Annotated in this window: 61 protein-coding genes and 2 tRNA genes; 31 read left to right on the plus strand and 32 right to left on the minus strand. The window is 38.4% G+C overall.

The genetic code is table 11. The features are described from left to right. Positions 1 to 174: 174 nt before the first annotated feature. The 3 genes from DRF59_RS20950 to DRF59_RS17925 all read right to left on the minus strand — a co-directional run bounded on the left by DRF59_RS20950 (position 175) and on the right by DRF59_RS17925 (position 1,849). The gene (locus DRF59_RS20950) at positions 175 to 312 is read right to left on the minus strand and encodes a hypothetical protein (RefSeq protein ID WP_167456701.1); all 138 of its coding nucleotides are present in this window, start codon (positions 310 to 312) and stop codon (positions 175 to 177) included. Between the two features lie 131 nt (positions 313 to 443). Continuing rightward, positions 444 to 1,463 carry a helix-turn-helix transcriptional regulator gene (locus DRF59_RS17920; RefSeq protein ID WP_115963472.1) on the minus strand — a complete coding sequence of 340 codons (1,020 nt, stop codon included), beginning with the start codon at positions 1,461 to 1,463 and terminating at the stop codon, positions 444 to 446. Positions 1,464 to 1,507: 44 nt separating this feature from the next. Further along, positions 1,508 to 1,849 (minus strand): HopJ type III effector protein, encoded by a 342-nt coding sequence (locus tag DRF59_RS17925; RefSeq protein WP_115963585.1) that lies wholly within the window; start codon positions 1,847 to 1,849, stop codon positions 1,508 to 1,510. Between the two features lie 154 nt (positions 1,850 to 2,003). Between DRF59_RS17925 and DRF59_RS17930 the strand changes: the two genes are divergently transcribed. The 3 genes from DRF59_RS17930 (at position 2,004) to DRF59_RS17935 (ending at position 5,617) form a co-directional block, all read left to right on the plus strand. Next, positions 2,004 to 3,386, plus strand: coding sequence for an RtcB family protein (locus tag DRF59_RS17930; protein ID WP_115963587.1), 1,383 nt, complete (start codon positions 2,004 to 2,006; stop codon positions 3,384 to 3,386). 125 nt (positions 3,387 to 3,511) lie between these two features. Beyond that, a tRNA-OTHER gene (locus tag DRF59_RS20825) sits at positions 3,512 to 3,620 on the plus strand. A 242-nt stretch (positions 3,621 to 3,862) separates the two neighbouring features. Further along, positions 3,863 to 5,617: a hypothetical protein gene (locus tag DRF59_RS17935; protein WP_115963475.1), complete on the plus strand. Its 1,755-nt coding sequence runs from the start codon at positions 3,863 to 3,865 to the stop codon at positions 5,615 to 5,617. A gap of 95 nt (positions 5,618 to 5,712) precedes the next feature. On the opposite strand, the gene DRF59_RS17940 is transcribed toward DRF59_RS17935, so the two are convergent. The 3 genes from DRF59_RS17940 to cobT are packed head-to-tail and all read right to left on the minus strand — an operon-like array spanning position 5,713 to position 8,039. Beyond that, positions 5,713 to 6,267: a histidine phosphatase family protein gene (locus tag DRF59_RS17940; protein WP_115963478.1), complete on the minus strand. Its 555-nt coding sequence runs from the start codon at positions 6,265 to 6,267 to the stop codon at positions 5,713 to 5,715. Beyond that, complete coding sequence (locus DRF59_RS17945; RefSeq protein ID WP_115963481.1) at positions 6,252 to 7,034, minus strand: adenosylcobinamide-GDP ribazoletransferase; 783 nt, start codon at positions 7,032 to 7,034, stop codon at positions 6,252 to 6,254. The genes DRF59_RS17940 and DRF59_RS17945 overlap by 16 nt, the downstream gene beginning before the upstream one ends. Beyond that, positions 7,035 to 8,039: a nicotinate-nucleotide--dimethylbenzimidazole phosphoribosyltransferase gene (gene cobT, locus DRF59_RS17950; protein WP_115963485.1), complete on the minus strand. Its 1,005-nt coding sequence runs from the start codon at positions 8,037 to 8,039 to the stop codon at positions 7,035 to 7,037. 254 nt (positions 8,040 to 8,293) lie between these two features. Here cobT and DRF59_RS17955 point away from each other — a divergent pair, with 254 nt between their 5' ends. Then, positions 8,294 to 9,040, plus strand: coding sequence for a nucleotidyltransferase domain-containing protein (locus tag DRF59_RS17955; protein ID WP_115963488.1), 747 nt, complete (start codon positions 8,294 to 8,296; stop codon positions 9,038 to 9,040). Between the two features lie 26 nt (positions 9,041 to 9,066). Further along, complete coding sequence (locus tag DRF59_RS17960; RefSeq protein WP_115963490.1) at positions 9,067 to 10,158, plus strand: nucleotidyltransferase domain-containing protein; 1,092 nt, start codon at positions 9,067 to 9,069, stop codon at positions 10,156 to 10,158. 70 nt (positions 10,159 to 10,228) lie between these two features. Here DRF59_RS17960 and DRF59_RS17965 read toward each other — a convergent pair whose 3' ends face one another. Beyond that, complete coding sequence (locus DRF59_RS17965; protein ID WP_115963492.1) at positions 10,229 to 10,570, minus strand: TfoX/Sxy family protein; 342 nt, start codon at positions 10,568 to 10,570, stop codon at positions 10,229 to 10,231. Positions 10,571 to 10,805: 235 nt separating this feature from the next. Here DRF59_RS17965 and DRF59_RS17970 point away from each other — a divergent pair, with 235 nt between their 5' ends. The 6 genes from DRF59_RS17970 (at position 10,806) to DRF59_RS17995 (ending at position 18,698) form a co-directional block, all read left to right on the plus strand. Continuing rightward, positions 10,806 to 11,249, plus strand: coding sequence for a DUF2975 domain-containing protein (locus tag DRF59_RS17970; RefSeq protein WP_241505631.1), 444 nt, complete (start codon positions 10,806 to 10,808; stop codon positions 11,247 to 11,249). A gap of 1 nt (position 11,250) precedes the next feature. After that, positions 11,251 to 11,454, plus strand: coding sequence for a helix-turn-helix domain-containing protein (locus DRF59_RS17975; RefSeq protein ID WP_002980904.1), 204 nt, complete (start codon positions 11,251 to 11,253; stop codon positions 11,452 to 11,454). A gap of 162 nt (positions 11,455 to 11,616) precedes the next feature. After that, a complete protein-coding gene (locus DRF59_RS17980; protein WP_115963496.1) occupies positions 11,617 to 12,489 on the plus strand; it encodes an ABC transporter ATP-binding protein in 873 nt (290 codons plus the stop codon). 2 nt (positions 12,490 to 12,491) lie between these two features. Further along, positions 12,492 to 15,740 carry a M1 family aminopeptidase gene (locus tag DRF59_RS17985; protein ID WP_115963498.1) on the plus strand — a complete coding sequence of 1,083 codons (3,249 nt, stop codon included), beginning with the start codon at positions 12,492 to 12,494 and terminating at the stop codon, positions 15,738 to 15,740. 96 nt (positions 15,741 to 15,836) lie between these two features. Continuing rightward, positions 15,837 to 16,277: a MarR family winged helix-turn-helix transcriptional regulator gene (locus DRF59_RS17990; RefSeq protein WP_115963500.1), complete on the plus strand. Its 441-nt coding sequence runs from the start codon at positions 15,837 to 15,839 to the stop codon at positions 16,275 to 16,277. A gap of 6 nt (positions 16,278 to 16,283) precedes the next feature. Continuing rightward, the gene (locus DRF59_RS17995; RefSeq protein ID WP_115963502.1) at positions 16,284 to 18,698 is read left to right on the plus strand and encodes a TonB-dependent receptor; all 2,415 of its coding nucleotides are present in this window, start codon (positions 16,284 to 16,286) and stop codon (positions 18,696 to 18,698) included. 145 nt (positions 18,699 to 18,843) lie between these two features. Here the strand turns inward: DRF59_RS17995 and DRF59_RS18000 are convergent, their stop codons facing one another. After that, entirely contained in the window at positions 18,844 to 21,051 is a 2,208-nt protein-coding gene (locus tag DRF59_RS18000; RefSeq protein ID WP_115963504.1) for a polyribonucleotide nucleotidyltransferase, read from the minus strand. A 135-nt stretch (positions 21,052 to 21,186) separates the two neighbouring features. After that, positions 21,187 to 21,936 (minus strand): NUDIX hydrolase, encoded by a 750-nt coding sequence (locus tag DRF59_RS18005; RefSeq protein ID WP_115963506.1) that lies wholly within the window; start codon positions 21,934 to 21,936, stop codon positions 21,187 to 21,189. A gap of 545 nt (positions 21,937 to 22,481) precedes the next feature. Between DRF59_RS18005 and DRF59_RS18015 the strand changes: the two genes are divergently transcribed. From DRF59_RS18015 to DRF59_RS18030, 4 genes are all read left to right on the plus strand, one after another. Beyond that, complete coding sequence (locus DRF59_RS18015) at positions 22,482 to 24,722, plus strand: TonB-dependent receptor (RefSeq protein WP_115963510.1); 2,241 nt, start codon at positions 22,482 to 22,484, stop codon at positions 24,720 to 24,722. A 4-nt stretch (positions 24,723 to 24,726) separates the two neighbouring features. Beyond that, the gene (locus DRF59_RS18020; protein ID WP_115963512.1) at positions 24,727 to 27,027 is read left to right on the plus strand and encodes a glycoside hydrolase family 3 protein; all 2,301 of its coding nucleotides are present in this window, start codon (positions 24,727 to 24,729) and stop codon (positions 27,025 to 27,027) included. A gap of 342 nt (positions 27,028 to 27,369) precedes the next feature. Further along, complete coding sequence (locus DRF59_RS18025) at positions 27,370 to 28,788, plus strand: sugar MFS transporter (RefSeq protein ID WP_241505632.1); 1,419 nt, start codon at positions 27,370 to 27,372, stop codon at positions 28,786 to 28,788. A 126-nt stretch (positions 28,789 to 28,914) separates the two neighbouring features. Further along, positions 28,915 to 29,283, plus strand: a complete 369-nt coding sequence (locus DRF59_RS18030) for a DUF4260 domain-containing protein (protein WP_115963516.1) — start codon at positions 28,915 to 28,917, stop codon at positions 29,281 to 29,283. A gap of 97 nt (positions 29,284 to 29,380) precedes the next feature. On the opposite strand, the gene rpsO is transcribed toward DRF59_RS18030, so the two are convergent. Continuing rightward, the gene (rpsO, locus tag DRF59_RS18035) at positions 29,381 to 29,650 is read right to left on the minus strand and encodes a 30S ribosomal protein S15 (RefSeq protein WP_115963518.1); all 270 of its coding nucleotides are present in this window, start codon (positions 29,648 to 29,650) and stop codon (positions 29,381 to 29,383) included. Positions 29,651 to 29,823: 173 nt separating this feature from the next. Here rpsO and DRF59_RS18040 point away from each other — a divergent pair, with 173 nt between their 5' ends. The 6 genes from DRF59_RS18040 (at position 29,824) to DRF59_RS18060 (ending at position 34,065) form a co-directional block, all read left to right on the plus strand. Next, on the plus strand, positions 29,824 to 30,372 hold the full coding sequence (locus DRF59_RS18040) for a pyruvate decarboxylase (protein WP_115963520.1): 549 nt from the start codon (positions 29,824 to 29,826) through the stop codon (positions 30,370 to 30,372). A 228-nt stretch (positions 30,373 to 30,600) separates the two neighbouring features. Beyond that, positions 30,601 to 30,744 (plus strand): bacteriocin-like protein, encoded by a 144-nt coding sequence (locus DRF59_RS20830; protein ID WP_157967472.1) that lies wholly within the window; start codon positions 30,601 to 30,603, stop codon positions 30,742 to 30,744. Between the two features lie 173 nt (positions 30,745 to 30,917). Beyond that, positions 30,918 to 31,064, plus strand: a complete 147-nt coding sequence (locus DRF59_RS20990; protein WP_185144935.1) for a bacteriocin-like protein — start codon at positions 30,918 to 30,920, stop codon at positions 31,062 to 31,064. A gap of 365 nt (positions 31,065 to 31,429) precedes the next feature. Further along, a complete protein-coding gene (gene mgtE, locus DRF59_RS18050) occupies positions 31,430 to 32,752 on the plus strand; it encodes a magnesium transporter (protein WP_115963522.1) in 1,323 nt (440 codons plus the stop codon). Positions 32,753 to 32,778: 26 nt separating this feature from the next. Then, on the plus strand, positions 32,779 to 33,516 hold the full coding sequence (locus DRF59_RS18055) for an ABC transporter substrate-binding protein (RefSeq protein WP_115963524.1): 738 nt from the start codon (positions 32,779 to 32,781) through the stop codon (positions 33,514 to 33,516). Positions 33,517 to 33,597: 81 nt separating this feature from the next. Continuing rightward, on the plus strand, positions 33,598 to 34,065 hold the full coding sequence (locus tag DRF59_RS18060; RefSeq protein WP_115963526.1) for a cupin domain-containing protein: 468 nt from the start codon (positions 33,598 to 33,600) through the stop codon (positions 34,063 to 34,065). Between the two features lie 54 nt (positions 34,066 to 34,119). On the opposite strand, the gene DRF59_RS18065 is transcribed toward DRF59_RS18060, so the two are convergent. Further along, positions 34,120 to 34,569 carry a GAF domain-containing protein gene (locus DRF59_RS18065; protein WP_115963528.1) on the minus strand — a complete coding sequence of 150 codons (450 nt, stop codon included), beginning with the start codon at positions 34,567 to 34,569 and terminating at the stop codon, positions 34,120 to 34,122. An 11-nt stretch (positions 34,570 to 34,580) separates the two neighbouring features. Beyond that, the gene (locus DRF59_RS18070; protein ID WP_115963530.1) at positions 34,581 to 36,008 is read right to left on the minus strand and encodes a TonB-dependent receptor; all 1,428 of its coding nucleotides are present in this window, start codon (positions 36,006 to 36,008) and stop codon (positions 34,581 to 34,583) included. Between the two features lie 54 nt (positions 36,009 to 36,062). Here DRF59_RS18070 and DRF59_RS18075 point away from each other — a divergent pair, with 54 nt between their 5' ends. The 6 genes from DRF59_RS18075 to DRF59_RS18100 all read left to right on the plus strand — a co-directional run bounded on the left by DRF59_RS18075 (position 36,063) and on the right by DRF59_RS18100 (position 40,128). After that, positions 36,063 to 36,830: an MBL fold metallo-hydrolase gene (locus tag DRF59_RS18075; protein ID WP_115963532.1), complete on the plus strand. Its 768-nt coding sequence runs from the start codon at positions 36,063 to 36,065 to the stop codon at positions 36,828 to 36,830. A gap of 66 nt (positions 36,831 to 36,896) precedes the next feature. Further along, positions 36,897 to 36,976: transfer RNA gene (locus tag DRF59_RS18080), tRNA-Leu, on the plus strand. 409 nt (positions 36,977 to 37,385) lie between these two features. Next, complete coding sequence (locus DRF59_RS18085) at positions 37,386 to 38,090, plus strand: hypothetical protein (protein ID WP_115963534.1); 705 nt, start codon at positions 37,386 to 37,388, stop codon at positions 38,088 to 38,090. Beyond that, the gene (locus DRF59_RS18090) at positions 38,077 to 38,718 is read left to right on the plus strand and encodes a hypothetical protein (RefSeq protein WP_115963536.1); all 642 of its coding nucleotides are present in this window, start codon (positions 38,077 to 38,079) and stop codon (positions 38,716 to 38,718) included. The genes DRF59_RS18085 and DRF59_RS18090 overlap by 14 nt, the downstream gene beginning before the upstream one ends. After that, complete coding sequence (locus DRF59_RS18095; protein WP_115963538.1) at positions 38,691 to 39,446, plus strand: sensor histidine kinase; 756 nt, start codon at positions 38,691 to 38,693, stop codon at positions 39,444 to 39,446. Before DRF59_RS18090 ends, DRF59_RS18095 begins: the two co-directional genes overlap by 28 nt. Position 39,447: 1 nt before the next feature. Continuing rightward, positions 39,448 to 40,128 carry a response regulator transcription factor gene (locus tag DRF59_RS18100; protein WP_115963540.1) on the plus strand — a complete coding sequence of 227 codons (681 nt, stop codon included), beginning with the start codon at positions 39,448 to 39,450 and terminating at the stop codon, positions 40,126 to 40,128. A gap of 88 nt (positions 40,129 to 40,216) precedes the next feature. On the opposite strand, the gene DRF59_RS18105 is transcribed toward DRF59_RS18100, so the two are convergent. From DRF59_RS18105 to DRF59_RS18155, 9 genes are all read right to left on the minus strand, one after another. Next, positions 40,217 to 40,483, minus strand: coding sequence for a RebB family R body protein (locus tag DRF59_RS18105; RefSeq protein WP_115963542.1), 267 nt, complete (start codon positions 40,481 to 40,483; stop codon positions 40,217 to 40,219). An 84-nt stretch (positions 40,484 to 40,567) separates the two neighbouring features. After that, positions 40,568 to 40,837: a RebB family R body protein gene (locus DRF59_RS18110; RefSeq protein WP_115963544.1), complete on the minus strand. Its 270-nt coding sequence runs from the start codon at positions 40,835 to 40,837 to the stop codon at positions 40,568 to 40,570. 75 nt (positions 40,838 to 40,912) lie between these two features. Next, positions 40,913 to 41,176, minus strand: coding sequence for a RebB family R body protein (locus DRF59_RS18115; RefSeq protein ID WP_115963546.1), 264 nt, complete (start codon positions 41,174 to 41,176; stop codon positions 40,913 to 40,915). Between the two features lie 82 nt (positions 41,177 to 41,258). After that, complete coding sequence (locus tag DRF59_RS18120; RefSeq protein WP_027381243.1) at positions 41,259 to 41,528, minus strand: RebB family R body protein; 270 nt, start codon at positions 41,526 to 41,528, stop codon at positions 41,259 to 41,261. Positions 41,529 to 41,986: 458 nt separating this feature from the next. Next, positions 41,987 to 42,229: a RebB family R body protein gene (locus DRF59_RS18130; protein ID WP_115963550.1), complete on the minus strand. Its 243-nt coding sequence runs from the start codon at positions 42,227 to 42,229 to the stop codon at positions 41,987 to 41,989. A 25-nt stretch (positions 42,230 to 42,254) separates the two neighbouring features. After that, complete coding sequence (locus DRF59_RS18135) at positions 42,255 to 42,662, minus strand: hypothetical protein (RefSeq protein WP_115963552.1); 408 nt, start codon at positions 42,660 to 42,662, stop codon at positions 42,255 to 42,257. Positions 42,663 to 42,717: 55 nt separating this feature from the next. Further along, positions 42,718 to 43,530 carry a hypothetical protein gene (locus DRF59_RS18140; protein ID WP_115963554.1) on the minus strand — a complete coding sequence of 271 codons (813 nt, stop codon included), beginning with the start codon at positions 43,528 to 43,530 and terminating at the stop codon, positions 42,718 to 42,720. A gap of 214 nt (positions 43,531 to 43,744) precedes the next feature. Next, on the minus strand, positions 43,745 to 44,272 hold the full coding sequence (locus DRF59_RS18150; RefSeq protein ID WP_115963558.1) for a hypothetical protein: 528 nt from the start codon (positions 44,270 to 44,272) through the stop codon (positions 43,745 to 43,747). 16 nt (positions 44,273 to 44,288) lie between these two features. Beyond that, positions 44,289 to 44,504: a RebB family R body protein gene (locus DRF59_RS18155; RefSeq protein WP_047400697.1), complete on the minus strand. Its 216-nt coding sequence runs from the start codon at positions 44,502 to 44,504 to the stop codon at positions 44,289 to 44,291. A gap of 356 nt (positions 44,505 to 44,860) precedes the next feature. Here DRF59_RS18155 and DRF59_RS18160 point away from each other — a divergent pair, with 356 nt between their 5' ends. Together DRF59_RS18160 and DRF59_RS18165 are read left to right on the plus strand one after the other, a co-directional pair. After that, positions 44,861 to 45,358, plus strand: coding sequence for a hypothetical protein (locus tag DRF59_RS18160; RefSeq protein WP_115963560.1), 498 nt, complete (start codon positions 44,861 to 44,863; stop codon positions 45,356 to 45,358). 11 nt (positions 45,359 to 45,369) lie between these two features. After that, entirely contained in the window at positions 45,370 to 45,882 is a 513-nt protein-coding gene (locus DRF59_RS18165; protein ID WP_115963562.1) for a hypothetical protein, read from the plus strand. Between the two features lie 83 nt (positions 45,883 to 45,965). Here the strand turns inward: DRF59_RS18165 and DRF59_RS18170 are convergent, their stop codons facing one another. From DRF59_RS18170 to DRF59_RS18215, 10 genes are all read right to left on the minus strand, one after another. After that, complete coding sequence (locus DRF59_RS18170) at positions 45,966 to 46,661, minus strand: VIT1/CCC1 transporter family protein (protein ID WP_115963563.1); 696 nt, start codon at positions 46,659 to 46,661, stop codon at positions 45,966 to 45,968. Positions 46,662 to 46,753: 92 nt separating this feature from the next. Next, a complete protein-coding gene (locus DRF59_RS18175; protein ID WP_115963564.1) occupies positions 46,754 to 47,116 on the minus strand; it encodes a hypothetical protein in 363 nt (120 codons plus the stop codon). Positions 47,117 to 47,125: 9 nt separating this feature from the next. Beyond that, the gene (locus DRF59_RS18180; RefSeq protein WP_115963566.1) at positions 47,126 to 48,598 is read right to left on the minus strand and encodes an alpha-amylase; all 1,473 of its coding nucleotides are present in this window, start codon (positions 48,596 to 48,598) and stop codon (positions 47,126 to 47,128) included. 19 nt (positions 48,599 to 48,617) lie between these two features. Then, positions 48,618 to 49,040 carry a low affinity iron permease family protein gene (locus DRF59_RS18185; RefSeq protein WP_185144936.1) on the minus strand — a complete coding sequence of 141 codons (423 nt, stop codon included), beginning with the start codon at positions 49,038 to 49,040 and terminating at the stop codon, positions 48,618 to 48,620. Positions 49,041 to 49,126: 86 nt separating this feature from the next. After that, a complete protein-coding gene (locus DRF59_RS18190; protein ID WP_115963568.1) occupies positions 49,127 to 49,723 on the minus strand; it encodes a Crp/Fnr family transcriptional regulator in 597 nt (198 codons plus the stop codon). Positions 49,724 to 49,792: 69 nt separating this feature from the next. Next, positions 49,793 to 50,200: a cytochrome C gene (locus DRF59_RS18195; RefSeq protein ID WP_115963570.1), complete on the minus strand. Its 408-nt coding sequence runs from the start codon at positions 50,198 to 50,200 to the stop codon at positions 49,793 to 49,795. 5 nt (positions 50,201 to 50,205) lie between these two features. After that, on the minus strand, positions 50,206 to 50,478 hold the full coding sequence (locus tag DRF59_RS18200; protein WP_115963572.1) for a hypothetical protein: 273 nt from the start codon (positions 50,476 to 50,478) through the stop codon (positions 50,206 to 50,208). A 2-nt stretch (positions 50,479 to 50,480) separates the two neighbouring features. Further along, positions 50,481 to 51,473, minus strand: a complete 993-nt coding sequence (locus tag DRF59_RS18205) for a cbb3-type cytochrome c oxidase subunit II (protein WP_115963574.1) — start codon at positions 51,471 to 51,473, stop codon at positions 50,481 to 50,483. Positions 51,474 to 51,484: 11 nt separating this feature from the next. Beyond that, positions 51,485 to 53,236 (minus strand): cbb3-type cytochrome c oxidase subunit I, encoded by a 1,752-nt coding sequence (locus DRF59_RS18210; RefSeq protein ID WP_115963576.1) that lies wholly within the window; start codon positions 53,234 to 53,236, stop codon positions 51,485 to 51,487. Between the two features lie 109 nt (positions 53,237 to 53,345). Continuing rightward, positions 53,346 to 53,558: a hypothetical protein gene (locus tag DRF59_RS18215; protein ID WP_115963578.1), complete on the minus strand. Its 213-nt coding sequence runs from the start codon at positions 53,556 to 53,558 to the stop codon at positions 53,346 to 53,348. A 175-nt stretch (positions 53,559 to 53,733) separates the two neighbouring features. Here DRF59_RS18215 and lgt point away from each other — a divergent pair, with 175 nt between their 5' ends. Continuing rightward, the gene (gene lgt, locus DRF59_RS18220) at positions 53,734 to 54,570 is read left to right on the plus strand and encodes a prolipoprotein diacylglyceryl transferase (RefSeq protein ID WP_115963580.1); all 837 of its coding nucleotides are present in this window, start codon (positions 53,734 to 53,736) and stop codon (positions 54,568 to 54,570) included. Positions 54,571 to 54,639: 69 nt separating this feature from the next. On the opposite strand, the gene DRF59_RS18225 is transcribed toward lgt, so the two are convergent. Then, on the minus strand, positions 54,640 to 55,395 hold the full coding sequence (locus DRF59_RS18225) for an SDR family oxidoreductase (RefSeq protein WP_115963582.1): 756 nt from the start codon (positions 55,393 to 55,395) through the stop codon (positions 54,640 to 54,642). A 720-nt stretch (positions 55,396 to 56,115) separates the two neighbouring features. Here DRF59_RS18225 and DRF59_RS18230 point away from each other — a divergent pair. Then, positions 56,116 to 56,544, plus strand: a complete 429-nt coding sequence (locus tag DRF59_RS18230) for a cold shock domain-containing protein (protein WP_115963583.1) — start codon at positions 56,116 to 56,118, stop codon at positions 56,542 to 56,544. Positions 56,545 to 56,661 lie beyond the last annotated feature (117 nt).

Raw genomic sequence — 56,661 nt, forward strand, 5'->3', positions numbered from 1 at the left:
CTTAAACTGTAATCCTTCTGGGTACGTTTAATGTACGTGGATGTTAATGTTTCTGCCATAACGATTCTTTTTTGTGTATCGCTATTTCAGGACGAGACACCACCACAAAAAAAGAGACTGTTCGTTATACGACAGTCTCTTTTTCAACAATTTTAAATTTGACTACTTCTACGTTTAAGCAGTAATCTGCTTAGGTTCTTTTTCTTTCGGCTCTTCTTTTTTATCGAGCTTTTCAGATATTTTTTTTACGATATATTCTATCGCTATGGGCGCTATGATGGCAATTAATGCTTTGAATATTCTTGATTTCATAATGTGATTTTGTTCTTAATCAATACAATTTCCAAGCCAAGTTTATAATTTGAATAGTAATCCATTCAAAAAATAAGTATCAGTGCAGGGAATCAAAACAAAAACTTTAATTTTCCCGCAAACACCTGAAACTAATTTTCTTCCGGGATAACCAGGTCCTGATAATTATTACTTCCTTTCCTGAACTTTTCTTCCATCCTTAATCTCAGCTTTCGCGGTCTGTGAACAACCAGGGATTCCCCGAAGCCGAGCAACAGCCTTTCCAACTCAAAATTAATCTGGACACAAATTTTAAACAAGGTTCCTTCCTGGCTTTCGCTCATGATTTCCTGGCTTCTGTGTAATGGTTTTGTCTTAACATAAGGAGCATTGGCAGCATCCACAAAAAACACAACATTTCTGGGCATCATTGTCTCTGAAACAGTTACCCCAACAATATCTTTAAAATATTCATCACCATCCAGATCCTTATCAATATATTGAAGGGTTTCATCTACTTCAATATGCTCTATCCTGTCCAAAGCCAGATTATACATTTTTTGCTTATAAAGGCAAATCAGAAACCAGCGGTTATTGAACTCCTTTAAAAGCTGCGGATGCACAGTATATATGTTGGATTCCCTCGCTGTAAAACTTTTATAATTAATTTTCAGAACCTTTTTAGCAGCAATACTTCCATACAATATATCAATATGCTCCAATCCCTTCAGCTGCTCATTTTTATCAAGGTGTATAATGGATTTATGACTGGTAGAATGAATAGAATCTTCCAGCTTCTGAATAACCCCGTTCATTTCTTTAAACATTGAAAAGTCCTTAAATTGCTTTAAAATCTGAACTGCATTGTTCATGGCTTTCAGGTCACTCTCATTAACAGATATATTGTGAATGCTGTAATCGGGATCACTATACCGGTAATATTTCCGTTCATAAACCTCAATAGGTGCCTCATAACCAAACTTTTCACTGCGCATATTCTGCAGGTCAAGCTGCACCGTCCGCTTACTTACATAGGACTCTTTGCCCTCAAATTCAAATAAAGCCTCTGAGCATTCGTCAATAAGATCTTCAAGCGTATATTTCCGGTATTTATTTTTAAGACATTTATCCAACGTTTTATAGCGGATGAGAGCATTTTTATTGGAGGACATTATGATGATATTTTATTGTAATGAATCATAAAGGTAGTAATTCCTTACGATTCCTTTTCTTGCAAAGCCTCGCCGTCAAAAATAACTCCATCCCATCCGAACTTCATGAAGTTACGGATATTCTGATGATCATCCCCATCCGGCTTTCTTAAAACATCATCGCGGTAAAACTCTCCGAAAAGGGTAAGTGTTTGTTCTTTTGTAAGCTCTTTAAGCCGTGCAAAGCTGAAAACTTTGCATGATCCGTTATTCTGCCCTTCCTGATTTGTAGCATCACCATTTTTAAAGGCTGTAGGCGTAAAATCGTAGTTTGCATCGATGTACTCTATAACTTCGCTGAACTGAATGGTTTCAGGGAAATGCTTCAATTGTTCTAACAGTTCCATATTTTTCATTTTTTAATTACATTATCCTATATACAAAGTTACTTATTTGTTAACTTATTTTTAATTTTTATAAAAATAATTAAAAAAACTTTTAACTACGCAAATTCATTGCGTAATTAAGATTTTACTTTGCATCATCAAAATGAAAAAACAAATGGAATTTAATGGAAATCACTTAATCGAATTAGGGTACAGACCTGCAAAATGGTTTAAAGATGCCATTACCTATATCAATGAAAATAATCTGAACGAGCACCAGATCACAGAATACCTGGTACAGTTCAAACAGCCTGAACTTATCCCGCTTCACGCTGAAGCAAAAGATTTTGTCATTAATATCAGGGCTGAACATGAAAGTGAAAATGACAATGTGGAAAAAGTAATCAGGACAATGAACATACTGATGAAAACCCCTACGCTGATTGGTGGAGCTTTAATGCCTGATGCATGCCCTACTGGTCCTGATGGCCATATTCCGGTAGGTGGTGTAGTGATTGCTCAAAATGCTATTCACCCGGGATTTCATAGTGCTGACATCTGCTGTTCCGTAATGCTGACTGATTTTGGGAAGACAAGTCCTGAAGAAGTCCTGGATGCGGCACATTCTGTAACACACTTCGGATATGGAGGAAGACCAAGAGGAGAACAGATGCCGATGTCTGAGGAACTGATGAATGCTTTCAGGGAAAATGAATTCTTAAATGATGAAAAACTGATCAGCATTGCCCGCTCCCATATGGGAACCCAGGGAGACGGAAACCACTTCCTTTTTGTCGGAATTTCCAAAAGTACGGGAAATACCATGATGGTAACCCATCACGGATCAAGAGCTCCGGGAGCTGCCTTATACGATAAAGGAATGAAGGTTGCCAACCGTTTCAGACAGGAAATCTCTCCTGAAACCTTAAGGGAAAATGCATGGATTCCTTATGATACTGAAGAAGGACAGTCTTATTGGGAAGCCCTGCAGCTGATCAGACAATGGACCAAGGAAAATCATACCTCCATTCACGATGCAGTATTGAATAAGCTTGATGTGGAAAAAGAAGACCGCTACTGGAATGAACATAATTTCGTTTTTAAGGACGGAGATTTATTCTACCATGCAAAGGGCGCGACACCTCTGGATGATAAATTCATGCCCGATATCACAGGACCAAGACTAATTCCACTGAATATGGCAGAACCTGTTCTGATTGTTCAGGGAAAGACTACAGAAAGAAATTTGGGTTTTGCTCCTCACGGTGCAGGAAGAAACTTCAGCAGAAGTCAGCACAAAAAGTCTCTGGCTCATAAAACGACTGAGGAAATCTTCAATGAAGAAACAGCAGGTTTAGATATCCGTTTCTACTCCAATGAAATTGATATTTCTGAACTTCCAAGCGCTTATAAAAGTGCCAAGAATGTAAGAGCACAGATTGAAGAATACGGACTTTGTGAAGTTCTGGATGAAGTAATGCCTTACGGATGTATTATGGCCGGAGACGTACAGAAGAATGCACCATGGAAGAAAAAGAAAAAATTCAGACGGGCATAATTTTAATGAATATTCAACCTTATGGGTTTTAAAAGCTATAAGGTTGATAAACACAAAATAAAAACTAATACCCCGACCTTATAGTGTAAACCTGTAGGGTTAATGAAAACTTTTTTATAACGGCAGGAGCAGTAGCTCAGATGGTTAGAGCAACAAAATTACTTTTCGCTGCAGGCAACTAAAGTTCCTATGAATCCCAATTGTGTGTCACAGGTTCGAGTCCTGTCTGCTCCTCTATACGATGAAAATACTTATATTCACATATCAGCTATTTTCATACTTGAAAAATTAAAGGCAAAGAAAGTTCCTATAGGTTAGAATTACTTTCCGCCTTTTTACAAATAATAAGGCAAAGGGAGTTCCTATATTTTCGGAAAAATTACTCCCCGCTTTTTATAAACTATAGGTAAAAGGAGTTCCTATACTTTTCACTTTTAATGAACGTACTCCTCACTTATTTTTTTAAACTTAAAACAATGAAAACACTACAATTATTCAATGCTGTACTGGCTAAAGAATCAAATGCAGAGCCATTTATTTCCAATGACGGATTTATCATTGAACCTGATGCTGTCTGGGCAAAAAATGAAATCATGTCCTTCTATGCAAAGGAAAAACTGAATGGAAATAACCTGAATAAAACTTTTCATAAATCATGGGAGAAAATAAAGAATACCTCCAGATTTGACTTATTTATTGAACAGATCACCCATTATATTTCAACCTATGGAAGCGATTTCCAGAGTGAAATCTATATTCCTGCTGAAATATTGAATGTTCCTGACATGAAGATGGTTTTTAAAGTCATCAAAGCGTATACTGTGGAAGAAATGAAGGAAAAATGTCTTTCTCTTTTAAGATCAGGGATTGCTTTAAAGGAAGAAACCATTGATGATTTACTTTATATTTTACATAACGAACTGGAATATGATTTTACAGGAAAAGAAAATATCAGAAATAAAGAAGCAATTATAAAAATAGCTGATCTGTACAATATTTATCCTGAAAATCCGGTTGAGTTTTTCCGTTATGTCATTTATAAAACAACCACTACAACGCTCTTAATTAAAAATGATGATCTGATTCATTTAATCAAACAGAGTAAGTTCAATCCGACAGCCCTGTTTGAAAGTTTCGGGCTGGAAAAGCTGGCAGAAATTTTTAACAGATTTAAACCATTGTTCCTGGCGTATAAAAACAGGGCTCCAAAGGTAATCAATAAAATTTCGAAGCTGTCTAAAATACATCATAAACCACTGGTTTCAAATCCACTGAATGATGCTACAAATACATTATTGGAAAACAGCGATTGGCACTGGCTGGAAAATGCAACACCATTTGCATTGTTCAAAGCATTGTCAGCATGTTATTCAAGAATATATGGTCAGGATACTTTTGTCTACAGAGTAAGAAACGGGAAATCGTGGGTTAAAAAAGGTAAGGAGACTTACGTGAATCAGTTCAACTATGATTTTATTCTGGATTTCCTTAAACTGAAGTATGAAAACTTATCCGGAAAGAAATTCTATTTCCCGGAACATGTGGAATTTGCATTACCAACTTCTGAAAAGATGTTTGTCGGAAATATTCCTACCGGAACCCGTTTTTATGCGGAAAGACTGGCCGTAGGTATTTATTGGGAAGACCGATGGGGTGCCCGTGACCTTGATCTTTCCGGATTGAATATCACAGGAAAAATAGGTTGGAATGCCGCTTATAACCATGGTGACGGACAACTGATGTATTCCGGAGATATGACTTCTGCTCCTAACGGTGCCGTTGAATATCTTTATGCCAATAAAGGTCTGTGTGAGCCAACACTTGTTATGAACAACGTTTTCAGCGGAAATGCAGATTGCGGATATAAAATTATTGTCGGAAAAGGAGATAACATTTCCTACGACTATATGATGAATCCCAACCATCTCTTTGCTGAAGCCAGATGTATCTCTGTTCAGAAGCAAATGATTCTGGGAATACTGGTGGCAAAGAATGAAAAGCAATGTTTCGTACTATTGAATTTCGGAGCCGGACACTCTCATGTTTCAGGAAATAATCAGGTTTCCATGATGGCCACAACGGCATTATACCAGCAATGGTATGAAGCAATGTCTTTTAACGAGCTTGTAAAAGAACTGGGAGCAGAGATTACAACAGAAAAAGCGGAAGCTGATTTTGATTTCTCACTGGAAAGCCTGGAAAAAGATAATTTTATCAGGATTTTCAAATAATTTTTAACGTCATCTGATGGGTATCGGGTGGCGTTTTTATGGGATTTAGCTTACACTAACAGCTGAGCCCTTCATACGGTTCCTTATAATAATAACTATACATTCATCTTTACAACAGAAAAAATGTCTTCATTTACATAAATGATCACTTTTTTCCCATAATCAATCTGAATACTGAACATATTCTCCAGAGGAAACTGAAGCACCGCCTGAAGGATGAGACGGATCACTCCGGCATGGGTGATGACAAGTATTTTCGTTTTATCTTTTTTCTGAATCAATTCATTCCAGAAGCTAAGGACCCGGGCCTGCATCTCAAGAAGGTTTTCACCGCCGGAGGCTTTTACACTGACAAAATCATTGTACCAGGGATTGATTTCCTCTTCCGGAATAGCAGTCCATTTTTTCAGTTCCCAATTCCCGAAATTCATTTCGCGGAGTCTCTCATCGGTTTGATAATTGAGGTTAAAATAATCAGCTAAAAGACGGCATCGCCGGGAAGGGCTGGAAATGATTACATCATATTCATCCTCTATATCCAACAGTTTAAAGTCTTCCATATAGTCCCTCCGTAAAGGTATTTCAGCAAAACCGTAACATAAGTTTTCGGGATTATCTACAGCAGTATGACGAATCAGATGAATTTCCATACGATCATTGTTCCTAAGTAGAATAAAACTTCACAAACCTGCTGCACAGCGCCCAGGCAGTCTCCTGTATAACCACCGATATGCTTTTTAAAATACCATCCCATATAGATTTTACCCGCATATGCCAGTGCAAACGCAAAAATCAGCCGCCAGTCCGGGATCAGGGAAAAAGCAAGTAAAACACTGATAAACCCTACCAGCAAAGCCATTCCGTCCAGTGGTTTATTGGCCAGAGGTTTTGATTTGCTGGCATCAATATCAGTGACATACCGGTGGGTATAGATCATTGTTCCGGAAATAAAGCGACTTAGTGTATGAGCCAGAATAATGATTCCCATTACCCGTTCAACACTCCCCCTTCCCAACGCATGGATGCTGTAAAATTTCAAAGCAAAAAGAAGAATTATTCCAATAGTTCCGTATGCTCCTACCCTACTGTCTTTCATAATGGTCAGGATTTTCTCTTTTCCGTATCCGCCCCCGAAGCTGTCACACATATCTGTAAAACCATCTTCATGGAAAGCCCCGGTCACCAAAACGCTGGCAATCATCATTAAAACAATCCCTATTTCCAGATTGAAAAGCAAGGTGGAAAGAAAAAGTACCCCTGCGTTAATCAATCCTACCAAAAGGCCGACCCAGGCAAAATATTTCTGAGACTTATTCATAATCTCACCGGAATACGGAATGGTAAACGGGACCGGGATTCTCGTAAAAAACATCAGTGCCGTTGCAAAGTAAACCAGTTCATTCTTTATAACTTTCATCTATTCTTTATTTGAAACGTGCGCATCTTCAAAGCTTGACATTTCATTCAGGAAATTAACCGCGCTCTGAATAATCGGATAGGCCAGTGCACAGCCTGTCCCTTCTCCCAGACGCAGATCGAGATTAAGAATTGCCTTTTCTCTCATCAATCCCAACAGCTGGGGATGGGCATTTTCATTACTTACATGGCAGAAGATACAGTTGTTCAGAATTTCAGGGTTCTTTTTCCATACTGTGGCTACCGCTACCGTGGCAATAAATCCGTCTACCATAATCAGCATGTTCTGGCGGAAAGCTTCCTCCATTGCCCCTATCATCTGTGCAATTTCCAATCCGCCAAAGGTCCGGGCAATTTCATCCTCGTTCATTTCGGAAGGATATTTTTCAACAGCTTCCCTCAAGATGCTGATCTTGTTCTGCAGCTGCTGGTCATTCAGTCCCGTCCCTCGGCCGATACAATGGGTGACCGGAATGTCAAAAAGTTTGCTCATCATCAGGGAAGAAGCCGAAGTATTGCCAATCCCCATTTCACCGAAACCGATAATATTACAGCCCGTTTTGGCAATTTCACTAACAACCGTTTTTCCGTTTTCCAAAGCCTGCTGATATTCTTCAAAAGTCATCGCAGGTTCTTCCAGTATATTACGGCTGGATTTTCGGACCTTTTTATTCACCAGATTCAATCCTTCCGGGAAATCAAAATTGACTCCGGCATCTACTATTTTAATTGTAATATCATGCTGCCTGCAAAAAACATTAATTGCGGCACCCCCACCCAGGAAATTCATGACCATCTGATAGGTGACTTCCTGCGGATATGCACTTACTCCGGCAGTGGCAATCCCATGGTCGGCAGCAAAAACCACCATATGAGGATTCAGTAATTGTGGTGAAGTAGTCTTCTGAATCATTCCGATTTTGTGGGCCAGGTGTTCCAGCTGTCCCAATGCGCCTAACGGTTTTGTTTTAAAATCAATTTTATGCTGTAATTCTGATGATAACATGAATGTCAAATATAGTTTTATTAAAGAAATGCAATATTAGTAAAACGGGAGATATTTTGTAGGGTTTGTTTGTAATTTTAGAGACTGGAGGCCAGATGCTGAAAGCTGAATCTCATCTCAACTCTTTTCCGAACAATTCTCACGCTATCAGCCCTTAAAAACTCAACTACTTGTCCCCCGAATCCTAAACTCAAAAAATTCTACGCAAGAACATTACGTACTCCATTTTTTACTTTGCACCATAAATCAATACAATGACACCAAAAATACTCGAAAAAATAAAAGAAGTTGAAGCAGCAAGAGGCATAGAAGTCCTTCTTGCTGTAGAATCAGGAAGCAGGGCCTGGGGATTTGCCTCTCCTGACAGCGATTATGATATACGCTTTATATACCGCCATGAAAAAGACTGGTATCTCTCTCCCTGGGATAAAGATGAAACGATAGAATTTATGACCGAAGATGATCTGGACGGTTCCGGCTGGGACCTGCGGAGAACCTTTCACCTTTTACTGAAGTCGAACGCTGCTCTATTGAGCTGGTTCTACTCTCCTATCGTTTATAAAGCGAATGAAAAATTTATGGAACTGTTCAAACCTCTGGCTGATGCCTGCTTTTCTCCGGTTGCCGTTTCTTACCATTATCTAAGCATGAGCAAGAAGTATCTGGAAGCCTGCAGAAATGATGAAGTAAAATTAAAAAGCTATTTTTATTGTTTACGAACCACATTAACAGGAAAATGGATCATAGAAAAAGGAACGGTCCCTCCGGTGCTGTTCACTGAGCTTCTTGTTTTAGTGGACTATGAAACAAGAACAAAAATAGAAGACCTAATAGCTTTAAAAGCCACCAAAGGAGAAACGTATTATCACCCGAACGATTGGGAATTATTTGAATACCTTGAGAAAACAATTGCTGAGAGCGAAGAGAAATCAAAGAATTTATCAGGAGGAAAGGTGGATAAAGGTAAGATGGAGAGGGTTTTCAGGGAGATTCTTATATAATTAATTATTTAAATTACTAAAAAAACATGACCATTCAAGACCTAAAAAACAAAAACCTTCTCCTCTTCGAAGCTATTTCCGGAAGCCGGGCTTTCGGTCTGGCTACAGAAAATTCAGATACGGATATCCGTGGGGTGTATTATCTGCCGAAGGAAGATTTCTTTGGTCTGAATTACATTCCGCAGATTTCCAATGAGACGAATGACATTACCTATTATGAAATCGGGAGGTTTGTAGAACTGCTGCAGAAAAACAACCCTAATATTCTGGAAATTCTGGCCAGTCCGGAAGACTGCATCCTGTACAGACATCCTTTGATGGATCTGCTGAAAACTGAAGATTTCCTGTCAAAACTATGCAAAGACACCTTTGCAGGATATGCGGTTTCACAAATCAAAAAGGCAAAAGGTCTTAATAAAAAGATTTTAAATCCTGTGGAGAAAGAAAGAAAATCTATCCTTGATTTCTGCTTCATTCTTGAAGGTCAGGGCTCTGTACCATTGAAGAAATGGCTGTACGAATTTCCTTCCTTCGAAAAGGAGCCCGAAAGCCAATGTAGTCTCTTACAGGAAAACTTTGGATTGGTAAACATAGATCATACAAAGGGAATGTTTGCATTATTTTACGATGAATCGGGAACGTTGGGATATAAAGGAATTATCAGGAATGAAGAAGCTAATCAGGTTTCTGTATCATCCGTTCCTAAAAATGAAAAGCCGGTTGCATATCTGTTCTGCAATCTGGATGCCTACTCTGTTTACTGTAAAGACTACAGGGAATACTGGAAATGGGTGGCAGAGCGTAATAAAGACCGTTACAATGTCAATCAGATACACGGGCAGAATTATGACAGTAAAAATATGATGCACACCATCCGGCTGCTACAGTCCTGTGAACAGATTTTTAAAACCGGTTCACTGACGATCCGCGTAGAAAATCGTAAAGAACTCCTGGACATCAAAGCAGGCAGCCAGTCTTATGAAAGTGTCATGAAAAAGGCGGAAATCCTGATCCGGTCTATAGAAGACTATTACTCTATCTCTCATCTTCCTGATGCTCCTGATTTGGAAAAAACGACAAAAATTTTAATTGAAATGAGGGAGAGGCTTTATGCTTAACGAGTTATGAGTTATAAATTATGAGTTATGAGTTGTGGGATGGGTTAAAATTCCACAACTGTACTCATCTTTATTTTTTTGAAGATTTTGCCATTGGATTATAGTCAAGGCACAGTTTTATCCAGTATTCAAAATCATCAGGTTTTTGAAATCCGGTGGGCTCCACATAGCAGTATCCTTTAAGCTGTTTTCCTTTCATGATCATGGGGAGGAAACCTTTTTTTTCAGAAACCTCATCCTCCAGATCCGGATTATAACGGCACATCAGATTATCATGACTGATATTGATGCACATTTTATCATTCACAAGAAATGATAAACCACTAAACATTTTTTTTTCTTCAATCCTTATATCAGGAACCAATGAAAGGCGCTCACGGACCCTGTCTGCCAATTCGATATTGTATGCCATAATTCTTTTTTTATCACTTAAAATTAAGCAAAATCAACGTTCAGCACAGTATTTTCAACCTTTTTTTCAATTAAAAACATGTTTTAAATAAAATTTTATTTAAATTAATTATTGTTTTACGATAATTAATTATACATTTGCAATATCATAAAAGATAATAACGATGAACCAGACCAAAACTATTTCAAGGGTCTTATTTTATATCTGCACTCTGATATCGGCCGGATACTTAATCATGGCATTGTATTCGGTGTTTTGCCTTTCCACAGGTTATGCTGTTACCCCTTATGCAAACGGCCAATATCTCCACATCAATTATCCTTTTACAGAACGGCCGTTTCTGAATATTGAAGATAACTATCCATATATCATTTTTTCATTCCTGCTGGTTTTAATTTCTTATGGAATTTTTTTCTGGCTTTCCGCCAAAGTTTTCAAAGTATTTTTCCAGCCTAAACTATTTACAAAAGAACATATACTTCAGCTTAAGAGATTTTACCTGTATAATATTTTCATTCCGCTTCCCCTGGTGATTATCGCGAGTTTCTTTGTGGAAGTTGAAAGTATTGTCTGGGGATTGGTGTTTATTCACTTTATGCTTGGAATTTTCTGTCTGTTTCTTGCAAATATCTTTAAGCAAGGACTACATTTGCAAAACGAACAAGATCTTTTTATATAATATGCCAATTATAGTTAATTTAGACGTCATGCTGGCCAAACGAAAAATGCAGAGTAAAGAATTGGCAGAAAAGCTGGGGATTACTCCCGTTAATCTCTCTATCCTCAAAACCGGAAAAGCAAAAGGGGTACGTTTTGATACCCTGGAAGCCATCTGCAAAATACTGGAATGTCAGCCCGGAGATATTCTGGAATTTAAAGAATAATCCCGATCCTGAGCACCTGCCAGAGTATTTGAATATAGTGTCACCCCACTCATAACTTATAACTTATAACTTATAACTTATAACTTATAACTTATAACTTATAATTTCTACCATTAGCTGCCCACCCGGCCGCCTGCTCACCTATTACCCAAACACAACCTTATGAATACTTTATCCATCAAAGACCTTACTCTCACTTATAAAAATGGCTTTCAGGCTATTAAGAACATTTCCCTGGAAATAGAGAACGGAATGTTTGGCTTACTTGGCCCTAACGGCGCCGGAAAGTCATCATTAATGAAAACCATTGTGGGATTGCAGAAACCTACTTCAGGAAGTATTGTTTTCAACGAAACAAACATTGTAAAAACTCCCGGTTATATTAAGCAGAACCTCGGGTTTCTTCCCCAGGACTTCGGGGTATATCCAAAAGTTTCAGCTTATGACCTTTTGGAACATATTGCAATACTGAAAGGTATTACCCATTCTAAAGAACGTAAACAGCAGATTTTAAATTTACTCGAAAAAGTCAACCTTTCCGATTTCAGGAATAAAGAGGTCCATACTTTTTCAGGAGGAATGAAGCAACGGTTTGGAGTAGCGCAGGCACTGCTGGGAAGCCCTAAGATCATCATTGTAGATGAACCTACTGCCGGATTGGATCCTGAAGAACGCAACCGCTTTAATTCGTTGCTGAATGATATTAGCCAGGAAGTTATTGTAATTTTATCAACCCATCTGGTGGAAGATGTAAGAAACCTTTGTTCAGAAATGGCTGTCATGGACCACGGCCGGATCCTCAGAAAAGGAAAACCCGGAAAATTAATCGCCGAACTGGAAAACAAGATCTGGTCAAAGCCTATCCATAAGAACGAATGGGAAAATTACAATTCCCACTATGAGATCATCAGCAGGCAGCTGATAGAACGGGAAATGCATATTACCGTATTTTCTCATGACCCGTTACCGGATTTTAATCCTGTTAACCCTTTACTGGAGCACGTTTATTTCCATACCCTTACTCAAAAACCTTAATTATGAACACCATATTTTTATTCGAAGCCAAACGCTCTGTCAAGCACTGGCCACTATATCTTATTGCCTTTATCCTGTTATGTACAGGTATTTTCTGTGGGAATCAATTTAATCTTTCACCGGGAGAAGGCATTTTTCTGAACTCTCCGTATACAATCGGATTAATGACAGGACTGCTGAGCCTGTCTATTATCTTTTTCGGGTGCATCTATGCATTGCAGCTGCTGTTCAGGGACTATGATTCAAAATTTGACCTTATCCTGTATTCCTTCCCTTTTTCAAAAGGAGATTATCTTAAGGGAAAGTTCCTTCATTATTTTCTTCAGACTTTCCTGAGCTTTTCATTTTTAATGGCAGGTTTTATCATAGGGCAGAACATCAGGACAGGAAGTGAGATACAGGAGCATTTTAGTCTGGGTTATTATGTATATACACTGTTTATTTTTGGTGCATTCAACAGCATTCTTGTATGCAGTCTTTTGTTTTGTATTTCATTTACTGTAAAGAAAAAACTATTGACTGTTGCAGGCGGGCTCCTTCTTTACATCCTGTATACGGTGATCATGCTATTCTCCAATTCACCTTTTATGGCCGGCAGTATCCCACAATCACCAGAAGCCCAGCAATTATCCGCACTGATTGATCCATTTGGATTATCTTCCTATTTTTTTGATGCCAGAGCATTCACTATAGATCAGAAAAATGCATCCATAGTCCCTTTAACTGATTATTTACTATTCAACAGAATACTTTTTCTGATCATATCGGGACTTGTTTTGCTGCTTACTTTTCAGGTATTCTCATTCTCAAATCTATCCGGATCCAAAGTTAAAAAAACAAATAAAAATGAGCCTTTCTTCACCACTCTGGATTCCTCTGCTTATACAGTCACTTCATCAGATTTTGGAAAGCACGCCTCTTTCAGAGCTGTCGTTTCTTTTGCTAAAATCGATCTGATGTATCTTTTTAAAAGCATTGCGCTGCCGGCAGTAGTGATCATGTTATTGTTTTTTGTAGGAATGGAAATGTATGCTGAAATCGAAAAAGGAATACGCCTGCCTCAAAAATATGCAGGTTCAGGACTTATGGCCACAACTATTTCTGAAAACTTTCCCTTGTTTGGGCTTTTACTTACCACTTATTTTCTTAATGATTTATACTGGCGAAGTTATTCATCAGGATTTGTTATGATTGAGAAAAGTACTTTTTTCTCTACCGGTAAACTGACCGGCCACCTCATTTCCATAAGTACCTTATTATTCTTTTTTACGGGGATCCTGATCATTCAGGGACTTGTATTTCAGTTTGCTTATCAATACTTCCACATTGACTGGAATGCCTATATGGGTGTTTCCCTCTTTAATACTTTTCCTCTTATTTTATTTTCTGCATTTCTGCTGGTGATCAATGATATGATCAGAAACAAATTTATTGCCCTGGGAGTTTCGGTTCTGTCTGTATTTATGCTGGCCGGTCCTCTTTCCGGTAAGGTACTTTCCTACCCTCTTTTCAGGATATTTTCAGATTTTAAAGGCAGTTATAGTGATTTTAACGGATATGGGATTTACGCGGGGGCATTTGCACAGAGGCTCTTGTTTGGAACCGGAATCATAGCCGTAGTATGGATGCTGAATAAAAGCATTACAATCAGAAAAATTCCATTGCTATCAGGAGTATTTAGTATCCTTCTGCTGTTTTCAGGAATCTTTGCAGGAACTTATTTTATGAAAGGCTATGCTCCTAAAAATGACGAGACAGCCATATTAAATGCGGTACAGTATGAAAAAAAATTTCGTCAGTACGAAAATCTTCCGCAGCCGGATATTACCGATGTTATAACTGAAATCCATTTATACCCTTCAGAAAATGCCTATGAGATCAGTGGCCGGTATATTCTGAAAAATCAGACAGAACAGCCGATCAATAAGATCCTTTTTACTTTCCATGATGATGTGAAACTAAAATCAGCAGTACTCACTTCTGGTGTACAAAAGGTACAGGTCACTGATCCGGTGATGGAAGTTGTGTTAAAAAAACCGATGAATGCAGGAGCAGTTGCAGTCTTCAATTTTAAATTTTCCTATCGGTGGTATGCCATAAACGGGCATCAGTCGTTTAATGCGATCATCAATAATGGTTCCTTTATGAGAATCAGCAGATATTATCCGGCAATCGGATATCAAAAATACAAAGAAGTTGAGGACCTCAAAATACGTAAGGACCATCATCTTGGAAAACTGACTGCTTTGAAAAAGCCTGAAGCTCCGGAACTATTTAAAAACGACTTCATCAATCTGGATATGACCGTTTCTACAGAGAAAAAACAGTATGTTGCCGGAACCGGAGATTTGCTGAAAAAATGGACACGCTCCGGAAGGAATTACTTCAGGTACAAGGCTCAAAAAATCCCGTTCCGGTTTGCTTTATCTTCTGCAGAATATCATATAAAAAATGTAAACTATAAGGGAATAATAATAAATATCCTTTATCATAAGAAACATTTTGAAAATGTAGATCATCTTGTAAAGAATGCAGAAATTACATTGGATTACTGCCAGCAGAACTTTGGGAAATATCCTTTTAAAACTATCACATTTGCAGAAATTTCATCTTATACCCGGGGATTTGCTGCCACAGCCTACCCTTCAGCTATTTTTATGCCGGAAGATATGATCTTTCATGCCAATATTCACGCTGATCAGCAACAGGACGTCATCAATGAACTTGCAGGGCACGAACTTTCTCATCTTTGGTGGGGCAGCAGCCAGATCGACCCTGATCATGAAAGAGAAGGAGATATAATGCTTACTGAAACACTGGCAATGTACACCGAAATGATGCTCTATAAAAAAATGCATGGTACAGATAAAATGATGGAAAGAATAAAGATGCATCAACAGATCTATGATAATGAAAAAGGGCTATCGGAAAACATGCCTGTTTATAAAGCAACCGGAGAAGTTCCTCATATCTCATATTCAAAAGGGGCTGTGGTAATGGTAAAACTCAGTGAGTATATAGGAGAAAACAATGTCAATAAGGCATTAAGAAATTTTCTAAGAAACAACCAGTATCCTAAAAAACCGGCATCTGCGGATTTACTGAATGAATTTTATAAAGTAGCGCCTGATACTACTGCAAAAAAATATATTGATAATCTGTTTAAGACAACCGAAGGCATTCCTTCTCCCCCTTATTCTAAAAATGATACTGCCTCTTCGGAACAGAGTGAGCCTGTCGGAAGCTTCTGATTTTAATTAATTTTCATAATACTGTAACAAAGTAAAAAAATATTCAACAAATTAGTTGACATATCAATATTTGATAAATCATTTTAATTTGAAAATATGGAAAAATTAAATTCAATTATATTCTACAATATAGACAAAGCAATCAGAGCCTACAGAAACTATGCCCAGCGTCAGCTGAAAGCTCACGGTTTTATGATCACCATTGATCAGTGGCTGATCATCAAAGCGATTCTGGAAAACCCGGGAATTACCCAGAACGAAATTGGTGATCTTGTTTTCAAGGACAATGCTTCTGTAACCAGAATAATTGATTTAATGGTAAAATCTGAATATATCATCAGGCATGTTCATCCGGATGACCGCAGAAAAACAAACCTGGAAGTAACTGATTCAGGACAAAAAGTCATCAGGGAAGTTCAAAGCATTGTTGAAAAGAACCGTACAACAGCTCTGAAAGGAATTACAAAAGATGAACTGGAAATGATGTACTCAGCTTTACTGAAAATTTCAGAAAACTGTCTCACCTCAAAAAAGTAAAACGTTATGACCAGAATATTTTACCTTCTGTTTACCTGGGCCCTGATATTATTCAGCAGCATGCTTTCAGCCCAGGCAGTACAGAATTTTTCACTGTCAGGAAATATCATCTCCGACAAAGCAGATCAAATGGAAATCAATCTCTTTGACACAGATCATAAATTAATCAAAACAGAAATTGCAGATTCCGGCGGTATATTCAGATTTGAAGACCTGAAAGGAGGCACCTACCATCTGAAAATCAGCAGAAATGGCTCTGAAGTATATCATGCTGAAAATATCTCATTAACCGAAAACAGGATACTTCCTCCTGTTGATCTGAATGTAAAATCCATTGAAGGAGTAACCATTACCAAAGCTAAGCCCCTTATTGAAAGACAGGATGGCAAAATGATCATGAATGTTGAAAACAGTATTGCCAGTGCCGGAAATTCTGCCTTTGAAGTATTGGAAAAAGCCCCTGGTGTTACCATCGACAATAATGACAATATCAGCCTTCGTGGAAAAGGAAATCTTCTGATCCAGATCGATGGTAAAAATACTCCTATGACCGGAAGCGATCTTGCCAGTTATCTTAAAGGAATGCCGTCTTCTACTATTGAAAAAATAGAATTCATCACCAATCCGTCCTCAAAGTATGATGCAGCGGGATCTTCCATCATCAATATTAAACTTAAAAAAGAGCAGAGAAAAGGAACCAATGGAAGTATTTCAACCTCACTCGGATCCGGTAAGTATATTAAAAACAATAACAGCATCAGCATTAATCACAGGAATAAAAAGGTTAATATATTCGGTAATTACAGCTTTGCTTACCGGGAAGCTTATAACGGTCTGGTACTGGACCGGAACTTCTATGAAAATAACAGCTTCACAAAAGCCTATGTACAGGATAATTATTTGAAGTTCAGATTCAAAAACCATATTGCAAAAGCTGGCATGGATTATTATATGAATGATAAAAATGTTCTCGGATTTTCTGTAGGATTTATTTCCAATAAATTTAATCTTAACGGTGACAACTCGAACGTAACACTGGGCAGCAACAGTTTGCCTGAAAGCACTTTCAATACATTAAATGCTTCCAACAACCAATGGACCAATGTTTCTGTAAATGTCAACCATAAATACAGCATCGACTCTTTAGGTTCAGAAATTACAACCGATTTTGACTATATTAATTATTCGAATTCTTCACTGCAAAACTTTGAAACGAGAACGCAAACTATAGCGGATAACCATTACGATCTTGATATCCAGAAAGGAGACCTGAACGGCAAACTTAATATCTACTCCTTTAAATCTGATCTTATCAAGAATTTCAGCAGCGGGTGGAAGCTTGAAAGCGGAGTTAAAACCAGTTTTGTAAAAACAGATAATGATCTGAAATTTTTTAATGCATCCACCGGTATTCCTGTTCCTGATCTTAATAAAACCAACCATTTTATTTATGAAGAAAATATCAATGCTGTTTATGGGAATATTGCTAAAAAATGGAATAAGTTTAAGGTTACGGCAGGCTTAAGGGTAGAAAACACCAATGTAAAAGGCACACAAATCACCACCAGCCAGATTAATAAAAGAAATTACACCCAATTATTCCCCAGTGCCGTATTTTCATATGACCTGACAGAGAAAAGCAATCTGGAAATCAATCTCAGCAGAAGAATTACAAGACCCAGCTATAACCAGCTGAACCCTTTTAAACTTTATCTTGATCCGACAACCCTGAGAGCCGGAAATCCGGATCTGAATCCACAAACTACAATGAATTATGAATTCACTTACAGCCTTGACAGTAAATATTTTGCAACGTTAAGCTACAGCAGGACATCGGACAATATTACAGACATCCTCAAACCTGTTGTAGAAAACGGAGAAAATGTTACGGTACAAACCTTTGAAAATCTGAGCACTGCTTCATATTTCGGATTAAACCTGATTGCTCCCGTGAAAGTTACAAAGTGGTGGGATATGAATAACAGCGCAAACTTTTACTATGGTTCATATACCGGAAATGTTTCGGGAACACAGATTAACAATAAAGGGAACTTTACTTTCAGTATCAACAGTATCAACTCCTTTAAACTTGGAAATGGTTTCACTGCTGAAGTCACCGGAAACTATAAGGCAAGAGAAATTTATGCATACCTTAATGTAAGCCCTTACTGGTATCTGAATATCGGAGCTCAAAAGAAATTCAAAAATAACAGTGTTCTGAAGTTTTCCTTCAATGATGTTTTTTTCACCAGCAATATCAAAGGACAGACTGTTTATAATAATTATATAGAGAATTTTGCGGTAAAAAGAGATACCCGCGTGATAACGCTTTCCTATACCTACAATTTCGGGTCTTCTAAAAACGGACAGCCAAGAAAAACAGGAGGTGCAGAGGATCTGAAACAGCGAATCGGGACTTAAAAGAGACTTATATCGTTCTGCTTAACAGGAGTATAATTTCAGGAACTTTTATAACTAAAACCATCAGCGTGATTGTTTGCAAAGATCTGCATTATTAAAAAAATCCCTCAATGAATTGAGGGATTTTATATAATAGGATTTTGTATTAAGCTTCTGTAGAAGGTGCCTGGTTTTCTGCAGGTCTTTCTCCCTGAGGTTTCCCCTGTCCTTCTGCTTTTGGTTTACCTTCCGGCTTTGGAGGTCTCGGTAAAAGAACTTTACGGGAAAGCTTCATTTTCTTACGGTCATCATATCCCATAAATTTAACTTCTACTTCATCACCTTCTGAATAAGGAACCTTATCTAAACGTTTCCATTCAATTTCTGAAATATGAAGAAGCCCTTCAGTTCCTTTTGACAACTGAACGAATGCTCCAAAGTCCATTACTTTTACTACTTTTCCTTTGTATACTTCACCTACAACAGGAACGAAGGTAATTTCATTGATTTTTGCAATCGCTGCATTGATTTTCTCTCTGTCTGTTCCTGCAATCTCAATACGTCCGATCTCACCAATCTCTTCGATAGCGATGACAGTATCCGTATCTTTTTGCAACTGCTGGATAATTTTTCCACCAGGTCCGATTACAGCACCAATGAAGTCTTTTGGAATTTCCATTACTACCATTTTCGGAGCGTGAGGCTTAACATCTGCTCTAGGCTGGGCAATGGTTTCAGTAATTTTATTCAGGATATGTAATCTTCCGTCTTTAGCCTGCATCAAAGCTTTCTCCATAATATCCATAGAAAGGCCCTGGATTTTGATATCCATCTGACATGCAGTGATACCATCTGCTGTACCTGTTACTTTGAAGTCCATATCTCCCAGGTGATCTTCATCTCCAAGAATGTCAGAAAGTACAGTCCATTTTCCGGATTTTTTATCCGTGATCAGTCCCATTGCAATACCTGAAACAGGTTTTGTAATCTGTACTCCGGCATCCATCAATGCTAATGTTCCGGCACAAACCGTTGCCATAGAAGAAGAACCGTTAGATTCTAAAATGTCAGAAACAATTCTGATGGTGTATGGGTTTTCCTGTGGAATAACTGCAGTTAATGCTCTTTGAGCTAAATTTCCGTGTCCTACTTCTCTTCTTGATGTTCCTCTTAAAGGTCTTGCTTCACCGGTTGAGAATGGAGGAAAATTATAATGTAAGAAGAATCTTTCATCGTGCTGCGTAATTACGCTGTCAATCATATTGGCATCTTTCACTGAACCCAGGGTTACAGCCGTTAATGACTGGGTTTCACCTCTTGTGAAAATAGCAGAACCATGTGCTCCCGGAAGGTAATCAATTTCAGACCAGATCGGACGGATCGTCTGCGGATCACGGCCATCAAGACGGATATTGTCTTCAAGGATCATCTGACGCATTGCTTCTTTCTCTACGTCATGGTAATATACTTTTACGAAAGGAGTTACTCTTGCCAGTTCTTCTTCGTCTTCAGCATACTGTGCTAAAAACTCTTCAAGAACAGCTTTGAACTTCTCTCCTCTTTCTTCTTTATTCGATGGAGTTTTTGCTACTTCATATACTTTATTGTAACACTCTTTCCATACTTTCTCACGAATTTCTTCGTCGTGTTCTTCGTGGTTGTATTCTCTTTTAGGAAATGCTTTACCTACTTTCTGAGCCAATCTTTCCTGAGCTTCAATCTGTTTTTTGATTTCTACATGAGCAAAGTTGATTGCTTCGATCATTTCCTGTTCAGAAATCTCTTTCATCTCACCTTCTACCATTACGATGGAATCTTTGGTAGCTCCCACCATAATATCGATATCAGCTTTCAGTAAGTTTTCATAGCTTGGATTAACAGACAGCTGTCCGTCAATTCTTACCACTCTTGCCTCAGACATTGGTCCGTCAAAAGGAATATCGGTAATAGCAATGGCTGCAGAAGCTGCCAGACCTGCTAAAGCTTCGGGCATTACTTCTTTATCATAAGAAATTAATGAGATCATCACCTGTACTTCTGCATGGAAGTCTTCAGGGAAAAGCGGACGCAATACTCTGTCCACCAATCTCATTGTAAGCACTTCATCATCAGATGGTTTTGCTTCTCTACGGAAGAAATTCCCGGGAATTCTTCCACCTGCATAGAACTTTTCTCTGTAATCTACCGTTAATGGTAAAAAATCTACACCAGGGTTTGCTTCTTTATTGGCTACAACAGTTGCTAAAAGCATTGTTCCGCCACACTTAACGACTACGGATCCATCAGCCTGTTTAGCCAGCTTTCCCGTTTCAATTGTAATTTCTCTGCCATCAGACAGAGTAATCGTTTCTGTAAACGCTTGAGGTATACTCATAAATTTGTCTTCTATGTACTCCGTATTGAGTACGATTAATATTTAAACTCTTTAAATTTTCGTCTGCAAAGATAAGGTATTTATCTGTAACTGCTATTATTAAAAACAAAAGGCAGCTGGTAACCAGAATTCTGTTTACCAGCTGCTTAGGCCTTCATTAAGAAGTTTGTTATAATTTTCTATGTTAAAACTGTATAAATCCGGAGATTTATGCGCACCTCCCGGACGTTTCTCATCAAGCTTTTGGAGAATACCTGTACTTTTGATTTTCCTGTAAAAATTTCCTCTGTTCAGCTCTTTTCCCAAAATGACCTCATAAAGCTTCTGCAGTTCAGGTAGAGTAAATTTTTCCGGTAGCAGGTTATATCCGATCGGTTTGTATGAAATCTTTTCCCTCAGCGTCAGTAATGCCTTTTCAATGATATCACGATGGTCCATTGCCAGCTCAATTTCAGACAGCTTACTGAGATAAACCCATTCACAGGTTTCACTCAGTTCGTCATGAACCAGATTAAACCGGTCAGGATGATAAAGAGCATAATATCCGACAGAAATAAACCTCTGCTTATGAAAAAGGGTTTCATCAAAGTCCTCAAAATAAAATTCACTCCTGTTTTTCTTTCCGAAAACCCCGAATTCTTCCAGATAAACATCCGTTACCCCGGCCCTTTCTTTTAAAATCCTCTGTACAGTCTCATCAAGATCTTCATCTTTACGGACATACCCTCCCGGAAGCAGCCACTGTTTTCTGTAATTCATTTTCAGTAAAAGAACTTTTAGTTCATTACGGTCAAAGCCAAAAATTACCGGATCGACAGATAAATGCGGAAGAAAAATTTCCTTCGCTTCGTTTGATTTGTTTAAGAGCTGTTGCCTTGAATCCATTTAAACTATAAGAAAAGTGTAATAATACGAATTTAATGATAAAAACACAGAACTTTCTAAAAAATGGTTCTTAAAGTAATTTTTGGGATAAAAATTCGGTTAAATTTCATTGTTTCATATCGAAACAATGAAATTTAATCACAAAAACAAATAATTAAAAACTTAATAATCAGCAAATTAAACTCAATGTTAAATTTTCTTAACATTTATTTGGTAAATCGGAAGAAAGAATGTAGTATTGTAATGCTTCGAATTGAAGCATTAAAAATTACTTAGGGATATGCTCTTTCTCAGAGCATAATAAACCGGGATAAGAAATGCCTTATGCCGGAAAATTGTGTATTGGCTGATGTGGATGGAACTAAACGGGGGTTAGAAGTCAATGTCAATCACAACAGAGCAAATGCAGGGGAAACAGCCGGGTTATACAACCGGCACCGAATAAAAAAACGTCCAGAATTGAAATATTGGATGCAGGGATTTTTGTACCCTGAGACAAGAGAAATAATGACACTAACAACAAAAAAATATAGATAAACTAAGTAATGAAAAAAACAATTTTAAAAATTTCAGTGCTGGGAGCTTTTCTTTTTTATTCCGGCTCTGCCTTTGGTCAGAAAGAGAATACTTCCCCTCAGGATTCAACAAAAATCCGCGAACTGCGCAACAGTCCCTCTAAAGAGGACAATAACCGGAACGTAATGCTGAATGCAGCCAATAACACAAGTCCCCGGGATGTCAATATCGGGTTACCATCCACAGTAGGAGGAATCACCATTCTTGAAAATGATCTTCCTGTGGTTTACTTTTTCTGGCCGGAACTTCCCAATAAAACCTGGCGTCAGAGTGTTGGTCTTGAAAAAACGGGGCTTTTGAAAATGGAACAGCTTTCCAATACCATGGGAGACCTTGGTTTTGCTGTAAATTCATATTCCCAGACCGGAACCAGGGATCTTCAGGTAAAAGGAAAATTTACAACAAGTAATTTTGGCTGGTTACAAAGTGACCTGAATGTTTCCGGTCCGGTTACTAAAAATGGATGGACCTATACTGCCGGAGCATTTTTAAATTATGATCCGAGTACCTTTAAACTTGGTTTCGCCCGAAATGTAGATGAAACAAAAATTTTCAGGGCAGGAGTGACCAAGTATTTCCCTGAAAATAAAGGCAGGATTACTGCACTCTATAAATATGCTGATTCCTATAATATAGGGAATTATGCAGTTTTTCAGTATGGTGAGAACGGTAAAGTCACAGAATTGGACGATTTCAGGATCGGAAGGGACTCGTACGTTGTGAATGACGGGCTTACAAAAATGAAAGATATACGGACAGGTCAGGATTACTGGGCTTCCATGGACGGTAAAAGCAATACTACGACATCACATAATATCGATGTTTTTGGAAATTATCTGTTAAATAACGGATGGAACTTTAAGTTTTCCACAAGGTTTCATTTTGCAAAAACAGCCCTTTCAACCATTATTCCTTTAAGTATTTTTCAGGCTGATGAAAGTGCAGGATTTGCCCTGGCTTCAAGCGGAATACCCTATTCCGGAAACATAGGAACCCAGCTGGCCATGCATACGCCTAAAACGCCTACTACCAATATTGCGGGGCGTTTCTCCCTTCAAAAACAGATAGGGAACCATAATGTAACAGTAGGTCTTCTTGAACAATATTTCAAAATCAATGGATTCACTTCAAACAGATCCTTTTTCTTCCAGACAGTAGGTGCACAGCCTCAGCGATTGATAGGTCCCGGAACAGACAGTGACGGATTTTATAATTACAATGTAGGAGGTGAATATCACAGCGGAACAGAAAATAAGCTTTCTGTTTTTGCATCAGATGAATGGAAGGTTACTGATAATTTTAGCCTGAACTATGGCCTTCATTTAAGAAATCATAATGTAGATGGTGAGTTTTCCTTAACGCCGAGATCTCCCGGATTTACCTTTGAAAACACCCCTTTTACCAAGATCAGCCACAATTGGTTCCATATCGCAGGAAGCGTAAATGCAACTTATAATATTAATAAAAATTTCGGGCTGATTGCTAATTTCCTGTATACAGAGGAAAACAGGAGGCTTGAAAGTTATTCCCAGGCATTTGACCCCAATACCAATAAGATCAAGAGCCCGTTAGGTGCATTAGGTATATTTTGGAATACCGATTACATCCAGCTGATATCCCAGGCTACCCTGCTTCACCGGAACAATTATCTGAACCGGTTCAATCTTGTCAACCCATCCAACTCTACACAGGCTGAAACTGTAACGGTGTATTATGATATCCAGACCTTAGGCTGGACCACAGATTTTGTACTGAAGCCATTCAAAGGGTTCAACCTTCATTATCTGATCACATTCCAGGATCCTGTTTATAAAAATTTCAAATTCGATGCTTTTGGAAAAGATTATGATTACAGCGAAAAAAATGTACTGGGAGTGGCTAAAGTACTCATGGAAATTGACCCCAGCTACACCATAGACAAATGGAAATTCTGGGCCAGCTTCAGGTACTTCTCAAAACAATATGCCAATTTAACCAATGTCCTTTATTTTGCTCCGAGATGGGAAACCTTCGGCGGGGTAAATTATACCTTCAACAAAAACCTGAATGTAGGGGCTACCATCATTAATTTCCTGAACCAAAGAGGAGCCAGTGGAACCATTAACGGTGCTGAACTTATTACCGATGCCAGGCCTTACTATGGAAAACTTCTCACAGGTACCTATATAATGCCGTTTACCGCTCAGTTATCTATCAACTTTAATTTTTAAATCAATGAAAAAAACAATAATAAATGCTGCTGCCCTGCTTATGGGAATGGGTGTATACAGTCAGACCTTCCATACAATAACCAATAACAATGGTCCCGTTCTGGGATATTCGGAGGGATCGGGTGTTAAAATCCTTTCAGTTGGCGGGAATAAATTCAAGGACCTGAACAGAAACGGAAAACTGGATAAATATGAAGACTGGCGCTTATCTGTTGATGAAAGAGCAAAAGATCTGGCATCGAAAATGTCTGTGGAACAAATTGCAGGATTAATGCTCTATAGTGGCCACCAGGCAGTTCCTGCCCCACCGGATGGATTCCGTGCCGGGACATACAACGGAAAGCTTTTTAATGAAAGTGGTGCCCGGCCGTGGGATCTTACCGATCAGCAGAAAAAATTCTTAAAAGAAGACCATCTGCGTCATGTATTGGTTACGACCCTTCAGTCACCTGAAATTGCTGCCAAATGGAACAATACCCTACAGGCTTATATTGAAGGTTTAGGATTAGGGATCCCGGCCAACAACAGTTCAGACCCAAGACATTCTGCCTCTGTGACAGCAGAATTTAATGAGGGTGCAGGAGGACAGATTTCCCTTTGGCCGGACGGACTGGCCATGGGAGCTACTTTTGATCCGGATCTGGTAAAACAATTCGGAAATATTGCAGCCCAGGAATATCGTGCATTGGGAATTTCCACTGCATTATCCCCACAGATCGACCTTGGAACAGAACCCCGTTGGTACAGGATTGCCTATGTTTTCAGTGAAAGCCCTGAACTGACCGCTGATATGGGCCGTGGCTATATAGACGGCTTTCAGACTTCTTTCGGAAAAGACCTGATCAGGGATGGCTGGGGATATAAAAGCGTAAATGCCATGGTTAAGCACTGGCCCGGAGGGGGACCTGAAGAAGGTGGCCGGGACGGGCATTGGGCTATGGGGAAATTTGCCGTATATCCCGGAAATAACTTCCAGTCTCATGTAAAACCGTTTACTGAAGGGGCATTTAAACTCAGCGGAGGAACCAAAGAAGCCTCTGCCGTTATGCCTTACTATACGATCAGTTATAATCAGGATACCAAAAACGGAGAAAATGTAGGAAACGGTTTCAGCCGCTACCTGATCACGGATCTCCTGCGTGGAAAATATAAATATGACGGTGTTGTCTGTACAGATTGGCTGATTACTGCCGATGAAGGAAAAACACCGGGAACCTTTGCCGGAAAGCCATGGGGAACGGAAAAAATGTCTGTAGCAGAAAGGCATTATAAAGTTCTGGAAGCGGGTGTTGACCAGTTTGGAGGAAATAATGATAAAGGTCCCGTTCTTCAAGCTTACCAGATGGGAATAAAAGAACATGGTGAAAAGTATATGCGTGCCCGGTTTGAGCAGTCAGCAGTACGTCTCCTTAAAAATATATTCAGGACCGGCTTATTTGAAAATCCATATGTAAACCCCGAAGAAACAAAAAAAATTGTTGGTAATCCACAATTCATGAAGGCCGGCTATGAAGCCCAGGTAAAATCAATCGTGATGTTAAAGAACAGAAACAATGTACTTCCGGTTAAAGAAAAGAAAACAGTATATATTCCTAAAAGATATGTTCCCGCTTCTTTTAACTGGTGGGGGGTATACACAGCACCATCTCTGGAATATCCTGTTGACCTTTCTTCTGTAAAAAAATACTATAACGTGACAGACAATCCGGAAAAAGCAGACTTTGCCGTTGTTTTTGTACAAAGTCCCCATAGTGAAGAAGGAGGATACAGTGATAAGGATGTACAAGACGGCGGAAACGGTTATCTTCCGATTTCCCTCCAGTACCAGACCTATACTGCTACTGAAGCAAGGGATAAAAGTATTGCGGCAGGAGATCCTGTTATTGCCCCTGATGTTCATGACAGAACCTTTAAAAATAAAACATCTACAGCAACCAATTTCACCGATCTTCTGACGATACAGAATACCCAGAAAGCCATGAACGGAAAACCGGTTATTGTTTCTGTTACCGCTTCTAAGCCGATGATATTCTCTGAGTTTGAAAAACATACCGATGGTATTTTAATCAATTTCAATGTTTCCAACCAGGCGGTTATCGACATAATTGCCGGAAAATATGAACCGTCAGGTCTTTTACCGGTGCAGATGCCTGCAGATATGAAAACGGTGGAAAAGCAGAAAGAAGACCTGCCTTTTGATATGACTCCTTATAAAGATTCCGAAGGGCATCTTTACGATTTTGGCTACGGAATGAACTGGCAGGGCCCTATTAAAGATGCAAGAACACAGAAATATTCCAAATAGTTTTTGAGTTTTTACGTTATTCTCCTTTCTGCTTTTATGAAGAGGTCAGTTTTCCGGCTTTTCTGATGATAATAATCCCCGGAAAAGTTGCAGGAAAAGAGGTTGTCAACTATATTTGTCCGTCCTCAAATCCAGCCGGACAAAAGAGAGTCATGAATAACTTCAGCCGGCAGATCTGGACAAAAGTTTTATTCCGGAACAGATCACGGATATGAAAAGAACCCCGGATATCCTGCGAAGCCTTAAAAGGCGGCATTGCAGCTATTCCGGTAATTAAAAGCAGAACAACTGAAACAATAAAAGAGGCTGTTTGCCGGCCTCTTTTTTTAATATAGAATGTTTATGATCAATGAAGTAAAAACAAAAGACAGGAATTATACTGTTCCGCTTATTACCATTACCCTTTTATTTTTTATGTGGGGATTCATTACCTGTATGAATGATATTCTGATCCCCTATCTGAAGCAGCTTTTCAAGCTCACTTTCTTTGAATCCATGCTGGTACAGTTCTGCTTTTTCGGAGCTTACTTCATTGGATCGCTGATTTATTTTATGATCTCTATTACAAAAGGAGATCCCATCAATAAACTGGGATATAAAAAGGGAATCCTTTTTGGAATTTTCCTGGCTGCTTTAGGCTGTATCCTGTTTTATCCTGCAGCTACGTTTTCGTATTATCCGCTGTTTCTGGGAGCTTTATTTATTCTGGGATTAGGATTTACCGTCTTACAGATTACCGCTAATGCCTATGTTTCTTTACTTGGAAGTGAGGAATCGGCATCAAGCCGTCTGAATATGACCCAGGCATTCAATGCTTTTGGAACAACGATTGCTCCGGTACTTGGCGGCCACCTGATCTTTGAATTTTTCTCAGCTCCGGACGGATCGTTCAGTGCAGTAGCAACCCGGATTCCATATCTTATTTTTGCTGCAATTTTGTTACTGGTGGGTCTGCTGATCTCCAGAGTTAAGCTGCCGTCTTTCCAGACGGAAGAAGAAGAAATTGTAAAAGGCTGGGGAGCTTTAGGGTTCAGCCATCTGAAATTCGGTGTTTTTGCCATGTTTTGCTATGTAGGAGGTGAAGTAGCCGTAGGGAGCTTCATCATCAGCTTTTTAGAACAGCCTCAGATCATGGGCTTCAATGAAATCATCAGCAAGAATTATCTTTCACTGTATTGGGGAGGTGCAATGATCGGACGTTTTCTTGGGGCAATTTCTTTAAATCAGTCAATAAGCCAGGGGAAAAAGGCCGTTTATATGCTTGGAGCAGCAGCAGCGGTATTTCTTGTAATTTTCAGCATTGTAAACCTTACATTTGCCCAGATCAGCTTCTTTATCGTATTCATCGTTCTTAATTTTGTTGCTTTCTTTATTGGTAAAGCTGCTCCTGCAAGAACATTATCCATTTTTGCTGCCATTAATGTAATATTGCTGATTTCAGCAATGGTAAATCATGGTGAATTAGCCATGTACAGTATTTTAGGGATCGGGATTTTCAATTCTATCATGTTCTCAAATATTTATACATTGGCCATTTCGGGGTTAGGAAAATATACGAGCCAGGGATCCTCCCTGGTTGTAATGGCTATTCTTGGAGGTGCTATTGTTCCTATTTTCCAGGGATACCTTGCCGATCAGTTCGGAGTACAGCATTCCTTTATTATTCCAGTGTTCTGTTATCTGGTAATCCTTATTTTCGGAGCATACTGTACAAAATATCTCGGACATGTAGAAAGTACCGAAGCTAAATCAGGGCATTAAATAAAACAATCTATAATCATCATCTATAAAGCGGGCATCTCAGGTGTTCCGTTTTTTTTACAGTTTTTTGTCTGTAACTTTCCCCTTACAAAGAAGACTTATAGAATAGATCCTAAATTTCCTTTGATGAAAGTACAGCTAAAACTTGAATATATTTCATTTCTATTATTGGGAATCCTTGCTTTTGCAAGAACGGAATATTCATGGTGGTGGTTTGCAGGTTTATTCCTCGCACCGGATATATCGATGTTAGGATATGCTGTCAATGATAAGGTGGGGGCTTTTTTATATAATCTGTTCCATCATTTCGGAGTAGCTGTTATTGTATACCTTTTGGGAATTTCATTTGCCTTGCCTTATTTACAGATGACCGGGGCTATTCTGTTTAGCCATTCCGCCTTTGACAGAATACTGGGTTACGGATTAAAATATCAGGACAGCTTTCAACATACACACTTGGGGAAAATTGGCAAAAATAAAGATCAGACACTTTAATATCCTAGAGTCCTACCCTATTTTGTAAAACCACTGGAACAGAAAACAAAAAAGCAACCTCTTTCGAAGTTGCTTTTATTTTGAAAATCTTTATAGATTATTTTCTTAAACCTAGTTCAGCGATGATCGCTCTGTATCTTGCGATATCCTTATTTTTAAGGTAATCTAGTAATCTTTTTCTTTTACCTACCAATTTAACCAAAGATTTTTCAGTGTTGAAATCTTTGTGGTTACCTTTAAGGTGCGCAGAAAGGTGATTGATTCTGAAAGTGAAAAGTGCAATTTGTCCTTCAGCACTTCCTGTGTCCTGTGCAGATTTTCCGTGTTTTGCGAAAATTTCCTGCTTTTTTTCTGTTGTTAAGTACATTCCAATATTGTTTAATGATTATTATGTAACGGGTGCAAAATTACGACTATTTTTTGATTCTGCAAACATTATTGATTCCATAAATCAAATTTGATAGAAAAAAATGTTAAAAAAATCTTAATAATTTTTATGCAATCCAACGAAAAGGCAGTAATTTTGCATTTGAATTACAGATGAGAAAAATTATATTTTTTACAGCAGTTACCACTTTATTATTTACAGGCATTACCTCGGTAAAAGCACAGAAAATCCCTGACGATAAACTGAAGAAAGTCTTATACTTCAATCCTGAGGTAGAACCTGATATTGATGAAATAAAAGAACCTACCAACAATGCGTTTTTTGATGCGGTATCTGATAACTTCAGCGGAAGAAAAAATAAAATGCTCCGGGCCGAAGTCCAGATTCCTTTTGACAGTATAGATAAACAAACCATTGTAGATTACTGTGTGAATAATGACGCTGATTTTGCTATTATTTCCAAAGTAAGGTATTTTAAAGTAGGAATCGGAAAATATGTTTTCTCGAACCAGGTAGTAGTGAGTATGAAACTTTTTGGTGCGGACGGAAATCTGATTACGGAAAGTGACTATGATACTTACCGGAAAAATATGCGTTTATTAGGCTCTACTGTAAATTCTATCAAAATAGGAACGGAGGGAGCGATCAAAGATATTGTTAAGAAATTACGGAAACTCAAGCCATTGGAAGCGGAACTTTAAGGCTGGTAAATCATTTGGGTTTTATCTACTTCTCCATTTTATTTTCTTGCTGATATGTACTTTAAAAGTTAGCATCAACTGTTTATTCATCTGTTAGTCATCATTCCTTATTATTCTATATAATTCAAAAACCCCTAATAAAAAACTGATTTACAATTAAATATTTTCACCAAACCATGAATAATTATTTTTTTTTATTATTTTAGTAAAAATTAAAAGCTAAATCATATGAAAAATTTAAAAAAAATCAGCAGGGAAGCTGCCAAACAAATCAACGGTGGAGCAATCAGAAGATGTAATGAACAAATTCCATGTACTGTAGGATGGTGTTGTGACGGAGTATGCAGCCCCTATATATGCATGATCAACTAGAAAATCTTTTTTTGAATAAATCAACAAAAATTGTATTCCAACACCTGTTTCCTCACAGGTGTTTTTTCATTTAAAACATAAACAATATAGTGATTTTCAATTAAATATTTTCACTATTAAATGAATAATTAAAAAAATATTATTATTTTAGTAAAACTCTAAAACTAAATCATATGAAAAATTTAAAGAAACTCAACAGAGAAACCACGAAACAAATCCAGGGAGGAGGTCCCATCAAACAATGTACTGATGATTCTCAATGCATTTACGGTGCATGCTGCAGAGGATTTTGCATGGAATATAGCTGCATAGAAGAGTAATAAAGCATTTATTTTACCATTAAATACAGCAAGCATGAAAATCCGGCAATTTAAAAAACTCAGCAGAGAGGCACAACGGGAAATCAATGGAAACGGAATTGTTAAAAAATGTAGTAACAGTTCACAATGTGATCCTTTTCAGTGCTGCAGCGGAGGGATGTGCATTTATTCCCCTATTCCTGAATGCGAACCAATTCTTGATTAAGAATATTGGAATTTAAAATTTAATTTTTTAACATCCGCTGAGCGGATGTTTTTTTATTCTTTTCCAATGATTTACATTTTAATTAATCCTTAATTTTGCCAGTTTATTGCTCAGTCTTAAAAATTTGAATTATTTTTGCATATCCAAAAAAATTCACGTTTTGAATTCCAGAGACGAACTTATCTTTAATCCTGCCGATATTGCCGAAACTCTCAGCGAACTTCCTGCTGACGAGAGGCTGCTCGCGTTTCTGAAAGTTCCGAAAGAATATAAAGCTGAAGTTTTCTCTCATCTTGATCCTGATTTTCAAGAAGATACCATCAGAAGTATCGGAAGTGATGAAGTTTCTGAAATTCTGAATGCCATGACTCCTGATGACAGGACTGCTCTTTTTGAGGATTTTCCGGATGAACTTATTAAATATTCAATCAATCATCTTAATCCACAGGAAAGAAGAATTGCCCTAAAGCTGCTGGGCTACAATTCAGATTCCATCGCCCGTCTGATGACTCCTTATTATATTCAGATCCGGAAGGAATGGACTGTAAAACGTTGCCTTCAGCAGATCAAAAAAGTAGGAAGAAGGGTGGAAACCATGAACTACCTGTATGTAGTTGATGAAAGAAACCGCCTGATCGATGACCTTGCGATCGGAACTTTACTCCTTGCCGAAGAAGATACGCTGGTTTCTGATATTACGGATAATCATTTCGTTGCCATTACCACCACTACTTCCAAGGAAGATGCTGTTACTTATTTTGAAAAATACGACCGCGGTGCCCTTCCTATTATTACGGAAGCCGGTGTTCTGGTAGGTATTGTAACCATTGACGACATCCTTGACCAGATTGAACAGCAGAACACTGAAGATATCCAGAAATTCGGGGGATTGGAAGCGCTGGACCTTCCCTATACCCAGACTTCCTGGACAGAAATGATCAAAAAAAGAGCTACATGGCTGATTATTTTATTCATTTCAGAAATGCTTACTGCTTCTGCAATGGGATATTTTGATAAAGAGATTGAAAAAGCTGTTGTACTGGCATTGTTTGTTCCGCTGATTATTTCCAGTGGAGGAAATTCAGGATCTCAGGCCGCTACTCTGATCATCCGTGCTATGGCACTCCAGGAGATCGGACTGAAAGACTGGTGGTATGTAATGCGGAAAGAAATTATCTCCGGGCTATGTCTTGGAGCTATTCTCGGGGTTATTGGTTTCATCAGAATTATGCTGTGGCAGCAGATCGGACTTTTCGATTATGGCCAATATTGGGTATATGTAGGCTTAAGTGTCTCTGTGTCCCTGATCGCCATTGTGCTATGGGGAACTTTATCCGGTTCTATGATTCCTTTTGTCTTAAAAAAATTAAACCTGGACCCTGCTACCTCATCCGCTCCTTTTGTGGCAACACTGGTGGATGTAACCGGGCTTATCATTTATTTTACGGTAGCCGGACTTTTCTTAACCGGAAAACTTTTGTAATTTTAGGCATCATCTAATATGCCGATATGAAAATTGTTTCTCTTGTACCCTCTATTACCGAGGCTTTATTTGATCTGGGACTGACTGAACACGAAATTAAGGGCAGAACAAAATTCTGTATCCATCCTGCGGATAAAATAAAAAATGTAGCGGTGATCGGAGGAACAAAAAATATCAATATTGAAAAAATAAAAGCATTACAGCCCGATTTAATCCTGGCCAATAAAGAAGAAAACATGAAAGATCAGGTTGAAGCCCTGATGAATGACTTCAAAGTAATGGTGGCCCATGTGGAAACCATTGAAGATAATTATTATTTGCTTAAAAGTCTTGGAAAGCTTGCAGGAAAGGAGGAAAGGGCACAGCTGTTTAATCTTAAGATCTATGAAATTCTCAATCAGGCAAAACTGAGAACTCCTGTGAAAGCAGCCTATCTCATTTGGAATAATCCTTATATGACTGTTGGCTCAGATACTTTTATTCACAAAATACTGACGGAAATAGGTTTTGAAAATATTTTCAAAGATAAAACCCGATATCCGGTAATTACCACTGAAGACCTGAAAAAAGCTGATGTGATCATGCTGTCTTCAGAGCCCTTCCCCTTCAAAGAGAAACATATTGAAGAACTGCGTGCATTTTATCCTGAGAAAAAGATTATGATTGTAGATGGAGAGGCATTTTCCTGGTATGGAACCCATATTGCGAAATGTGAAGGCTACTTTAAAGAACTGCTGGAGGATATACATGCTATGCAAATGTAACCTTCTGCCACAAATCAACTCTCATTCCTTGCCTTATCCTGTAATTTTTGGTACATTGAATCTGAATTAATAATTAAAAATATGTCCGGTACTGTTATATTATCTGAAGGAGCAGAATTTGATCATGTTATACGTGAGGTTTCTAAATATATCCACCTGTATGTAATGCCATTCGGAAGGGATGAACGAAACTTCACCCGTATAGACAAACGCGAAAATATGTATGGCGGGAAAGGGACTGTGCATATGATACAAATGTTCGGACAGAAGGAGCTGTCTAATAATCGCCTGGCAGCTTATATGGTTTTATTGAACAAGGGGGATGAGTCCGGGTTTCATACACATTATGAAAGAAACGAGGAAGAGCTCTATGTTGTTGTACATGGAACCGGAGAATACCGTGAAAGAACCGGAACAGAAGGACCAATACGTAGGAAAGTGCTGCAAAAAGGCGATATTACAGCGATCAGTTCTATAGGATATCATTCTATCGAAAATACGGGAGATCAGCCTTTAATTATGTTTGTTATCACTACCAATAACCCATAAAAAAATTCCAGCTCATATGAACCGGAGTTTTTCCTATTATGTTTGGATAATTTATTATAAAATCTTTGATACTTCGTTACAAAGCCATTCTAATAATTCACGGTCTTCGTTTGTAAAGGGATCAATGGTATGAGAATCAATATCAATCTGTCCGATGTTTTTTCCGTCTTTAAAGATCGGAACCACAATTTCAGCTTTGGTATCAATTGAACAGCTCAGATAATTGCTTTCCTCATGTACATCAGGAACTACAAATGTTTCATTGGAAACAGCAACCTGACCGCAAATTCCTTTACCGTAAGGAATAATGGTATGATCGGTAGGAGCTCCCACGTATGGCCCAAGGATTAATTCATCTTTATCTCCATTTTTAAAATAGAACCCCGTCCAGTTGAAATAAGAAATTTCCTGATCCAGTAAATGACAAACTTTCTGAAGCTTTTCTTCTGTATTATGTTTAGGACTTTCAAGAATTGAGGAAAGTCTTTTCTTTAATTCTGACATTATATTTATTTTTAAGAGAATTGTTTTAAAGGAAGTTCTTCTTTATAGCCGAACATTCCACGCTCTTTGATCATTTCTGCAACGCCTTCGGGAACCTGTGTTTCCCAACCTTTGATGCAACATGCTATTTTTCTCAGGATCTCTCTGGAATAGATTTCCAAAAACTCAGGATTATAATTGGTAATATCTACAATACGGTTGTTGCGTTTGAAATATTTATATAATTCTTTAAGATTTTCTTCCACCTTAAGGTTTGAAGAATCCAGAAGCTGATGCGTTTCAGGATCTTTATAAGGATACAGGTACACCCTCATTCCGTTTCTGAAGAATTTACCGAATGCTTCAAGGATACCTCCTGAAAGATTCTTATAGTATTTCTCATCAAACACCATCAGCAGGTTATTTACTCCCATTGCTACTCCAATGTCCCCACCGGTGTATGATGCAAAGTAATCGATCAGCCTGTAGTATTCTGAGAAGTTTGAAATAATAACGGTATATCCCAATTTACCTAAAATATCCACCCTGTCAAGGAAATCCCTTTCATCAATATCTCCATCTGCCCGCAGGTTTGAAATTGTAATCTCAATAAGTACTTCTGTTTCTTCATGAGTACAGGTTGCATCTTTAAAGAACATATCCATCCCGTTTTTAAGCATGTCTATGTTTACTTTGGTCACCGGCCTGAAACTTCCCCTTACGGCAAAAATATTTTTCTTGTACAATACATCTGCCGGAAGCATATTATTTCCCTGTGAATTAAAGATCACAGCATCTGTCATCCCGTTCTTCACCAGCTGAAGAGACATCAGCCTGTTATCTACGTAAGCAAATGCAGGTCCGCTGAAATCGATCATATCAATTTCAAGATTATCCTTTGCTATATCATCATATAAAGATTCAACCAGGGTTCTTGGATTATCATAATAATTGAAAGCTCCAAAAATAAGGTTCACCCCAAGGTTTCCTAAGGTTTCCTGCTGTAAAGTAGCATCATTCTCCTTAAACTTTACATGGATCACCACTTCATTATAGTCTTCATTTTCTTTGGTCTGAAAACGGATTCCCACCCATCCGTGGCCCTTTACGGTTTTATCGAAATTAATAGTGGTTACTGTATTGGCATAGGAAAAGAATTTTCTGTCCGGATTGTTATCCCTTGAAATTCTCTCCTCGATCAGAGCTACCTCATAACGCAGCATTTTACGAAGTCTGTTCTGGGTAACATATCTGTTTTTTACCTCTTTTCCGTAGATAGCATCACTAAAATCTTTGTCATAAGCAGACATTGCCTTAGCAATCGTACCGGAAGCTCCCCCTGCTCTAAAAAAATGACGAACAGTCTCCTGCCCTGCTCCAATTTCTGCGAAAGTACCATAAATAGTAGGATCTAGATTAATTGTTAATGCTTTTTGTTTAGGAGTTAGTTTCTGATACATTAGGACATTAAATTTTTTGTAAATTTACCAAAATTAAACCAACCTCAAAACAAAATGAAGTTGAAATTTTTAGGAACCGGTACTTCTCAGGGTGTGCCCGTTATAGGCTGTACATGCGAAGTGTGTACTTCCGGAAATCCCAAAGACAAACGTTTTCGTTCTTCTGTAATGGTTACCACAGAAGAAAATAAAAAAATACTTATCGATTGCGGGCCGGATTTCAGGCAGCAAATGCTTATTAATCAGGAACACAATGTAGATATTGCCCTGATCACTCATGAGCATAATGATCATGTTATCGGGCTTGATGATATGAGACCCCTGATTTTTAAAAGCGGGAAAGATGTCCCTCTTTACTGTTACCACCGGGTTGCCTTTGAAATAAAGAAACGGTTCCCCTATGCATTTGCAGATGTAAGATATCCGGGCGCCCCTGCCTTTGAACTTCACGAAATTGAAAACAAACCTTTTACAGTTCTGGACACGGAAATTACCCCTGTGGAGGTTATCCATTATAAGATTACCGTATTCGGATACAAGTTCAAAAACCTGGCCTATATTACGGATGCGGGATTTATTTCCGACAAGGAGAAAGAAAAACTGAAAAACCTGGACATCCTTATTTTAAACTGCATCAGGAAATTCGATCCCCATCCGGCTCATTTTATACTTCCGGATGTAATCCGGCTATTTGAAGAGCTACAGCCTAAAAAATTATTTTTAACACACATCAGCCATCATTTAGGTCTGCATGACATTGAAGATAAGCAGCTTCCACCTGGAATTCACCTTGCCTACGATGGTTTGGAGATCAGTTTTTAAAAAAATATTCTAAAAAACTTTTGAATATTCATAAAAGTTTCTATATTTGCACACCAATTTAAAGCAGCCCAGGTGGCGGAATTGGTAGACGCGCTGGTCTCAAACACCAGTTCTTAGGAGTACCGGTTCGATCCCGGTCCTGGGTACAAAAAACCTCTGAAATCTTTTGATTTTCAGAGGTTTTTGATTATTAAGAGATCAATTTGGGTTACATTTTACAAAAAACCCTCAAAAAAATTCTATTTTTAGGCTGATAACTTCTCACCATTACTGAATTAAAAAATTACCATTCCGGATAGTAATCGCTCTACCACTAACTGCCTGATCATTCCATAAATCAAAAGCAGGTAATATTATTATGAGTTCACATATGTGTTTTAATCCATACGAAGATTCAGTTCCATCGCATGTAAAGCAATATTAGCCAAAAAATTTCTCGAAAAATTTTAAAAAACGCCAAAAACAATCCACCAAAAAGTGATTAATGATAATTATAAAGGCTTTTTTTTGTAATTTTCGACACATAATATTTTTACCATTCACAAATTAAAAAGTATGAACATCGATACCATTTATCAATCTATAAAAAACTGGAAGGCTCTGGCTGATTCTTACAGAAGCGGAAATGAAGAAAGCGGAAAAGAGCTTGTAAAGCTTTTAAATCAGGGTTCACATTTCTCCGTAGACGAAGCCGAAATTAAGGTATGGAAAATACGTCTTGAAAATGAACCTGACAAAGCCATTCATGCATACGCCGGCATTGACAATAATATATTTAAAATTTTCATGATAGACTCTGTGAGTGATGCTAAAGGAGATTTCACTGATATTGTTGTTAAAGAGCTAAACCGCACCCCTCCCTATCCCTCCGGCAATACGGCTGCTGAATTCTCATCATCTCTTCCTATTACTTCTGAATCTGCTATTTATCGTAATTTCAGGTTCAATATGTATTGCAGTGAATGGTTTACCGGGCAAAAGGCAGAACCCTTCCGTGTCATTTCTATCCCATTTGACGATTATGAGAGAATGAGGCTCACAGAAGGACAGTCATGCACTTCGTTCTTTGGACTCACCAATGAAACAGCAGTAAATACATCCATAGAAAATTATCATATAGAAATCATTACCGTAAAAGATATTGGAATTGACAGCATAAGCCAGACAGCAGAAAACTATTCTACTCCGCGTCCTCCGTTTACGGCCAATGATCCTGTAGGAAATTATCAACTATTGCTGAAGAGTGATGCTCACCTATAACGAGCTGTCGCTCTTATTACAGTTTACCATCAATCTTACACTACTTACCGGGCTTGGACTGTTTCTGAAGCGTGGAAAACAGGCGAAAAAGCTGTTGCTGGTTTTTATTTTGGGTGAGCTTGTACTGGAACTGTCAGACCTCATATTCAGGCTCATGAAGATAAACACAGCCAATATTTATATGTATCCGATAAGCCAAGGATTTGGTTTATTGATGATTACTGAAATTTACAATGTCTTTTTCTTTAAAATTTCCCGGTCTGTAAAATGGATCATCTATCTCTTTACAGGCTTGTCATTATTCATTAATATCGCATACAAACAGGATATAGCGTCAGTTTCTTTCTATTTGAGTATCATTACAGATATTGTGATCTGTAGTTTTGCAGCAGTTTACTTTCTGAATGTAATAAGAAATTCCGGATTTGAGCAACCCTTATTCATTGCTAATGTTTTTGTCTTCCTGTTTTTCTCCATCGAAAGTATAATTTCAACGACATTTAATTTTTTAATTAATCATCATCTGGAATGGGTAGCGCCAGTCTGGCTTTTTAGAGGCGTATTATTATGGTTCTTTTATATTGCTTTTATTAACCTGGGATGCCGCGTGGGGAAAATGAAAGTGTAATAGTCTTATGGATATGGATAGGTATCGGATTATTGTTCCTGGTTGCCCTATTTATAACCATTTTGGTGGCCAGCTATACCAAAAGTGTTAAAAAAAACAAACAGAAAGTAATTCAAATGGTTCGTAATGCACAAACAGAGTGTTGGGAAAATGCGGTTTATCTACAGGAAAAAGACAGAGAAAGGCTTGCAGAAGAGCTTCATGACAACATTATCTCCCGCCTCAACCTTATCCGGCTGAATACCCATTATAAGAATATGAATGAACTTAACCTGGATTTAAAAAATTCGATGCAGCTTATCCGTGAATTATCACATAATTTAACACCGCCGGATCTCAGTGAAATTGCACTGGAAGACCTGATTGCCGATTATCTGGAACAGGTTAAAATGAATATCCATATTGAATATTATCAGCTGGTATTTCACAGGGATAACATCAGTAATTCAGTAAAATTAAATATGTTCAGGATACTCCAGGAACTGATCAATAATACTTTAAAACACGCCAATGCTTCTGTCATTAAAGTATCATTGAGGATTTCAAAACAGTATCTGGTTCTGAGTGTTGAGGATAACGGTAACGGATTTACCTCCGGGAAACAAACTACAGGAATAGGTTTACGAAATATTCAGCTTAGAGCCAAACAAATCGGGGCTATTTATAAACTAAAAACCCAACCCCAGCGAGGAGCTAAATTCATTCTCCTCTCTGCTATAAAACAATAAAATGGAAAACTCAAAAATTAAAATCGGCATCGTAGATGATGACCTTCTATTTGTACAGCTTTTAGAAAATTATATCAATAATAATGAACGCTTCGAGATAGTTCTGACCTCAACCAGCGGTCACCATTTCCTGCATGAATCAGATACAGATCTGCCGGATATTCTTATCCTGGACCTCAGAATGGCTAATGGCGATGGTCTGGAGGTGATGTCTGCCCTATCCCAAAAAAATACCGAAACCAGGATTATTGTACTGTCCAGCTTTTACCGCCGGTCTTTTATGGGGCAAATGCTCAAAATGGGAGCCCATGCTTTTTTACCCAAAGAAATTGAACCGGAGAAATTGTCGGAGGTCATCAATGCAGTATATCATCACGGACATTATTTTTCGGATGAACAGGTTGAGGTGATGCGCACTCAGCTGTCGAGCAAACTTCCTGAATTCCATTCATTTTCCAAAGATTCCCTTACAGAAAGGGAAGTTGATGTTCTTCGGCTGGTCTGTCACCAGCTGAGTACCAAAGAAATAGCAGACACATTATTTATCTCTCCAAAAACGGTAGAAACCCATAAAACCAACTTAATGATTAAAACCTGCGTAAAAAATATGGCCGGCCTGGTTATTTATGCCGTACAGAATAATATTGTAAATGCCAGTGAAATTGTGCTGTTGGATAAATAGTTGTTATTTTATTGATACCATAATATAAAAAATCAGGGAGAATGATCATTTTCTCCCTGATATGGAAATCTAAAAAAACGACTGACATTTAAGAAGGATTCAACATCTGTGCAATAGAAATCGCATCAGCTACAGTATCCAGGCTATAAATCTGCATTACTCCCTGGGTTGTTGCAGCCTGTCCTAAAATATTTTGCTGATTCTGATTATTTACTGCATTTTCAAACATGATTCCTGTGGAATGTGCTGCAGATTGATACACATTACCTAAAGCGATTGCAGGTGCTTCAGCCACTACTTTTACGTTAGTCTGCGTTACTGCATCGGTGATTTGTTCATTAACTACTGTTGCCATATGTATTGTTTTTAATTTTGGGGATTAAAGACAGCCGGATATTCCGGCTGTCCGAAATTATTGGTCTAATTGTTAAATGCCGGATTATGAATTAGGATTCAGCATTCTGGCGATAGAAATAGCGTCTGCTACGGTGTCCAGGCTATAGATCTGCATTACCCCCTGTGTAGTGGCTGCCTGACCTAAAATATTCTGTTGGTTCTGCGTATTTACCGCATTTTCAAACATGATTCCTGTGGAATGTGCTGCCGATTGATACACATTACCTAAAGCGATTGCAGGTGCTTCAGCTACCACTTTTACATTCGACTGCGTTACTGCGTCTGTGATTTGTTCATTAACTACTGTTGCCATAATGATTTTGTTTATTTGGTTTAAAATAACCGGATTTTCCGGTTGTATGGATTATTATTTTATACTATCAGGGATTTAAGGGTTCAGCATTTTTGCAATAGAAATAGCATCTGAAATGGTATCTACGCTGTAGATCTGCATGGTTCCCTGTGTCGTAGCTGCGTGGGTCAGGATGTTTTGCTGGTTCTGAATATTCACCGCATTTTCAAACATAATTCCTGTAGAATGCGCTGCTGTCTGATATACATTACCCAACGCCATTGCAGGAGATTCTGCCACTACTTTCACATTCGTCTGAGTTACTGCATCTGTAATTTGTTCATTAACTACTGTTGCCATAGATTGTTTTATTGATTATTAGATTTTAACAACCGGGCTTTCCGGTCATCGTTACTTTTCTGTTGTTGGATCAAAAAAGTTTTTAAGAATTAGGGTTCAGCATTTTTGCAATGGAAATAGCATCTGCTACCGTATCCATGCTATAGATCTGCATTACTCCCTGCGTAGTAGCCGCCTGTCCTAAAATGTTTTGCTGATTCTGCGTATTTACTGCATTTTCAAACATAATTCCTGTTGAGTGTGCAGCAGTCTGGTACACATTGCCTAAAGCCATTGCGGGAGCTTCGCCTACTACTTTTACGTTAGACTGGGTTACTGCATCGGTGATTTGTGGGTTCACTGTTGTTGCCATAATTGTAATTGTTTTTTTTGAGATCTGATCTCGGTTAATAATTATTTGATTGTTAAACTAGTTTTAATATGATATTTTAAAAACCTCCCGCAGTTGAACACTGACGAGATTAAAGCATTGTTAAAGGCTTATAAATTATTGAATGATAGAATGTAAGCATGGTTCCTGATACAATGGTTGAAATCATGACCGTACAGTCTGCGGGGGTTTTTAGGATTCCGGATAAAAGGATGCGGCTAAAGTTTTGTGATGATCTTAAAAACTATTCCTGTTGTAGATATGCTGTAAATGGAATATTACTGAGGGCTGAAGAATGCATTTCTAAAAAATTTAATGTAGGAATATTCACAGCATCTGCAAACCGGTGCAAAAAATGTTGACCTGATTATATATGTTGAGAGCACCGGATTCTATTTACTACAGGAAAATGCCGCATCCGTAATGGCTGCTGTTGAAGATTAAAAATTAAAACGGCTTTTTCTCAACATCATCAATTCTTTCTTTAACCTTCCGGAGCCAATCTTTTTAATCCCCATCACGGAATTGCTCAATCCGATCAGGGAGTCCCGCTGCTGATTTGTTATGGATTGTTCATACATTAATCCTGTAGAGTGTGCATTTACCTGCATTGAAATTGCAGTAGGTACCGTGGGGGACATTCCTGTTATTTCTGTGTTGATCTGGTTTTGATTGTGTATCATAACTATTAATTTTTTGGGTTATACGTTATTTACGGATATTGGCAAATCTTGCCTGCAGCTTGTTCATCCTTTCCACGATTTTAAGCTCTTTCTCTTTTATTCTTCCTTTTGAAGCTTCCTGAAGTTTTTTCAGCTGTTCTTCATAGCTCATCGGAACAGGGTTAGCTGATGCCGCCGCTACAGGTGTTGATTGTTGAAAAGCCTGCTGCTGTTTAACTGCTTCCTCCAGTTTTTCAAGTAAAGGAGATAAAGATTTAAGGGTTTCTTTCGTCGCTTTGTCTTTGATATAATTAATGATTTCATCTTCATGGCTGATAATGAAGGGCATTATATCTTCTTCCACGATTTCAGCTTCTACCGGATCTACTTCTACCACAACGGGTTTCGGCTCCGGAACATGAGTCCTCGCTCTATGGTTTATTGGTCTGCGCATAGATTTTATTTTAAATGATTAATAATTGAAGACACCTTTTTCGAAAAGGACAGGGCTATAATAAATAGCCAATAAAAGCTCCCGCAGCAGTCCAGTCACGATTGAGATCCCGGATCACATTACTTCCTATAATTTCTATAGCAATACATCCTGAAATAGCATTCGCAGCCATTATTTGCTTGATCTGGTCGTTAGGAAGATTCAAAATGTATTCATCCGGAATAACCGGTAATTTGCCCGTATTGGCAGGACTTTCATTGACAATAATATCCAGAATTTCCTGAAAATAATGAGCGATTAATTTAGATCCCTGAAACTCCAGTTCTCTTTTTAATTCTACAATTTCGCCTGGGGTAACCAGGTCTGATATGGCATTTACATCCACATCATGAACAGAATACAGAGCTTCTCCCGTATTGGACGCAGTGATTGTAATATCTGTTTTCAGGACACACTTGGATTTCTCAAGATTTAGCGTAAGAAGCTTTGTATCAATTTCCGGTTCTGCTATATCACTCAGGGTATTGAGCGGAAGAATCCTTACATTGCAGAAAAAGGTCTGATGTTCTTCCAGCTTGATCATAATGACCGCAATTCCCGTCGATTTATCTTTTGGCTCTACAACAAATGACTGATAATTGTTATACCTCTTTCCTTTATTGGTACAGATGACCTGTCTTATAGCAGGCTGGATATTAATATTGGATGTTGTAAGGTTAAATACCGAACGGTCACTGTTGTTTTCCGGTTTTTTTGTGCTGAAATACGCAGTATCACTACTCCTAGTCAGATAAAGGCTTTCATTGATCTCTTTTAATGAGCGTAAATTCAGAATTTTCGCAGGTTTTGTTTCGTTTGAATAATTCATATTCTAATTCTTTTTAGTTGATTGATTAGTTTTGTTAGTATTGATTTTTTTGCTGACTCCCCGGTATGTATCTCCGTGGGAAGTACAGCATCTTTAATTTCCGGTTTTACAAGCGGCTGAGTCAATTTTACCGATTTTAATATTAATTTCCCCTCATTATCTGCCGTAACAAAGCTTTTTTTCATATTATCCTTTTGTTCCGGAATCTGACCGGCTACCCGTTTTTTTTTTCGGGATCTTCAGCTGCGGCGGAAAAATCGGTAAATGGGGAAGAATTTTGTGTTCCATCTGAAGCAGGATTAGGGATATTGTTATTATAGATTGTACCGGAAATTCTTGTCTTCACTTCTGCATAATCGCTTACCATTTTAAATAAATCCTTCATCATATCATTATTTCCGTTTCCTGTATTCTGATCCCCGGCTTCACTTTCAGTACTCCCGCCCCCTCCTCCACTGCTGTTCTTGCTTTTTGGTCCACTGGGTGTTCCGTAGGTCAGTAAATTGTTGGCCAGCCTGCTTAATGCAATAAGTCCCACCTGTTCAAAACCTTTTAAAAAGGACTGGAGATCCTGAACCATCATTCCGGCAGACTGCTCAATCATTACTTTTGCAACACCTCCCATAGGAGAAGCTTTTGGCGGTGATAATACTTCGGTGTTAACGAATACTACTGCTTCCTCCGCCGGAGTGGAAGGCTTGGCCTCTTTAACCTCTGATTTCTCACTGTAGTTTTCATCCATGATTGTAAAATTTTAGTTATCCTTTTAAAATTTTAATGGCATCTGCAACAATCGCGGGATTAAGCTGATTCAGGTTCTGCTGATTGGTTACCGAATTCTGAATGGAAATTCCGCTGGCGTGCGTGGCCATCTGATAAAGCATACTCATGGCCTGTGCCGGAGATTCACCCAGCACGGTAACATTCGTCTGCGTTACTGCGTCTGTAGTCTGATTGTTTACTGTATCTGCCATATTTTTGTTATTTGGTTATTATTCTCAGATCTTTAAGATATTTCAATTGCAGGTTAATAGAGTTGCTATTAAATCTGACCTTACATCAATTCCATGATCTCTTTTGTCTGATACAAATTTCCCAAATCAACACAACTCAACATTCAGGGAAAAAACTGAATTTCAAAAATTAAGGGAATTCTCTCACGGGTGAAATTTTATCAAAAATACATCTGGTGTATTCCATAGACTTTTAAAGTAAGGGTAAGCACCTAGTTTTTAAAAATGGGGATTTTCCCTCTTATACATCAGGAACTTTAGAAGGAAATTTGTGATGCATGATCATATCATTCATTTGTTAAAATAATTTATATACCATGAAATATTACGTACTACTTTTACGAACTGCCTTAGCAACAGGGGGTATAGGAACCATTACCTGGACAGGTGAAAATTACCGCCGCATAACCTATGCACTGGAAAACCCGGACACCGTGGATCCCGATGGAAGACTCGGTGCAATGGTAGCCACACGCGACTATACTCCGGATCAGGTTGGCTATGGCGTCCATGCTGCCACACAGCTTATTTATCTTGTATTCCGGGATATCGGTGAACAGCAGATAGGAAAAGCATTCGGCGCTTTAAAACCGAAACAATATCTGGAAAGTCCGGGAACCTTCGAAAATCATAAAATTTTCGGTGCTTTCGATCAGGGCTACTGGAAAGATGAATTTAATATGGGAAAAACCACTGTTGATAATATGGTCATTGGCCTGGGGGCCAGCCTGAACCCAACCATACGGGCAATAACACAGAAACTGCTGGCCGGAATCCGTCAATATCCACCTCTACCCCCTGAAGACTTTAATTAAAAATTTATACTATGCCCAATTACAAACAACTTTTAGAAACAGCTGCAAACTCGTTAACAGTAACCAGTATTTCAGCAGCATTAGGAATAATCATTGGTGGAGCATTTATCCATGACTTATACCAACGATATAAAAACTACATCAGGCCCGCAGATGATACTGCCGATTTCTTAGTAAATGCCGGAATTTTCGGATCAACCAATAATGCCGCACTGAATGTAGAGCAGCATCTCGATACTTTCCGACAGGTAAATGCATTAAGAAACCAAAGACAAGACGATACCCGGGCCAACCTTTCTTTTTTAGGCCGGATATTCTCAAGATATTTAAGAGAGGGACACTCAGACATCGATGCGATTATAGCAAGAAATATCAACAGTATAGCCTCTGTTCCCGGTTATGCCACCGATGAAGAAATTGAGCTCGCCTTACAAAGAGCAATTATGGGAGGCACCCGCACCAGAGGGTGGCTAACCAGAGTAGCAAGGCTTGTAGGAGACCCTATCTACAGGTTAATTGGTTAAAATCATTACTCTTTAATTATTAAAGTTACCGCAAACTTATACCAGCAGTTTGCGGTATTTATTTTTATAATGAAAGCTTAATACTATCCCACATTCACTCCAAACAGATGTCCAACTAAAGCGGTTATTCCCATAGCTACCGTCCCCCAGAAACAGATTCTGAGCATTGCAATTCCGATACCGGAACCACCAGCCCGGGCTGAGACCGCACCAAGAAGCATCAGAAAAACGATAGAGAAGCCGTATTGAAAATACACCATCTGCTTAATAGGAGCCAGCAATGATACAGTAAAAGGCAGTAAAGCCCCTACGGCAAATGAACTGAATGACGCTAAGGCAGCCTGCAGGGGTTTTGCCTGGGTGATTTCGTTCATTCCCAATTCATCGCGGGCATGTGCTCCCAATGCATCATGCCGGGTAAGTTCTATTGCCACCTGCATTGCCGTTTCTTTACTGCAGCCCCTTTTTTCATAAACCTTTGCCAGCTCTTTTAATTCTAGTTCAGGCATTTCATCAAGTTCACGCTGTTCGCGCTTCAGATCAGCTTTTTCAGTATCTTCCTGCGAGCTTACGGAAACATATTCTCCCGCAGCCATGGACATAGCCCCTGCAATCATCCCTGCTAAAGCTGCAAGGATAATAATATGGCGTTCAGGCTCTGCCGCCGCAACCCCAATGACAATACTTGTAGTGGACAACAAACCGTCATTGGCCCCCAAAACAGCTGCCCGAAGCCAGCCTACCCTGTTTACATAATGTTTTTCCAACTGATGATGCATCGCAAATATTCTGTATTGATTTGCTATTAAAGGTATAAAATGTTTTTCCAGGAACCATTCTATATTGGACTTTCTTTTAGCCGTACAAGCTATTACGACTTAGAAGGTGCTCTGACCTGAAGCAGCCAGTATATAATAAAACCAAGCTCCAAAACAAAATCTATCATATACACCCATCTGATAACTCCTTTCAGATAATAATATAAATCTATGCCCGCAAGTCCCACACAGGCTGATAAGATCGCCAGAATAATAAGCGGACTGTGCCTTATTTCTGCGACATATATAATGAGCAGGATGTGGGGAAAAAGGAGGAGGCTTACGGTCTTTACCAGCCACACTTCTACTTTCGGGCCGGTAACAGCGAAGAAACTTTCAAGGTGTACAAACGGCCAGACTGCAGTCAGCAGATAATAAAAAAGCTGAATATAAGGCAATATTTTATATTTTTTCATATATCAGGTTTAATGGTTCTTCATTACCCATATGCTTGAAGATCTGGAAGCGACATGGAAAATTCCTTTTCCTTGTTCATCCAGAACCACTTCTTCTTTCCTGTGCTGTAAAAAATCATAAAATACGGCACCGCCCAAGCCGGCATCTACAGTGATTTCTTTATATCCGTCTTCACTGTTTGAAATTATAACCACACATCCCGGATGTTCACCATCTCCCTTCCGGAGCCAGGCGATACAGTTGGGGTGATCAAACCAGTTTACCTGTTCACCATACGCAAACCGCTGTCTTGCTTCAAGCAATTTCGTAAGGATCTCTACACGGGGCATAATAACCTTTACCTCTTCATCATCCTTCATTTCCACATATTCGGCACTGAATAAATCAGGATAGAAAACACAGGGATAAGCATTTTCAGACATCAGGATAAGGGTATAGGCAATAGGTTTGAACCAGTCTTTTACCGCAGATTCCAGTGCCTGGAATTTTTGGGTATCATGGTTTTCTACAAAAGAGACTGATAACATCGGATTCCATTCCAGAAAAGTATCTTTTATAATATTTCTCAGGTCATAATCCTTACCTTCTTTAGAGGCCCGGAAGAAGTTATAATGAAGCGGTACATCAAAGAATGAGATTGTATCATCCATCCTTCCGGAAAAATCAGATATCTTTTCTACTTTATCTTTCCAGAATTCCCCCATGATAAAACAGTCTTTTACTTCTGCTTTAATATAAGTGATCCAGTCTTTCAGAAAATCAGAAGAAAGATGCTTCAGGGCATCAAGACGAAGTCCGTCAATACCGGTCGTTTCAACATACCATCTGATCCAGTTTTTCATTTCCTGAACCACGTAAGGATTACGGTACTCTACATCATTTCCCATCAAATAATCATAATTTCCAAACTGGCTGCTTACAGAAGGATTCCAGTCTTCCCCATATTCATTGTGAATCTTAAATACGCCTTTTTCTTCCTGCTCTTCCTTGTAAATAATATCAATACCACTGAAACACCGGTAATCCCAGATAAAATCCGAATACTGTCCTTTTCTTCCGGGAAAAGTGAATTTTGTAAAAGCTGAAGCAGAAAACGGCTCACCTATCATTTCATTCCTGTTCTCTTCATTTACCTTATGGACAGTAACTTCTTCCTTCTCATCTCCACCCATTCTGTGATTCAATACAATATCCGCATATACGGAAATTCCTGCTTCATGTGCTTTTTCTATCGCTTTGAGATATTCATCCCTGGTTCCGAATCTTGTAGCTACACTTCCTTTCTGATCAAACTCGCCAAGGTCATACAGGTCATATACATCATAACCTCTTCCATCTATACCCAAAACACATTTTGTAGCAGGAGGAAACCATACCGCTGAAAATCCCATACTTTTAAGGATATCTGCTTTTTTTACAAATTCCTGCCATAAGTTCCCCTGGTGATACCAATGGAAAAACTGAATAATTACTCCGTTCATTAGTTTTTAAGTTTAATGGTTATTTGTATCGATGGTTGGGTATTTCTTTATCATGACGACTGGTATGGGAAACAGATCTGTTGCCACGCTGTTCTCCCAGTTTTTCATAAAATTTATGAAGCTGATCCAGCTCATCCTCTGTAAGATCCTCAATATCTACAATACGGTTACTGGCTTTTTTGCTCGTGGCAACCAGCTCATTGAGCTTGATCTGTATCGCTTTGGAATCTTTGTTCTGAGCTTTCTGAATCAGAAAAACCATTAAAAATGTAATAATGGTAGTTCCGGTATTAATGATCATCTGCCATGTTTCTGAAAAGTGAAATAATGGACCTGTTGCAGCCCAGATAATAACAAGGCCTGATGCTCCCAAAAAGGCCCAGGCACTCCCGGTAAAATATGCAGCCCAATCCGCAAACCGGTCAAAAAAATTCTTTTTCATAATCATAATTGTTTTAATAACATATTGTTAAACAAGCCATACGGATGTCCATATGACTTGTTTGTGTAAACATTAATCAATACTAACTAGAAGAAAATCTTCCGGTCTTTTATCTTTACAATACTGTCTTTCTCCATCATTTTAATAGTCCTGATGGCAGTTTCTACACAAATTCCCGTAAGGTTTGCCAGCTGTTGCCTTGTAAACGGGACTTTAAAAGAGAAAGGAGCGCGGTTCTTCTGAAAGCTTTTAAGATATAGCATGACTCCCATAAGCCGTTCTGCCGGGTGCAAAGACGAGTTTTTCTGCATCATGATATATTGATAGTACAAATGACCGGACATCGATTTACAAATGTTAAAATAAAGGTGGGGATAAAAATGAAGCATACTGAAAAAATTTCTTTTGCAGAGTCTTAATACCGTACAGGAGGTCAGGGCAATAGCATCCATAGGATATGATTTCTCCAGAAAAAGCAGAGAATCACCGAAACTCTGACCATCAGACAGAATATTCTGAATAAATTCTTTCCCATCTTCACTGCTGTTGTTTAGCTTTATTTCTCCTTTAATAATCTGATAATAATACAGGGCAACATTCCCTTCATGGAAAATAAATTCTCCGGGACTGTACTCTTTTACTTCGGCTCCTGCAGAGTTTAAAATTCTTTCACTGATAGCCATAATGTCTGTTTTTAAGATTTGAAATTCTTTTATATCAATGAAGAACTGATTCTTAATTGATACTTATACTTATTGAACATTGTAACTTGTTATTTCATAATAAACAGCCCATGCCGTAAATACGATAACAATAATCCAGATCCAGAACGGGATAGTCTGCGGGGTCTCACTTCCGTTGATCAGGAAACTTTTCTGATTTCCTTTATCATAAGCATTGATCATTAAGGAAAGTGTGCCATCCACTACATCTTTGTTCTTTAATCCTTCTATCCGTATTGCAGGACCATTGGCAACTGTAAACTGTATCTTTCTGATCCCTTCTCTTCCTGAAGGGGAATGGCTTACAATTTTAAGTATATGTTCTCCGTCCGTCAGTTTTTTGGTATCCAGATCAAAAACGATGGGAGTGTCCAGTTCTGCGATGGGAGCCGGATCTTCATCGATAAATAAGAAAACCTTGCTTTTATCTTTGGTCATGATCTTTAATTTTCACTTGAAAAAACCGAGTATTTGATATGGGTTTTATTCTTTTCGCCGGGTTTGATCAGATATTTGGCAGAAAGGATAAAAGCCAGTACAGTTATCAGGATAACAATTCCAACGATAAACCAGTCCCAATTGCTTTCAGGACCGGTCCCGTGGGTAAAATTACGTGTTACTTCAGGTTGCTGAAGTTTACAGGCATCACAGGCCAATGCATAGGTTGTAATGAGTAAACCACACAATATGATGATATTCTTGATCCAGCTTTTCATTGTTATTTTATTTTATCCATTATTGTTTTTACTTCTTCTACCGTCACTTTTTTAGCATTATTTCCCCAGCTGGTACGCTCATGGTTCATGATAGCCGTTACATCTTCAGGAGTAAAGTTAGCATTCGCCCCTACAGCAGGCATTGTAGCAAACTCCGGTCTTGGATCATATCCTTTCATAATAATAGTGACGTACAATTCCAGATCTCCACCGGTTACTACCGGGCTGCCTTTCAATGAAGGGAATGCTCCGGGAACCCCTTCTCCGTTAGCCTGATGACAGGATGCACAATTGGCAGTGAACAGGGCCGCGCCATCCGGAAGGTTTGCATCACCTCCCTGACCAGCTTCTTCTTTCTTCTGTTTGTATAAAAAAGCAGGGACAATAGATTTATCGGTATAATCCGTTTGCTTTAATGATTTGAGATAAGCAACCAGCAAAAGAGCTTTCGGGCCGGCAACAATTTTTTTTGAGGCATTGGTCCTGAATTTTTCGGGCACCTTCACTTCCACATCTCCCGGCTGGAGATAATCTCTTTCTATAAAAAGCCAGGGATAAGCCGGCATCACGGATTCTTCTACCGCTGCCCTTGGCTGATATAAATGGATGAGATGCCATTCTGAGCTTGGCTGTCTCTCCCCTATATTGGTAAGATCCGGACCTGTTCTTTGCGTTCCCATCAGGTTGGCGGTATTACGCCAGAAATCTGTTCTTCTGTTCACTGCAAAATCTGCAGGAATACTCGGTCTTTTACCGAAAACATTATCCATTTCTACATTTCTTACCTGTTGTGTATGGCAGGCAACACATCCATTTTCAATATAAACCATTTTACCGGCTTTTTCCTCTTTGGTAAGTAATCTGGATTGTCTGGGCAGAGGTTTGTTAATTCTCTGATTGTCCAGCGCTGGTAAAACCGCAATATAGAGTGTCAGAAAAACAAAAAGAAAAAGTGCTGACCCAAAAAGGATTCTATGATCGTTTAAAAATATCATAATGCTTATTTTTAGGTATTAAACTCTGTATTTCCAAACTGTTTTTTAGTTGCCAAAATTTCAGCCGGTGTTTTCGGGACTTTTATTTCGTCCTGTTTTTTTACCATTTTATAAAAATTATAGGCAAATATGAGATGGGAAACCCACATCAACGATCCTCCTATCGCTCTCCAGAGCCAGAAAGGAGCCATATTGATCACCCCTTCTATAAATGGTTTCTTCTTGATCCAAAGCTGTCCTGTCTGGGTTCCTCCGATCATCAGGGAAATCACATAAAATAATAATCCTATCAGTGCCAGCCAGAAGTGAATCCCCACCAGGATCTTGGGAGGTTCTTTTCCTGTAAGCCTGGGTACCAGGGTATATATGAACCCCCATAACATAAATGTAATGATTCCGTACATGGTAAGATGGGAGTGGGCTACAGTAAAATCTGTAAAATGCCAAAGCAGGTTTGTATATCTGAATGCTTCCACAGTTCCCTGGAAGGACCCTGTAAAATAGAAAATGATAGACATAAAATAAAATGGCAATGTATAGCTGTTTTTAAGCTGATACCAGGCTCCATTAAACGTCAGCAGAAAATTAGCAGTTCCCGCTGCAACCGGAATCAGCATTCCTGCACTGGCTATAATAGCAGTAGTCTGCAGCCGCCAGGGAATAGCACTGAAAATAAAATGGTGTGTTCCTATAAGGGTATAGAATAAAGTATGGGTCCAGAAAGCCAAAACTCCAAGGCTGTAGGAATATATCGGTTTATTGAGCTGCTGGGGAAGGAAATAGTACATCAGTCCCAGATTGATCATCATAAACCACATCCCTATCGCCTGGTGCATATAATATCCCTGGATAATGGTCTCCCCTACGCCATCCTGCCATATGGGAATATAGGCAATAACAATTACCAGAACTATAAACATGGTTCCTGATACAATATACCAGTTGGACAGATAAATTTCTTTGGTGGTCCGGTGAATAATCGGTTTAAAGAAGTTGTGCAGCGAAAGCGCAACTCCTATTCCGAAGGTGATCATGATCGGCCAGATATATTCCCGGTATTCTCCTCCTCCGTTATTGACTCCTGCAAGAACACTGATTGTTCCCGAAAGAACGGCTGCATTGACCAGAATAAGAGAAAGATATCCCTGCCTGATATTAAAATTCTCAACATTACTAACCCTGGGAATAACATAATAAGCCAATCCCATCATTGCCAGAGAAGCCCAGCCCCAGAACACTGCATTGGTATGGCCCGGCCTTAATCTTCCGTAGCTGAACCAGCTTGTATGTTCAATATCCGGAGCCACCAGCTTGATTCCGGCATACAATCCGAAGGTTGTGCCAAGAACAAGCCAGAAAATAGCAGTTCCAAGAAAAAAAAGAATCAATCTGCTGAGTTCGGGGGTTATGTATTTTTGCAGGGAGGAAGTCCTTCTTTTCACCGGAAAAACCCTTAATTCTTCCACAGAATTGATATTCTGTATAACTCCTTTCTTATCTTCCGGGGGCAGGTTTCCCGAGAGATCATTTTCCGGAGGAGTAAAATGAAGGGCCTTCTCCTGTTCTTCAAAGGCAATCACCTCCTCAGAAGAAAGATTTTCTGCTTCTCTCTGAACTTCAACAGATTCCTTACGTTTCAGTATTTTACCATAAATAGACAAAAACTTAAAAACAACAATAATCAGACCGGCAACAATAATCATGAGCACCAGTAATAAAGTAATCTGTATCCCCGTTTCCTTAAATAATGAGATATCTGCCATAACAATAATATTACGGATTATAAATACGTACTGTTTTTTCTTAAATAGAATCAGTATTGATACCGTTTAGAAGCATCAATCCCACTTTATAACAAAGTGTAGGGTGCAGCTATCTGCTGTTTTTTATAGAATCCAGATCATAAGCTGTACTATCCACTGTCGCTGTGTTATCCGCCGTATCCGGTGAAATCTGGGCAGATCCCGAAGTAAGACTGTCAGAAGCAATGATGGTGTCTGAATTGGTAGGGCCCGCCTGCGGTTCTTTTTTGCAGCTGACGACAAAAAGACCGGCTATCAGAATGAATGATACAATAAATTTCATACTATTAAATTTTGTGGTGTGTGTTATCAAAAGTAGAAAACATCCTTCTAAAACTTTATGACTCAGATCATAGACCGCTGAAACGAGTTTTGGCAGATACAGCAATAACCTGTTTTTTTTGCCGGCTATATGGTTATCTCTATATTTGTTCTGTGAAAGTTCGTCAACCCTAGCAATGAATTTACTATATATCAACTGGGATATCAATCCCGAAATCGTCAACATTTTTGGACTTCCTGTAAAATATTATGGACTATTGTTCCTTACAGGTCTTGTCTTATGCTTTAATATTTTAAAAGGTATTTATAAGAAAGAGAATTTAAGTGTTCAGGCCCATGAAGCTTTATTTTCATATGCCCTTATCGGAATCTTAGCCGGAGCCCGCCTGGGCCATTGCCTGTTTTATGACTTTGATTATTATTCCCAGCATCCTGTTGAAATATTTTTACCCATCCAGAAGGGACCTGACGGTTCTTATTATTTTTCGGGTTTTGCAGGGCTGGCCAGCCATGGCGGAGGTATCGGATTACTGATAATGCTTCTGCTGTATGCCAGAAAATTTTCAATTTCTTTTATGACCATTTTGGATGCTATTGCTATTGTACTTCCTTTGGGAGGCACTTTTATCAGATTAGCCAACCTTATGAATTCGGAAATAATCGGAATCCCCAGCACACTTCCCTGGGCTTTTATATTCCATCAGGTAGATGAGGTGCCGAGGCATCCTGCACAGCTTTATGAGGCAATTTCTTATTTTATTATTTTCGTGGTTGTCTTTCTTGTGTACAAGAAAAATATTTTCAGCATCGGAAAAGGATTTTATTTTGGCATCAGCATACTTTTAATTTTCATTATGCGTATTCTGATTGAATTCATAAAAGAAGATCAGGTTGGCTTTGAACACGGAATGAGCTTTAATATGGGACAGCTCTTAAGCATTCCTTTTGTACTGCTGGGATTATTCTTTATTGCTAAAAGTATATTGGAAAAAGGAAAGATAAAAACGTCATAATATACTTCCTTTGTTAATAATAAAAACCCCCATTGGATATTCAATGGGGTTTCTCGTGATTATACTTCATTACCTTGTTGTATATCCTCCGTTGGCAAAAATGGTCTGCCCGGTGATCCACCATCCTTCAGTGACTAGGAATTCCACCAATGGAGCTATATCTTTGATATCTGTAAGCCCTCCCAATGCGGAAGCGGATTTATGATAAGCTACTGCATCCTCTGTTTCCTGTCCGTAAAAGAAAGGAGTATCCATTGGCCCGGGAGCTACAGCGGTCACTGAAATCCCTCTTGCTCCGAATTCTTTTGAAGCCGCTCTTGTAAAATGTTCTACCGGAGCTTTTGCTCCTGCGTATGTAGAATATAATCCTGTGTATGCGGCAAGCAGTGAAGTCACAATCGTACAGATCTTTCCATTGTCGTTCAATTTTTTTCCTGCTTCCTGCAAAAAGAAATACGCAGATTTTGAGTTAACATTGAACATGGTGTCATATTCAGCCTCCGTAGTTTCTGAGAATGGCTTCTTTAAAACCATTCCCACCGTATTAATTGCAATATCAATTCCTCCATACTTTGAAATGGCTTCATCAAAAAACTTCGTGATATTCTCTACTTTAGTAAGATCTCCCTGAAATAAAAATGCTTCAGCTCCTAAAGCCTGAACCTCTGATAACGTTTTTTCACTTTCAGCTCTTGAACTTTCACTGTTATAGTGAATAGCCAGTTTTGCTCCTCTGGCTGCAAAATCTCTGCTTAATAACCCACCAAAGTTCTTCCCCCCTCCGGCGATTAAAACAACTTTTCCTTGTACATCTTGTGCTGACATTATATTTTTTTTAAATGTTAATGAAGCAAAGTTGGGCAATAAAAATCATCTCATCATGGTGAATTTTTCGGAAATTATACAAACACTCCAAATTTTAAGCTGAAAAATTAAATAGATTCAAATAAAAACTAAAAATAATTAAAGTATGCAAAAACATTTCCAAACAATACCACATTATTTATCAGACACATAGAATATATTCTGTCCTTTTTGTGAAATATTATTTAGTTAGTGCTCCTTAAACAGTGAATTTTAGGCACAGCATTTGATACTTACACCCCCGTATTTATACACCACTTCATTCTTAATATATTTTTTTTAATCCTCAGCTTGCTGGGGGTTTTTTATAAAAACTTACTGAATCCGTCAGCGTTTGTCATGCTTTCAGCAGAGTTTCACATACTTGCTGATAAAAGTATTTCTGATAATCAATTATTTAAAACAGGATTATTCATTTTATTATTGTATCTTTGTATCATTAGTCGACCACTACTTTTGTTTTCTGCCACGACCGGATAGCTTTTTTATTCAGTCTTTGTTTTTTAACAGCCGTATTTTTAACTTTAATTCTTCTACTAAGGACAATACTTGTCAGAATTTTAAAGCTCTTTATGATTGGGAAGATCCAGGACAGACTACATGGGTAGGCTTTATCAGCAATAAAGCAAAAACAGATTGAACCAATTACAGAACATAGAAACTAAATACTAAAAATAATTTATGGCAGATTCTTTTTCTAAAAAGGAAAATTTCAAGAAAAAAATTCAAAAGCAAAAAGAAAAAGCGTTGAGACGCGAAGAACGTAAAACGAACAACAACAAAGGAAAAGACCTGGAGGATGTATTCATGTATGTAGATGAATTCGGAAGATTAACTTCTACTCCACCGGAACAAAGGCAGGAAATAAATCCTGAAGAAATTCAGCTGGGTGCAGCTCCTATCATCGAGGAAGATCCACGAAAAACAGGAATTATTACTTTCCACAGTGAAAAAGGATATGGATTCATCACTGAAGATCATACAAAAGAAAATATTTTCTTCCACAATAATAACTGTACAGAAACAGTTAAAAAGGGAAACAAAGTATCTTTTGAAAAGGAAAAATCACCAAAAGGTTTTTCTGCAATCAATATCCAGATAATAAAATAAGTACGATATTATAAATAAAAGAGGCTGTCTCAAAAGTGAGGCAGTCTTTTTTTGAGCATAAAAAAAGGAAAGCTTTTGCTTTCCTAATATTTGCAAATTGATTAATTTGCTGTGTGT

Origin of the sequence: Chryseobacterium flavum, from assembly GCF_003385595.1 — a bacterium.
Lineage (GTDB): Bacteria > Bacteroidota > Bacteroidia > Flavobacteriales > Weeksellaceae > Chryseobacterium > Chryseobacterium flavum.

Coding starts and splice junctions, on each gene's coding strand:
- DRF59_RS20950 (WP_167456701.1), bottom strand. CDS start 312: ATGAAATCAAGAATATTCAAAGCATTAATTGCCATCATAGCGCCCATA.
- DRF59_RS17920 (WP_115963472.1), bottom strand. CDS start 1,463: ATGTCCTCCAATAAAAATGCTCTCATCCGCTATAAAACGTTGGATAAA.
- DRF59_RS17925 (WP_115963585.1), bottom strand. CDS start 1,849: ATGGAACTGTTAGAACAATTGAAGCATTTCCCTGAAACCATTCAGTTC.
- DRF59_RS17930 (WP_115963587.1), top strand. CDS start 2,004: ATGGAATTTAATGGAAATCACTTAATCGAATTAGGGTACAGACCTGCA.
- DRF59_RS17935 (WP_115963475.1), top strand. CDS start 3,863: ATGAAAACACTACAATTATTCAATGCTGTACTGGCTAAAGAATCAAAT.
- DRF59_RS17940 (WP_115963478.1), bottom strand. CDS start 6,267: ATGGAAATTCATCTGATTCGTCATACTGCTGTAGATAATCCCGAAAAC.
- DRF59_RS17945 (WP_115963481.1), bottom strand. CDS start 7,034: ATGAAAGTTATAAAGAATGAACTGGTTTACTTTGCAACGGCACTGATG.
- cobT (WP_115963485.1), bottom strand. CDS start 8,039: ATGTTATCATCAGAATTACAGCATAAAATTGATTTTAAAACAAAACCG.
- DRF59_RS17955 (WP_115963488.1), top strand. CDS start 8,294: ATGACACCAAAAATACTCGAAAAAATAAAAGAAGTTGAAGCAGCAAGA.
- DRF59_RS17960 (WP_115963490.1), top strand. CDS start 9,067: ATGACCATTCAAGACCTAAAAAACAAAAACCTTCTCCTCTTCGAAGCT.
- DRF59_RS17965 (WP_115963492.1), bottom strand. CDS start 10,570: ATGGCATACAATATCGAATTGGCAGACAGGGTCCGTGAGCGCCTTTCA.
- DRF59_RS17970 (WP_241505631.1), top strand. CDS start 10,806: ATGGCATTGTATTCGGTGTTTTGCCTTTCCACAGGTTATGCTGTTACC.
- DRF59_RS17975 (WP_002980904.1), top strand. CDS start 11,251: ATGCCAATTATAGTTAATTTAGACGTCATGCTGGCCAAACGAAAAATG.
- DRF59_RS17980 (WP_115963496.1), top strand. CDS start 11,617: ATGAATACTTTATCCATCAAAGACCTTACTCTCACTTATAAAAATGGC.
- DRF59_RS17985 (WP_115963498.1), top strand. CDS start 12,492: ATGAACACCATATTTTTATTCGAAGCCAAACGCTCTGTCAAGCACTGG.
- DRF59_RS17990 (WP_115963500.1), top strand. CDS start 15,837: ATGGAAAAATTAAATTCAATTATATTCTACAATATAGACAAAGCAATC.
- DRF59_RS17995 (WP_115963502.1), top strand. CDS start 16,284: ATGACCAGAATATTTTACCTTCTGTTTACCTGGGCCCTGATATTATTC.
- DRF59_RS18000 (WP_115963504.1), bottom strand. CDS start 21,051: ATGAGTATACCTCAAGCGTTTACAGAAACGATTACTCTGTCTGATGGC.
- DRF59_RS18005 (WP_115963506.1), bottom strand. CDS start 21,936: ATGGATTCAAGGCAACAGCTCTTAAACAAATCAAACGAAGCGAAGGAA.
- DRF59_RS18015 (WP_115963510.1), top strand. CDS start 22,482: ATGAAAAAAACAATTTTAAAAATTTCAGTGCTGGGAGCTTTTCTTTTT.
- DRF59_RS18020 (WP_115963512.1), top strand. CDS start 24,727: ATGAAAAAAACAATAATAAATGCTGCTGCCCTGCTTATGGGAATGGGT.
- DRF59_RS18025 (WP_241505632.1), top strand. CDS start 27,370: ATGATCAATGAAGTAAAAACAAAAGACAGGAATTATACTGTTCCGCTT.
- DRF59_RS18030 (WP_115963516.1), top strand. CDS start 28,915: ATGAAAGTACAGCTAAAACTTGAATATATTTCATTTCTATTATTGGGA.
- rpsO (WP_115963518.1), bottom strand. CDS start 29,650: ATGTACTTAACAACAGAAAAAAAGCAGGAAATTTTCGCAAAACACGGA.
- DRF59_RS18040 (WP_115963520.1), top strand. CDS start 29,824: ATGAGAAAAATTATATTTTTTACAGCAGTTACCACTTTATTATTTACA.
- DRF59_RS20830 (WP_157967472.1), top strand. CDS start 30,601: ATGAAAAATTTAAAAAAAATCAGCAGGGAAGCTGCCAAACAAATCAAC.
- DRF59_RS20990 (WP_185144935.1), top strand. CDS start 30,918: ATGAAAAATTTAAAGAAACTCAACAGAGAAACCACGAAACAAATCCAG.
- DRF59_RS18055 (WP_115963524.1), top strand. CDS start 32,779: ATGAAAATTGTTTCTCTTGTACCCTCTATTACCGAGGCTTTATTTGAT.
- DRF59_RS18060 (WP_115963526.1), top strand. CDS start 33,598: ATGTCCGGTACTGTTATATTATCTGAAGGAGCAGAATTTGATCATGTT.
- DRF59_RS18065 (WP_115963528.1), bottom strand. CDS start 34,569: ATGTCAGAATTAAAGAAAAGACTTTCCTCAATTCTTGAAAGTCCTAAA.
- DRF59_RS18070 (WP_115963530.1), bottom strand. CDS start 36,008: ATGTATCAGAAACTAACTCCTAAACAAAAAGCATTAACAATTAATCTA.
- DRF59_RS18075 (WP_115963532.1), top strand. CDS start 36,063: ATGAAGTTGAAATTTTTAGGAACCGGTACTTCTCAGGGTGTGCCCGTT.
- DRF59_RS18085 (WP_115963534.1), top strand. CDS start 37,386: ATGAACATCGATACCATTTATCAATCTATAAAAAACTGGAAGGCTCTG.
- DRF59_RS18090 (WP_115963536.1), top strand. CDS start 38,077: ATGCTCACCTATAACGAGCTGTCGCTCTTATTACAGTTTACCATCAAT.
- DRF59_RS18095 (WP_115963538.1), top strand. CDS start 38,691: ATGCCGCGTGGGGAAAATGAAAGTGTAATAGTCTTATGGATATGGATA.
- DRF59_RS18100 (WP_115963540.1), top strand. CDS start 39,448: ATGGAAAACTCAAAAATTAAAATCGGCATCGTAGATGATGACCTTCTA.
- DRF59_RS18105 (WP_115963542.1), bottom strand. CDS start 40,483: ATGGCAACAGTAGTTAATGAACAAATCACCGATGCAGTAACGCAGACT.
- DRF59_RS18110 (WP_115963544.1), bottom strand. CDS start 40,837: ATGGCAACAGTAGTTAATGAACAAATCACAGACGCAGTAACGCAGTCG.
- DRF59_RS18115 (WP_115963546.1), bottom strand. CDS start 41,176: ATGGCAACAGTAGTTAATGAACAAATTACAGATGCAGTAACTCAGACG.
- DRF59_RS18120 (WP_027381243.1), bottom strand. CDS start 41,528: ATGGCAACAACAGTGAACCCACAAATCACCGATGCAGTAACCCAGTCT.
- DRF59_RS18130 (WP_115963550.1), bottom strand. CDS start 42,229: ATGATACACAATCAAAACCAGATCAACACAGAAATAACAGGAATGTCC.
- DRF59_RS18135 (WP_115963552.1), bottom strand. CDS start 42,662: ATGCGCAGACCAATAAACCATAGAGCGAGGACTCATGTTCCGGAGCCG.
- DRF59_RS18140 (WP_115963554.1), bottom strand. CDS start 43,530: ATGAATTATTCAAACGAAACAAAACCTGCGAAAATTCTGAATTTACGC.
- DRF59_RS18150 (WP_115963558.1), bottom strand. CDS start 44,272: ATGGATGAAAACTACAGTGAGAAATCAGAGGTTAAAGAGGCCAAGCCT.
- DRF59_RS18155 (WP_047400697.1), bottom strand. CDS start 44,504: ATGGCAGATACAGTAAACAATCAGACTACAGACGCAGTAACGCAGACG.
- DRF59_RS18160 (WP_115963560.1), top strand. CDS start 44,861: ATGAAATATTACGTACTACTTTTACGAACTGCCTTAGCAACAGGGGGT.
- DRF59_RS18165 (WP_115963562.1), top strand. CDS start 45,370: ATGCCCAATTACAAACAACTTTTAGAAACAGCTGCAAACTCGTTAACA.
- DRF59_RS18170 (WP_115963563.1), bottom strand. CDS start 46,661: ATGCATCATCAGTTGGAAAAACATTATGTAAACAGGGTAGGCTGGCTT.
- DRF59_RS18175 (WP_115963564.1), bottom strand. CDS start 47,116: ATGAAAAAATATAAAATATTGCCTTATATTCAGCTTTTTTATTATCTG.
- DRF59_RS18180 (WP_115963566.1), bottom strand. CDS start 48,598: ATGAACGGAGTAATTATTCAGTTTTTCCATTGGTATCACCAGGGGAAC.
- DRF59_RS18185 (WP_185144936.1), bottom strand. CDS start 49,040: ATGAAAAAGAATTTTTTTGACCGGTTTGCGGATTGGGCTGCATATTTT.
- DRF59_RS18190 (WP_115963568.1), bottom strand. CDS start 49,723: ATGGCTATCAGTGAAAGAATTTTAAACTCTGCAGGAGCCGAAGTAAAA.
- DRF59_RS18195 (WP_115963570.1), bottom strand. CDS start 50,200: ATGACCAAAGATAAAAGCAAGGTTTTCTTATTTATCGATGAAGATCCG.
- DRF59_RS18200 (WP_115963572.1), bottom strand. CDS start 50,478: ATGAAAAGCTGGATCAAGAATATCATCATATTGTGTGGTTTACTCATT.
- DRF59_RS18205 (WP_115963574.1), bottom strand. CDS start 51,473: ATGATATTTTTAAACGATCATAGAATCCTTTTTGGGTCAGCACTTTTT.
- DRF59_RS18210 (WP_115963576.1), bottom strand. CDS start 53,236: ATGGCAGATATCTCATTATTTAAGGAAACGGGGATACAGATTACTTTA.
- DRF59_RS18215 (WP_115963578.1), bottom strand. CDS start 53,558: ATGAAATTTATTGTATCATTCATTCTGATAGCCGGTCTTTTTGTCGTC.
- lgt (WP_115963580.1), top strand. CDS start 53,734: ATGAATTTACTATATATCAACTGGGATATCAATCCCGAAATCGTCAAC.
- DRF59_RS18225 (WP_115963582.1), bottom strand. CDS start 55,395: ATGTCAGCACAAGATGTACAAGGAAAAGTTGTTTTAATCGCCGGAGGG.
- DRF59_RS18230 (WP_115963583.1), top strand. CDS start 56,116: ATGGCAGATTCTTTTTCTAAAAAGGAAAATTTCAAGAAAAAAATTCAA.